61 protein-coding genes (2 of these 61 cut by a window edge) are annotated in these 55,159 nt (G+C 67.0%); 52 read left to right on the forward strand and 9 right to left on the reverse strand.

The window, feature by feature from the left end; translation table 11 throughout:
• Positions 1-146: the 5' end (the start) of an alpha/beta hydrolase gene (locus tag EV141_RS09355; protein ID WP_130485818.1), read on the reverse strand. The gene continues 535 nt to the left of window position 1, outside the view; 146 of the gene's 681 nt are visible here — the first part of the coding sequence; it begins with the start codon at positions 144-146; its stop codon lies off the left edge, out of view.
• Between the two features lie 126 nt (positions 147-272).
• Between EV141_RS09355 and EV141_RS09360 the strand changes: the two genes are divergently transcribed.
• Entirely contained in the window at positions 273-815 is a 543-nt protein-coding gene (locus tag EV141_RS09360; RefSeq protein WP_130485677.1) for an NUDIX hydrolase family protein, read from the forward strand.
• 288 nt (positions 816-1,103) lie between these two features.
• Here the strand turns inward: EV141_RS09360 and EV141_RS09365 are convergent, their stop codons facing one another.
• From EV141_RS09365 to EV141_RS09380, 4 genes are all read right to left on the reverse strand, one after another.
• Positions 1,104-1,622: a GNAT family N-acetyltransferase gene (locus EV141_RS09365; RefSeq protein ID WP_157985540.1), complete on the reverse strand. Its 519-nt coding sequence runs from the start codon at positions 1,620-1,622 to the stop codon at positions 1,104-1,106.
• A gap of 70 nt (positions 1,623-1,692) precedes the next feature.
• Complete coding sequence (locus tag EV141_RS09370; RefSeq protein WP_130485679.1) at positions 1,693-3,267, reverse strand: DEAD/DEAH box helicase; 1,575 nt, start codon at positions 3,265-3,267, stop codon at positions 1,693-1,695.
• Positions 3,268-3,540: 273 nt separating this feature from the next.
• The gene (locus EV141_RS09375) at positions 3,541-4,182 is read right to left on the reverse strand and encodes a class I SAM-dependent methyltransferase (protein WP_130485680.1); all 642 of its coding nucleotides are present in this window, start codon (positions 4,180-4,182) and stop codon (positions 3,541-3,543) included.
• Positions 4,183-4,190: 8 nt separating this feature from the next.
• Positions 4,191-4,685, reverse strand: a complete 495-nt coding sequence (locus EV141_RS09380; RefSeq protein WP_130485681.1) for a hypothetical protein — start codon at positions 4,683-4,685, stop codon at positions 4,191-4,193.
• Between the two features lie 35 nt (positions 4,686-4,720).
• On the opposite strand from EV141_RS09380, the gene EV141_RS09385 reads away from it, so the two are divergent.
• On the forward strand, positions 4,721-5,308 hold the full coding sequence (locus tag EV141_RS09385) for a hypothetical protein (RefSeq protein WP_130485682.1): 588 nt from the start codon (positions 4,721-4,723) through the stop codon (positions 5,306-5,308).
• A gap of 10 nt (positions 5,309-5,318) precedes the next feature.
• Positions 5,319-5,621, forward strand: coding sequence for a DUF427 domain-containing protein (locus EV141_RS09390; RefSeq protein WP_130485683.1), 303 nt, complete (start codon positions 5,319-5,321; stop codon positions 5,619-5,621).
• Here the strand turns inward: EV141_RS09390 and EV141_RS09395 are convergent.
• Complete coding sequence (locus EV141_RS09395; RefSeq protein WP_130485684.1) at positions 5,605-6,117, reverse strand: SprT-like domain-containing protein; 513 nt, start codon at positions 6,115-6,117, stop codon at positions 5,605-5,607. The two genes, EV141_RS09390 and EV141_RS09395, sit on opposite strands and share 17 nt — an antisense overlap.
• A gap of 72 nt (positions 6,118-6,189) precedes the next feature.
• Entirely contained in the window at positions 6,190-7,362 is a 1,173-nt protein-coding gene (locus EV141_RS09400) for a PQQ-dependent sugar dehydrogenase (RefSeq protein ID WP_130485685.1), read from the reverse strand.
• Positions 7,363-7,521: 159 nt separating this feature from the next.
• Here EV141_RS09400 and EV141_RS09405 point away from each other — a divergent pair, with 159 nt between their 5' ends.
• The gene (locus EV141_RS09405) at positions 7,522-7,887 is read left to right on the forward strand and encodes a group I truncated hemoglobin (RefSeq protein WP_130485686.1); all 366 of its coding nucleotides are present in this window, start codon (positions 7,522-7,524) and stop codon (positions 7,885-7,887) included.
• Between the two features lie 59 nt (positions 7,888-7,946).
• Here EV141_RS09405 and EV141_RS09410 read toward each other — a convergent pair whose 3' ends face one another.
• A complete protein-coding gene (locus EV141_RS09410; RefSeq protein WP_130485687.1) occupies positions 7,947-8,798 on the reverse strand; it encodes a spermidine synthase in 852 nt (283 codons plus the stop codon).
• A 319-nt stretch (positions 8,799-9,117) separates the two neighbouring features.
• Between EV141_RS09410 and rpoB the strand changes: the two genes are divergently transcribed.
• From rpoB to EV141_RS09505, 19 genes are all read left to right on the forward strand, one after another.
• Complete coding sequence (gene rpoB / locus EV141_RS09415) at positions 9,118-12,612, forward strand: DNA-directed RNA polymerase subunit beta (protein ID WP_130485688.1); 3,495 nt, start codon at positions 9,118-9,120, stop codon at positions 12,610-12,612.
• Between the two features lie 45 nt (positions 12,613-12,657).
• A complete protein-coding gene (rpoC, locus tag EV141_RS09420) occupies positions 12,658-16,521 on the forward strand; it encodes a DNA-directed RNA polymerase subunit beta' (protein WP_130485689.1) in 3,864 nt (1,287 codons plus the stop codon).
• A 217-nt stretch (positions 16,522-16,738) separates the two neighbouring features.
• Positions 16,739-18,400, forward strand: a complete 1,662-nt coding sequence (locus EV141_RS09425; protein WP_130485690.1) for a GspE/PulE family protein — start codon at positions 16,739-16,741, stop codon at positions 18,398-18,400.
• Positions 18,401-18,914: 514 nt separating this feature from the next.
• Positions 18,915-20,123, forward strand: coding sequence for a type IV pilus twitching motility protein PilT (locus EV141_RS09430; protein WP_198675536.1), 1,209 nt, complete (start codon positions 18,915-18,917; stop codon positions 20,121-20,123).
• A complete protein-coding gene (locus tag EV141_RS09435) occupies positions 20,123-21,355 on the forward strand; it encodes a type II secretion system F family protein (RefSeq protein ID WP_130485691.1) in 1,233 nt (410 codons plus the stop codon). Before EV141_RS09430 ends, EV141_RS09435 begins: the two co-directional genes overlap by 1 nt.
• A gap of 164 nt (positions 21,356-21,519) precedes the next feature.
• Positions 21,520-21,936: a type IV pilin protein gene (locus tag EV141_RS12520; RefSeq protein WP_130485692.1), complete on the forward strand. Its 417-nt coding sequence runs from the start codon at positions 21,520-21,522 to the stop codon at positions 21,934-21,936.
• A 106-nt stretch (positions 21,937-22,042) separates the two neighbouring features.
• Positions 22,043-23,473 (forward strand): type IV pilus modification PilV family protein, encoded by a 1,431-nt coding sequence (locus tag EV141_RS09445; RefSeq protein WP_130485693.1) that lies wholly within the window; start codon positions 22,043-22,045, stop codon positions 23,471-23,473.
• Positions 23,470-24,153 (forward strand): PilW family protein, encoded by a 684-nt coding sequence (locus EV141_RS09450; protein WP_130485694.1) that lies wholly within the window; start codon positions 23,470-23,472, stop codon positions 24,151-24,153. The genes EV141_RS09445 and EV141_RS09450 overlap by 4 nt, the downstream gene beginning before the upstream one ends.
• Before the next feature lie 48 nt (positions 24,154-24,201).
• Positions 24,202-25,920 (forward strand): hypothetical protein, encoded by a 1,719-nt coding sequence (locus EV141_RS09455; RefSeq protein WP_241969198.1) that lies wholly within the window; start codon positions 24,202-24,204, stop codon positions 25,918-25,920.
• Positions 25,917-26,759, forward strand: coding sequence for a prepilin peptidase (locus tag EV141_RS09460; protein WP_130485696.1), 843 nt, complete (start codon positions 25,917-25,919; stop codon positions 26,757-26,759). The genes EV141_RS09455 and EV141_RS09460 overlap by 4 nt, the downstream gene beginning before the upstream one ends.
• A gap of 35 nt (positions 26,760-26,794) precedes the next feature.
• Positions 26,795-27,841: a type IV pilus assembly protein PilM gene (gene pilM, locus EV141_RS09465; RefSeq protein ID WP_130485697.1), complete on the forward strand. Its 1,047-nt coding sequence runs from the start codon at positions 26,795-26,797 to the stop codon at positions 27,839-27,841.
• Entirely contained in the window at positions 27,838-28,539 is a 702-nt protein-coding gene (locus EV141_RS09470; RefSeq protein ID WP_130485698.1) for a hypothetical protein, read from the forward strand. Before pilM ends, EV141_RS09470 begins: the two co-directional genes overlap by 4 nt.
• A complete protein-coding gene (locus EV141_RS09475; protein WP_130485699.1) occupies positions 28,536-29,189 on the forward strand; it encodes a type IV pilus inner membrane component PilO in 654 nt (217 codons plus the stop codon). Before EV141_RS09470 ends, EV141_RS09475 begins: the two co-directional genes overlap by 4 nt.
• A 58-nt stretch (positions 29,190-29,247) precedes the next feature.
• Positions 29,248-30,171, forward strand: coding sequence for a hypothetical protein (locus tag EV141_RS09480; protein ID WP_130485700.1), 924 nt, complete (start codon positions 29,248-29,250; stop codon positions 30,169-30,171).
• A gap of 357 nt (positions 30,172-30,528) precedes the next feature.
• Entirely contained in the window at positions 30,529-30,900 is a 372-nt protein-coding gene (gene rpsL / locus EV141_RS09485) for a 30S ribosomal protein S12 (protein ID WP_096420510.1), read from the forward strand.
• Entirely contained in the window at positions 30,900-31,370 is a 471-nt protein-coding gene (rpsG, locus tag EV141_RS09490; protein ID WP_130485701.1) for a 30S ribosomal protein S7, read from the forward strand. The genes rpsL and rpsG overlap by 1 nt, the downstream gene beginning before the upstream one ends.
• A gap of 127 nt (positions 31,371-31,497) precedes the next feature.
• Positions 31,498-33,612, forward strand: a complete 2,115-nt coding sequence (gene fusA / locus EV141_RS09495; protein WP_130485702.1) for an elongation factor G — start codon at positions 31,498-31,500, stop codon at positions 33,610-33,612.
• Between the two features lie 112 nt (positions 33,613-33,724).
• The gene (tuf, locus tag EV141_RS09500; RefSeq protein WP_130485703.1) at positions 33,725-34,918 is read left to right on the forward strand and encodes an elongation factor Tu; all 1,194 of its coding nucleotides are present in this window, start codon (positions 33,725-33,727) and stop codon (positions 34,916-34,918) included.
• A 114-nt stretch (positions 34,919-35,032) separates the two neighbouring features.
• Positions 35,033-35,494 (forward strand): hypothetical protein, encoded by a 462-nt coding sequence (locus EV141_RS09505; protein WP_130485704.1) that lies wholly within the window; start codon positions 35,033-35,035, stop codon positions 35,492-35,494.
• On the opposite strand, the gene EV141_RS09510 is transcribed toward EV141_RS09505, so the two are convergent.
• Positions 35,469-36,233: an IclR family transcriptional regulator gene (locus tag EV141_RS09510; protein WP_130485705.1), complete on the reverse strand. Its 765-nt coding sequence runs from the start codon at positions 36,231-36,233 to the stop codon at positions 35,469-35,471. The two genes, EV141_RS09505 and EV141_RS09510, sit on opposite strands and share 26 nt — an antisense overlap.
• 107 nt (positions 36,234-36,340) lie before the next feature.
• Here EV141_RS09510 and hutH point away from each other — a divergent pair, with 107 nt between their 5' ends.
• The 29 genes from hutH to rpsM all read left to right on the forward strand — a co-directional run.
• A complete protein-coding gene (hutH, locus tag EV141_RS09515) occupies positions 36,341-37,873 on the forward strand; it encodes a histidine ammonia-lyase (RefSeq protein WP_130485706.1) in 1,533 nt (510 codons plus the stop codon).
• A 38-nt stretch (positions 37,874-37,911) separates the two neighbouring features.
• On the forward strand, positions 37,912-39,600 hold the full coding sequence (gene hutU / locus EV141_RS09520; RefSeq protein ID WP_130485819.1) for a urocanate hydratase: 1,689 nt from the start codon (positions 37,912-37,914) through the stop codon (positions 39,598-39,600).
• Positions 39,597-40,508 (forward strand): arginase family protein, encoded by a 912-nt coding sequence (locus tag EV141_RS09525; protein ID WP_130485707.1) that lies wholly within the window; start codon positions 39,597-39,599, stop codon positions 40,506-40,508. The genes hutU and EV141_RS09525 overlap by 4 nt, the downstream gene beginning before the upstream one ends.
• Positions 40,505-41,668 carry an imidazolonepropionase gene (gene hutI / locus EV141_RS09530; RefSeq protein ID WP_130485708.1) on the forward strand — a complete coding sequence of 388 codons (1,164 nt, stop codon included), beginning with the start codon at positions 40,505-40,507 and terminating at the stop codon, positions 41,666-41,668. Before EV141_RS09525 ends, hutI begins: the two co-directional genes overlap by 4 nt.
• A 743-nt stretch (positions 41,669-42,411) precedes the next feature.
• Entirely contained in the window at positions 42,412-42,720 is a 309-nt protein-coding gene (rpsJ, locus tag EV141_RS09535) for a 30S ribosomal protein S10 (RefSeq protein ID WP_096420529.1), read from the forward strand.
• An 11-nt stretch (positions 42,721-42,731) separates the two neighbouring features.
• Positions 42,732-43,382, forward strand: coding sequence for a 50S ribosomal protein L3 (rplC, locus tag EV141_RS09540; protein ID WP_130485709.1), 651 nt, complete (start codon positions 42,732-42,734; stop codon positions 43,380-43,382).
• A gap of 5 nt (positions 43,383-43,387) precedes the next feature.
• Positions 43,388-44,035 carry a 50S ribosomal protein L4 gene (gene rplD / locus EV141_RS09545; protein ID WP_130485710.1) on the forward strand — a complete coding sequence of 216 codons (648 nt, stop codon included), beginning with the start codon at positions 43,388-43,390 and terminating at the stop codon, positions 44,033-44,035.
• A gap of 2 nt (positions 44,036-44,037) precedes the next feature.
• Positions 44,038-44,343: a 50S ribosomal protein L23 gene (rplW, locus tag EV141_RS09550; protein WP_130485820.1), complete on the forward strand. Its 306-nt coding sequence runs from the start codon at positions 44,038-44,040 to the stop codon at positions 44,341-44,343.
• 17 nt (positions 44,344-44,360) lie between these two features.
• Positions 44,361-45,197, forward strand: coding sequence for a 50S ribosomal protein L2 (gene rplB, locus EV141_RS09555; protein ID WP_130485711.1), 837 nt, complete (start codon positions 44,361-44,363; stop codon positions 45,195-45,197).
• 15 nt (positions 45,198-45,212) lie between these two features.
• Positions 45,213-45,494 carry a 30S ribosomal protein S19 gene (gene rpsS / locus EV141_RS09560; protein WP_130485712.1) on the forward strand — a complete coding sequence of 94 codons (282 nt, stop codon included), beginning with the start codon at positions 45,213-45,215 and terminating at the stop codon, positions 45,492-45,494.
• A 27-nt stretch (positions 45,495-45,521) separates the two neighbouring features.
• Entirely contained in the window at positions 45,522-45,923 is a 402-nt protein-coding gene (gene rplV, locus EV141_RS09565) for a 50S ribosomal protein L22 (RefSeq protein ID WP_130485713.1), read from the forward strand.
• 2 nt (positions 45,924-45,925) lie between these two features.
• On the forward strand, positions 45,926-46,699 hold the full coding sequence (gene rpsC / locus EV141_RS09570) for a 30S ribosomal protein S3 (RefSeq protein ID WP_130485714.1): 774 nt from the start codon (positions 45,926-45,928) through the stop codon (positions 46,697-46,699).
• Between the two features lie 5 nt (positions 46,700-46,704).
• Entirely contained in the window at positions 46,705-47,124 is a 420-nt protein-coding gene (gene rplP, locus EV141_RS09575; RefSeq protein ID WP_130485715.1) for a 50S ribosomal protein L16, read from the forward strand.
• Positions 47,124-47,441 carry a 50S ribosomal protein L29 gene (gene rpmC / locus EV141_RS09580; protein ID WP_130485716.1) on the forward strand — a complete coding sequence of 106 codons (318 nt, stop codon included), beginning with the start codon at positions 47,124-47,126 and terminating at the stop codon, positions 47,439-47,441. Before rplP ends, rpmC begins: the two co-directional genes overlap by 1 nt.
• Positions 47,441-47,758 (forward strand): 30S ribosomal protein S17, encoded by a 318-nt coding sequence (gene rpsQ, locus EV141_RS09585; RefSeq protein ID WP_130283783.1) that lies wholly within the window; start codon positions 47,441-47,443, stop codon positions 47,756-47,758. The genes rpmC and rpsQ overlap by 1 nt, the downstream gene beginning before the upstream one ends.
• 32 nt (positions 47,759-47,790) lie before the next feature.
• Positions 47,791-48,159 (forward strand): 50S ribosomal protein L14, encoded by a 369-nt coding sequence (rplN, locus tag EV141_RS09590; protein WP_096420549.1) that lies wholly within the window; start codon positions 47,791-47,793, stop codon positions 48,157-48,159.
• A gap of 3 nt (positions 48,160-48,162) precedes the next feature.
• A complete protein-coding gene (gene rplX / locus EV141_RS09595) occupies positions 48,163-48,522 on the forward strand; it encodes a 50S ribosomal protein L24 (protein WP_130485717.1) in 360 nt (119 codons plus the stop codon).
• Positions 48,522-49,115 (forward strand): 50S ribosomal protein L5, encoded by a 594-nt coding sequence (rplE, locus tag EV141_RS09600; RefSeq protein WP_130485718.1) that lies wholly within the window; start codon positions 48,522-48,524, stop codon positions 49,113-49,115. Before rplX ends, rplE begins: the two co-directional genes overlap by 1 nt.
• Positions 49,116-49,208: 93 nt before the next feature.
• On the forward strand, positions 49,209-49,607 hold the full coding sequence (gene rpsH, locus EV141_RS09605; protein WP_130485719.1) for a 30S ribosomal protein S8: 399 nt from the start codon (positions 49,209-49,211) through the stop codon (positions 49,605-49,607).
• 6 nt (positions 49,608-49,613) lie between these two features.
• Positions 49,614-50,150, forward strand: coding sequence for a 50S ribosomal protein L6 (gene rplF, locus EV141_RS09610; protein WP_130485720.1), 537 nt, complete (start codon positions 49,614-49,616; stop codon positions 50,148-50,150).
• Between the two features lie 2 nt (positions 50,151-50,152).
• Positions 50,153-50,524 carry a 50S ribosomal protein L18 gene (gene rplR / locus EV141_RS09615; RefSeq protein WP_130485721.1) on the forward strand — a complete coding sequence of 124 codons (372 nt, stop codon included), beginning with the start codon at positions 50,153-50,155 and terminating at the stop codon, positions 50,522-50,524.
• Positions 50,521-51,216 (forward strand): 30S ribosomal protein S5, encoded by a 696-nt coding sequence (gene rpsE, locus EV141_RS09620; protein WP_130485722.1) that lies wholly within the window; start codon positions 50,521-50,523, stop codon positions 51,214-51,216. The genes rplR and rpsE overlap by 4 nt, the downstream gene beginning before the upstream one ends.
• Positions 51,216-51,401 (forward strand): 50S ribosomal protein L30, encoded by a 186-nt coding sequence (rpmD, locus tag EV141_RS09625; RefSeq protein ID WP_096420560.1) that lies wholly within the window; start codon positions 51,216-51,218, stop codon positions 51,399-51,401. The genes rpsE and rpmD overlap by 1 nt, the downstream gene beginning before the upstream one ends.
• A complete protein-coding gene (rplO, locus tag EV141_RS09630) occupies positions 51,401-52,144 on the forward strand; it encodes a 50S ribosomal protein L15 (protein ID WP_130485723.1) in 744 nt (247 codons plus the stop codon). Before rpmD ends, rplO begins: the two co-directional genes overlap by 1 nt.
• Before the next feature lie 104 nt (positions 52,145-52,248).
• Positions 52,249-53,574 carry a preprotein translocase subunit SecY gene (secY, locus tag EV141_RS09635; protein ID WP_130485724.1) on the forward strand — a complete coding sequence of 442 codons (1,326 nt, stop codon included), beginning with the start codon at positions 52,249-52,251 and terminating at the stop codon, positions 53,572-53,574.
• Positions 53,571-54,152, forward strand: a complete 582-nt coding sequence (locus tag EV141_RS09640; protein WP_130485725.1) for an adenylate kinase — start codon at positions 53,571-53,573, stop codon at positions 54,150-54,152. The genes secY and EV141_RS09640 overlap by 4 nt, the downstream gene beginning before the upstream one ends.
• 147 nt (positions 54,153-54,299) lie before the next feature.
• A complete protein-coding gene (infA, locus tag EV141_RS09645; protein WP_021759551.1) occupies positions 54,300-54,521 on the forward strand; it encodes a translation initiation factor IF-1 in 222 nt (73 codons plus the stop codon).
• Between the two features lie 79 nt (positions 54,522-54,600).
• Positions 54,601-54,714, forward strand: a complete 114-nt coding sequence (rpmJ, locus tag EV141_RS09650) for a 50S ribosomal protein L36 (RefSeq protein WP_047561540.1) — start codon at positions 54,601-54,603, stop codon at positions 54,712-54,714.
• A 158-nt stretch (positions 54,715-54,872) separates the two neighbouring features.
• Positions 54,873-55,159, forward strand: partial view of a 30S ribosomal protein S13 gene (rpsM, locus tag EV141_RS09655; protein ID WP_130485726.1) — the 5' portion only. 88 nt of this gene lie beyond the right edge of the window; 287 of the gene's 375 nt are visible here — the first part of the coding sequence; the start codon lies at positions 54,873-54,875; its stop codon lies beyond the right edge, outside the window.

The following is a 55,159-nucleotide window of genomic DNA, read 5'->3' on the forward strand; positions in this document are numbered from 1 at the left end:
ACGGCGTCGAGCGGCAGGTACGGGGCGAGCCCGAACAGGTCGCCCTCGTGGCTGCCGTAGCCGTGCAGTAGCAGAATGAGCGGCCGGCCGACACGGTCGCCGTCGGGCGCCGACCAAACGATCGCGCTCTCGTCGATCAGCTGCATACCGCTCACGAGCCTCATCTTGGCAGGCACATCTGACAGCGCGGTCGGATGCCCGGGCCGCGTTCAGGCGCGTCCGCTCGCCTTATCGCCGGGGCACCTCGCGGCGGCCTGCGGTATGAATGGGGCATGGCCTCGACGCGCACCCCCGACCCGGATTCCGGCTGGCTCTCTGACGACGAGCTCGCACAGGTGCGTCGACGGCTCCCGATCCTCTACGTCGAGGCGGTACCGGTACGGCTCGACGGCATGGGCGTCGTCACCGAGGTCGGGGCGCTGCTGCGCGTGAACCCGGCTGGGTCGATCACCCGCACCCTCGTGTCGGGCCGTGTGCTGTACGGCGAGACGCTGCGCGACGCGCTCTACCGCCACCTCGAGAAAGACCTGGGGCCGATGGCCTTCCCCCAGCTTCCCGCCTCGCCGGTGCCGTTCTCGGTCGCCGAATACTTCCCGTTCCCCTCGCCGACGCGCTTCGATGACGACCGTCAGCACGCTGTCGCTCTCGCGTTCGTTGTGCCGGTGACGGGCACGTGCGACCCCCGTCAGGATGCGCTCGAGCTCACCTGGCTCACCCCCGAGGAGGCGGCAAGCGACCGCGTCTCGAACGAGATGGAAGGTGGGCGCGGCGCGCTGCTGCGCACGGCCCTGGCCTCGGTCGGCGTTCTGCCGTAGTCCGTCGTCCGCGTTGCCCCCGCACTGAAGCCGAACGACAGCTGCCGGTCTCGGAGCGCCACGATCGGCGTGCGCTCGCCGAGCCTCCGCGAGGCTCAGCTTCGCCAGCCGCCTTTCCTGGCCCAGGCCTCTCATCGACACGCCGCTCCTTCGCCGGTGTGACTACTCACGTGTAGGAGTTCCTACACCGGAGTAGTCGCTATGTCGCCCACGCACTTTCCTGGGTTGAGCGGGGTCATTCGCTCACCGATGGTGATGTTCACGTCTGAGTCGGCGTGGATTGTCAGCTCAGCGCACCATGCGCGAGCAGTGCGCCCCATCCCACGGCTCGTAGGGCCGCCCGAATCCGTCGAGTGCGAAGCCGTGCTTCTCGTAGAACCGGGCGGCGCGCGCATTCGAGGTGACGATCCAGAGGTACGCGGGGGTGTCGCCGAGCACGCCGTCGAGCAGCCGCGAGCCGAGCCCCGTGCCCCAGGTCGAGCGCCGCGTGTACAGCGAGTCGAGCTTCGTGTCGCGCGGAGCCTCGGGGTCGACCGTCGGCGCGCTGCGGGCGAGCCCCACGAGTGTCGTCGCGCCGGTCGACGGGTCGCGGTCTTCAGCGAGCAGCACGACCGAGCCGGGCACGGTCGACGCGGCGTCGCCCGCCGAGAGGTACGACGCCCACTCCGCGCGCGCTGTCTCGACCGTGTTCGCGGCAAGAAATCGCTCGCTCAACACCCCCGCATACACCTCGGCGAAGCACCCTATGTGCAGCTCGGCGAGGGCGTCGATGTCGGCGGCGGTCGCGAAACGAATCAGCGGCGGCACCCCACAAATGTAGGGGCCGCCGCTGATCGATTCTGACCGCGCGAGCGATCAGTGAAATGGATGCGCGGAACTAGCGTCCGCGACGCTGACCGCCGCCGTTCTGGCGAACGACCTGGCCGACGCGCACGCCGCCGCCGGTGCCGCCGCCAGCGGGTGCCGAGGCGCGGCGCGAACCCTGGCGGGTGCGGGGCGCGGCCGGCGACTCGGTGTGGCGGTGGGCGTCAGCGCGGTGGGGCGCGGCGTCGGTGCGGGGTGCCGAGCTGCGGCGTCCGCCCGATCGGGCCTCGGCCGACGCGGCGGCCCCGTTTCCGCGGCCGCGGCCGGCGCCCTGTGAGCGCTGTCCGCCCTGGCCGCCGTTCTGCGACCCCTGGCCGCCACGCGCGGCGCGTTTGCGCTGCGCGTTGGCGCCGGTCGAGCGTCCACCGCCCTGGGGCTGCGGGCGCAAGACGGCGGGCATGTTTTCTGCCGAGACGCGCGGGGCAACCTCGCCGACGAGCGCGGCGACGGCCGGCGAGTCGGCGGTGACGGTCTGGGGCTGCACGCGAATTTCGGCCTTCTTCAGCAGGGTCGCGGTGTCGCGACGCTGCTCGGGCAGCACGAGGGTGACGACGTCGCCCGAGGCTCCAGCACGCGCGGTGCGGCCCGAGCGGTGCAGGTACGCCTTGTGCTCGGTCGGCGGGTCGACGTGCACGACGAGTTCGATGTCGTCGACATGCACACCGCGGGCGGCGACGTCGGTGGCGACGAGCACGCGAACGCTGCCGTCGCCGAACGCGGCGAGGTTGCGCTCGCGGGCGGCCTGCGACAGGTTGCCCTGCAGGTCGACGGCGGGGATTCCGGCTGCGGTGAGCGCGCGGGCCAACTTCTTGGCCTGGTGCTTGGTACGCAGGAACAACAGTCGGCGGCCCGAGCCCGACGCGAGTCGCGTCACGAGCGCCTTCTTCTCGTCAACGCCCGAGACCTCGAACACGTGGTGGGTCATGTCCACGACGGGCGAGTGCGCTTCGTCGACTGAGTGCAAGATCGGATCACTCAGGAAGCGCTTCACGAGTTTGTCGACCCCGTTGTCGAGGGTCGCGCTGAACAGCAGGCGCTGGCCGTTCGCGGGCGTCGCCGCGAGGATGCGCGTCACACCGGGCAGGAACCCCAGGTCGGCCATGTGGTCGGCCTCGTCGAGCACGGTGATCTCGACATCGGCGAGCGACACGTGGCCCTGCTTCATGAGGTCTTCGAGGCGGCCGGGGGCGGCCACGACGATGTCGACGCCGCGGCGCAGCTGCGACACCTGGGGGTTCTGCGAGACGCCGCCGAAGATCGTCATGGCGGTGAGGCCGTAGGCCTTCGCGAGGGGTTCGATGGTCGCCAGAATCTGGCTGGCGAGCTCGCGGGTGGGGGCGAGCACGAGGCCGAGGGGGTGGCCGGCGCGGCGGCGGGCCGCCGTGCGCATGCCGATGCGCGCCACCATCGGAATGGCGAACGCGAGGGTCTTCCCCGAGCCGGTCTTTCCGCGGCCGAGCACGTCGCGCCCGGCGAGCGTGTCGGGCAGCGTGTCGACCTGAATCGGGAACGCGCTGGTCTTGCCCTGCTCGGTGAGGGCTTCGACGAGGGGGAACGGCACGCCAAGCGTGCTGAAGTCGGTGGTCATGATGTGGTGCCTTTCGCGCGCTGCCCGTCTCGGGCGCGCTGCGGTATTCGCAATGAATTCCGGATGTTCGGAGTTCGTCGTGAGGGTTGGCGACGGCGGCGGTGGCCGCGATCGGTTCGCCGTCAGAAAGTGTCGATTCGCTGCGCGCGAGTCAGTGCGCGATATGCGAGAAGAGGAAGCGTTCTACGACGCGGGCAGCGGCACAAGTGTGGCTGCCAGTTCCTCAACCCTAGCAGGCGCCCTCCACGGGCCCCCTCACGGGCGCCTCTCGCCCTAGCGAACGGCGCGCAACACGAGGTCGTACGCGGTTGCGGGCGACCCGTCGCGGCCGAGAACGGCGCGCGGCTTCTGCTCGCAGCTCAGCTCGCGGAACCCGTGCGCCACAGCGGCGAGCTCGTCGCGGGTCAGCATCGTGAACGGCGGCGGATGCGCCACACCCGCATCAATATTGCTCGCGTCGTGCAGCACAAGCAGCAGCGTTCCGCCGAGCCGCACGGCGCGCGCGAGGCCCCCGTAGATGGCGTCACGGTGATCGGGAAGGACGTGCAGATAGTGCGCGGTGACGAGGTCGAACTCCGCCTCAGGCGGGGGAGTCGTAGAGAGGTCGCGCTGCTCTAACCGCACTCGCGCGCCCAGTCCGCGTTCGTGTGCGGCGTCGCGTGCCCGATCAATCGCCACACTCGATAGGTCGACGCCGAACACCTGCCACCCCTGCTCGGCGAGCCACAGGCTGTCGCAGCCCTCGCCGCACCCCGCGTCGAGTGCCGCCGACGCCTTGTCGTGGGGAGCCAAGCCGTCCAACTCGCTGACGAGGCGAGCGTTCACGGCGCCATTCCACGGTTGGTCGCGTGAGCCGTAGCGGGCATTCCACAGCGCGGCGACTTCCGACGAGTCGGCAGGGCGGTCATGCCCCATGCGAAAAATCACGACGCGGGGCCGCCGAACTGCGTCGACCACCCCGGCGCCAGGCGCCGCAGCGCCCGCCCCCGAAGCCTCCAGAACACCCAGAACCCGGCCGCGACGACCGGCGTCAGCACGCCAGCCTTCACGGTCAGCACGTCGTGAAACTGCGTGCGGCCGGCATCGCCAGCGGCGGCAGAGATGCCCATCCGGTGGTGCCACGACCGCACGATCCGCATCGGCCCCGACAGCGGCCCGCCGGTGTCGTGCACGACCCGCTCGCCGGGCGCGATCTCGTCCGAGAGCCGAATCAGCTGCGTTCCCATGGGAAGCGCGCCGAGCATCCGCAACCGGACGCGGTGGTCGCCGCCCGGCCAGCGCTCGGGAAACCCGCCGGGCTCCAGCGACTCGACCGTCGTCCACGGCCCCGAGACCGCGCGAAACACGGCGGGGGAGTGCACCGCCTCCCACGCCGCGTCGGGCGGGCAGTCGAGCACGAGATGAAGCGTCACACGCATGGGATCAGTGTGGCCCCCGTCGCTACCATCAGCCTGTGACCGCGCCGACCCCCGCCACCCCGCCGACTCAGCCCGCTGACGCCACCCCCGAGGCGCAGGAGCGTTACCAGGTGCGCTTTGACGTCGGGCTCGACGGCGCTCGCCGCATCGGCTCGAGCGCGCACCTGCTCGTGTGGTGCGACGCCATCGCCACGAGCCCCGTGCCGCTCGAAGCGCTGCCCCCGCAGCTCGAGGTCATCGACGCCCGGCTCGGTGCGGCCCCCGCCATCGCGCAGCGCCTGCTCGAGCTGCAGGCCGCGCGGGGCGAGCGCACGATGGTCGCCGTGGTCGCCGCGGGCGACCCGGTCGACGCCCCCGACGGATTCCCGGTCGACGACGTCCTCCTCGCCGGCGCGATCGTGGATGCACTGGGCGCGGTCGGCATCGACGCGACGAGCCCCGAGGCGGCCGCGTCCGCTGCCGCGTTTGCCGGGCTCCAGGGCGCCGTGGGTCACATGCTCACGGCCTCTGTTGCGGGCCGCCGTCTTGCCGCGGCCGAGGGTGTGGACGCCGTGCGCGCGGCGCGCGCCCGTCTCGAAGAGTCGACCCTGCTCACCCTGCGAGAGTTCAGCATCCGGCCGTAGCGTGTGCCCCATGAAGGCGCACATCAACGGAACTGTCATCGCCGAGGCCTCGCAGGACGAGCTCGTCAAGATTGAGGGCAACTGGTACTTCCCGCCGGCGAGCGTGAAGGCCGAGTTCCTCGAGAAGTCGCCCACGCCGTACCGCTGCCCGTGGAAGGGCGACTGCCAGTACTTCACGGTCGTCGTCGACGGGCAGTCGTACCCCGACCGCGCGTGGAGCTACCCCGAGCCGATCCCGTCGTCGTTCGAGCGTGTCGGCACCGACTACAGCAACTACGTGGCGTTCTGGAAGGAAGTCACCGTCTCGGAGTAGTGCGCCGCATGGCGCGGTGCGGGGCGGTCGAGAGCACGGCCTCCTGCCCGTCGACGGATGTCCAGAGGATCACGTTCTCGGGGTCGTAGCGGCGCGAGCACTTGCCGCACGAGCCGGCGCGCGTCGGTCGGCGAAAGCGCACGTAGGTGTGACCCTTTTTGCAGAAGCCCTTCCAGCGGGCACGCTCGGCCGCGATTTCGCCTGAGTGCGTCGTGCCGCCGACGTAGCCGAGTTCGGCGGCGATGCGCTTCCACTTGGGGCCGTGCCCAGCTTGCGGCCCCGCCATGGCGTGGGCCACCTCGTGCAGCAGGGTCTGGTGCACGTCGTCGTCCTCCCACCGGGCGGCGAGGTGGCGCGAGACAGAGATGCGTTTCTTGCCGTAGTCGCAGAGCCCGGCGCGCTTTGCGGCGTTGTCGAACGCGAAGCTCCACGAGTCGTCGAGGTGCAGGGCGATGAGCGCCTCGGCCCACCGCCTGACCTGCCGCAACTCGCTCATGCGCCCGATGGTAGGCGAGACCACCGACACGATCCGGCCGGGCGTGGGGCGCGCTGCTCGCCTACCGCCCGTCTACGCCGGCGCAAGCTCCACGGCGAGCAGGCGGTCGTCCTCGAGCCCGGGCTCTCCCCGCCCGTCGGTGTTGTTCGTCACGAACCAGAGGCGCCCATCGGGGCCGAGCAGCGCATCCCGAATGCGGCCGAATTCGCCGGCGAAGACCGGCGTCGACGCGCCGGGGTTCGCGATGTCGACCGCAAGCAAGCGCTGCCCGCGAAGACCCGCCAAGAACAGCGTGTCGCCCGCGATCGCGAGGCCGCTGGGGCTGGCCTCGCTCGTCGCCCACTGCTGCACCGGGTCGACGAAGCGGTCGTCACCACCGATGCCCTCGACGATCGGCCAGCCGTAGTTGGCGCCGGGCTCGATGCGGTTCAGTTCGTCCCACGTGTTCTGGCCGAACTCGGCCGCCCACAGTTGCCCCTCACGATCGAAGGCGATGCCCTGCGGGTTGCGGTGACCGAGCGAGTAGACGGGCGAGCCCGCGGTGGGGTTGTCGGCGGGAACGCTGCCGTCGAGCTCGAGGCGCAGAATCTTGCCGGCGAGCGAGGCCGGGTCTTGCGCGGCCTCGAGCACCTGCGCGTCGCCCGTCGTCACGTACAGCTTCTCGTCGGGGCCGATGGCGAGCCGCCCGCCGTTGTGCGTGCGCGCCTTCGGGATCCCCGTGATGACCGGGGTCAACTCGCCCAGCTGCAGGGCGCCGGGCTCGCCCGTCACCTCACCACGCAGCACGCGGTTGTCGCCGCTCGCCGTGACGTAGATGAACAGCGTGGTGGCACCGTCGCCCTCGTGAACCGCGAGGCCGTGCAGTCCGCCCTCGCCCCCGGGCACGACCCCCGGCACGGTGGCGAGCTCGCGAACGGCCCCGGCAGCCATCACCTCGTGGATTCGGGCCGAATCGCGCTCGCTGATCAGCACCGAGCCGTTCTCGAGCGGGGCCACTGACCAGGGCGCGGCGAGGCCCGTGACGAGAGCGTCGACTTCGCCGGCCGGCAGCACGAAGCCGGTCAGCCCGGGGTCAGCAGCGGCCGTCTCACTCGGCGACGGAGCCGGCACCTCGCTCGGGGCCGGTCGCGGCGCCGCGCTCGGCGTCGACGCCTCGGGCTCCGCGGCACACGCCGCAATCACCAGCGCGAGGGCGGCGGTGGTCGCGGCGACGGCGGCCGTTCGGCGGTGCGGGCGGATGCTCATGGCGGCTCCCTGACGAATCGCGCGTGTCGAGGCGGTCGCCTCGCCCACGCGTCTCACCAGCCTGCGTCGGTCGCCTGAATGGGGGGTGGGCGCTTCCTGAGGTGAGAGCTACTCTCGTTGGAGCCGTGCCGAGGGTCGGTGCGACCGGGAGGCATAACGATGGGGCTATACGAGAGGCTCGGCGGTGAGGCGGGACTTGACCGCGCCGTGCGCGAGCTCTCCGATCGCATCAGGGTCGATCCCGTGCTCGGGCGCTTCTTCGAAGATCTCGACTACGACGCCATCGTGCAGCACCGGTCCGACTACCTGATCGCGATTCTCGGCGGCCCTGAGCGCTACTCGGGGCAGGGCATGCGCGAGGCGCACCGGCACCTCGCGCTCACCGACGAGCACATGGACGTCTTTTTGCAGCTCGTGCGCAACACCCTCGTCGACCTTGACGTGTCGCCGCTCGACGTCGAGGCGACGGTCGGGCAACTCGATCGCCTGCGCCCGGCGCTCGTCATCCCGCCGGCCGAGGACTGATCGGCCGACAGCGTCTCGGCTCAGCGCCGGGGCCGACACCGTTGCGGCGCGGTCACGGTCTAGCGCGTCGAGAAGACGCTCTTGCTGGGCGGCGGCGACGGAACAGCGGTCGCGTCGGTCGCGACGGGCGCCCCGGCAATCCACTTCGTCAGCTCATCGCCTCCGAGAACTGACGCCGGGTGCGGGCCACCCGCGAGCAAGCGAGGCAGCCACGCGGTCGGGAGTGTGTCGACACCGGCGGCCATGACGACATTGCCGAAGCGCCGGCTCTTCAATACGCCCGACTCGGCGAGCGCGATGACGTCGGCGAACACGTAGCGCAGTGTCGCGGCCTGCGCCCGGGCAAAGGCGAGGCCGGGGCCGTCGGCGATATTGACGGCCACAATCCCGCCCGGCGCGAGCAGCGCCCGCACCTCCTCGTAAAACTCCACGCTCGTCACGTGGGCCGGAATGCGCGCGCCCCCGAACACGTCGACCACGACGATGTCGACCTGGCCGCGCAATCCGGCGGGCAGCTGCGCGAGCGTCTCGCGCGCATCCCCGTATCGAACGCGGATGCTCGCGCCCTTCGGCAACGGAAGGTGCGCCCGCACAAAGTCGACCAGCTCGCGTTCGAGTTCGACGACCTGCTGACGTGAGCCGGGCCGCGTGGCGTGAATGTAGCGGGGCAGCGTCATGGCGCCCGCGCCGAGGTGCAGAGCGGTCACGGGCTGGCCGGGCTCACCCCACGCGTCGATGACGTGGCCGATGCGCTGTACGTATTCGAAAAATAGGCGGCTCGGGTTGTCGAGGTCGACGTGCGACTGCGGCGTGCCGTCGACGACGAGTTCGTAGGCGCCCGCCTGCCAGCGGTCCTCGGTGATGTGGGCGAGCATCCCGTTCGCCAACCGGGTTTCAATGCGGTCCGCCATGCGGCAAGCGTGCCACAGCGATGCGATGCATCGGGGCGGATGCACGGGGTGGGTCGAGCGGTTATAGCGCAGCGACCGCAATCGGTCAAGAATGCGACTGGACAGGGCGCGTCGCAGAGGCCTAGTATTGAGGTTTGCGCTCCCCGAACGTTTCAGCCGTCAAATGGTGGTCGGCTGACGTGCCCCGAGTATAGCGGCGGGGTGGGGCCGGTACCCCCGGTTCCTCGAGGCTACAACTGCGCATTCACACCGACCGCACACTGTCACTGACGACACGTCACCGACAGCAACGGGCTCCCACGCCCACGGAGGAAGATCCTTGGCTGCTTCGCGCACCTCTCGCACGAACCCCACCACGAAGAACGGCCGAAACGCATCGCGTTTGTCGTTCGCCAAGATCAGCGACACGCTGACCGTCCCCGACCTGCTGGCCCTGCAGACCGAGAGCTTCGACTGGCTCGTCGGTAACGAGGCCTGGCAGGCGCGCGTCACCGAGGCTGAGGCCGCCGGCCGCACCGACGTGCCGACCCGCAGTGGTCTGGAAGAGATCTTCGAAGAGATCTCTCCCATCGAAGACCTCGGCGAGACGATGCAGCTGTCGTTCACGAACCCCTACCTCGAAGAGCAGAAGTACTCGATCGACGAGTGCAAAGAGCGTGGCAAGACCTACGCCGCGCCCCTCTACGTTGAGGCCGAGTTCATGAACCACATGACCGGTGAGATCAAGACGCAGACCGTCTTCATGGGCGACTTCCCGCTCATGACCGAGCGCGGCACGTTCATCATCAACGGCACCGAGCGTGTCGTCGTCTCGCAGCTCGTTCGTTCGCCCGGCGTGTACTTCGAGCGCACGGCAGACAAGACGAGCGACAAAGACATCTACACCGCGCGCATCATCCCCAGCCGCGGCGCGTGGCTTGAGTTCGAGATCGACAAGCGCGACCAGGTCGGCGTGCGCATCGACCGCAAGCGCAAGCAGTCGGTCACCGTCTTCCTGAAGGCGCTCGGCATGACCACCGAGGAGATCCGCGAGGCCTTCGCCGGCGTCGAGTCGATCGAGCAGACCCTCGAGAAAGACACCGTCCTCACGAAGGAAGAGGCGCTCAAAGACATCTACCGCAAGCTGCGTCCGGGCGAGCAGGTTGCCGCCGAGGCCGCGCGTGCGCTGCTCGACAACTTCTACTTCAACTCGAAGCGCTACGACCTCGCGAAGGTCGGTCGCTACAAGATCAACCGCAAGCTCGGCCTCGAGGCCCCGCTCAGCGACTCCGTGCTGACCGTCGACGACATCGTCGCGACGATCAAGTACATGGTGTCGCTGCACGAGGGTCGCACCGAGATCGAGGGTCTGCGCTCGGGCAAGAAGGCGAACATTCGCCTCGACGTCGACGACATCGACCACTTCGGTAACCGTCGTATCCGCGCCGTCGGTGAGCTGATCCAGAACCAGGTCCGCACGGGGCTCTCGCGCATGGAGCGCGTTGTCCGCGAGCGCATGACCACGCAAGACATCGAGGCGATCACGCCGCAGACCCTGATCAACGTGCGCCCCGTCGTGGCCGCGATCAAGGAGTTCTTCGGCACCTCGCAGCTGTCGCAGTTCATGGACCAAAACAACCCGCTTGCGGGCCTTACCCACAAGCGCCGCCTGTCGGCGCTTGGTCCGGGTGGTCTGTCGCGTGAGCGTGCCGGCGTCGAGGTGCGCGACGTGCACCCCTCGCACTACGGCCGCATGTGCCCGATCGAGACCCCGGAAGGCCCGAACATCGGCCTCATCGGTTCGCTCGCATCGTTCGCCCGCATCAACGCCTTCGGCTTCATCGAGACGCCGTACCGTCGCGTCACCAAGGGCAAGGTCACCGAAACGATCGACTACCTGACCGCGAGCGAGGAGGACGACTTCATCGTCGCCCAGGCCGGTGCTCCGCTGAAGGCCGACGGTTCGTTCGCAGACGACCGTGTGCTCGTGCGTAAGCCGGGTGGTGAGGTTGAGCTCGTCCCGTCCGACCAGGTCGACTACATGGACGTCTCGCCGCGCCAGATGGTGTCGGTGGCGACCTCGCTCATCCCGTTCCTTGAGCACGACGACGCGAACCGCGCCCTCATGGGTGCGAACATGCAGCGCCAGGCTGTACCGCTGCTGCGTTCTGAGTCGCCGCTCGTGGGTACGGGTATGGAGAACTACGCCGCGATCGACGCGGGTGACGTCATCACCGCCGAGAAGGCTGGTGTCGTCGCCGAGGTGTCGGCCGACCGCGTCGTGCTGCAGCTCGATGAGGGCGGCACGAAGGAGTACTTCCTGCGCAAGTTCGACCGCTCGAACCAGGGCACGAACTACAACCACCGCGTGATCGTCTCCGCAGGCGAGCGCGTCGAGGCCGGCGAGGTCATCGCCGACGGCCCCGCAACCGAGAACGGCGAGCTCGCGCTTGGCAAGAACCTCCTCGTGGCGTTCATGTCGTGGGAGGGCTACAACTTCGAAGACGCGATCATCCTTAGCCAGAACCTGGTGAAGGACGACACGCTCTCCTCGATCCACATCGAGGAGTACGAGGTCGACGCGCGCGACACGAAGCTCGGTAAGGAAGAGATCACTCGCGACCTGCCGAACGTCAGCCCCGAGCTGCTGGCCGACCTCGACGAGCGCGGCATCATCCGCATCGGTGCCGAGGTCCGCCCCGGCGACATCCTCGTCGGCAAGGTCACGCCGAAGGGTGAGACCGAGCTGTCGGCCGAAGAGCGTCTGCTGCGTGCCATCTTCAACGAGAAGAGCCGTGAGGTTCGCGACACCTCGCTGAAGGTTCCCCACGGCGAGCAGGGCACGATCATCGGTGTCAAGGTGTTCGACGCCGAAGACGGTGACGACGAGCTCGGCTCGGGCGTCAACCAGCGCGTGGTCGTCTACATCGCCCAGAAGCGCAAGATCTCTGAGGGTGACAAGCTCTCGGGCCGCCACGGCAATAAGGGCGTCATCTCGAAGATCCTCCCCGTCGAAGACATGCCCTTCCTCGAAGACGGCACGCCGGTCGACATCGTCCTCAACCCGCTCGGTGTTCCCGGCCGCATGAACTTCGGCCAGATCCTCGAGATCCACATGGGGTGGGCGGCATCGCGCGGCTGGAAGGTCGAGGGCAACCCCGACTGGGCCGCCGGCATCCCCGCCGAGGCGCGCGAGGCTGCTCCCGGCACCAAGATCGCCACCCCGGTGTTCGACGGTGCCCGTGAGGACGAGATTGCAGGGCTCCTCGACTCGACCCTGCCGAACCGCGACGGTCAGCGCATGATCGATTCCTCTGGCAAGGCGCGACTGTTCGACGGTCGTTCGGGCGAGCCGTTCCCCGACCCGATCTCGGTCGGCTACATGTACATCCTGAAGCTGCACCACCTCATCGACGACAAGATCCACGCGCGTTCGACGGGTCCGTACTCGATGATCACCCAGCAGCCGCTCGGTGGTAAGGCGCAGTTCGGTGGACAGCGATTCGGTGAGATGGAGGTCTGGGCTCTCGAGGCGTACGGCGCTGCTTACGCGCTGCAAGAGATCCTGACCATCAAGTCCGACGACATCCTCGGCCGCGTCAAGGTGTACGAGTCGATCGTCAAGGGCGAGAACATCCAGGAGCCGGGTATCCCCGAGAGCTTCAAGGTTCTGATCAAAGAGATGCAGTCGCTCTGCCTGAACGTCGAGGTGCTCTCGGCCGACGGCACGGCGCTGAGCCTCAAAGACACGGATGACGAGGTCTACCGTGCCGCTGAAGAGCTCGGCATCAACATCTCTAGCCGCTTCGAGTCGTCGTCGATCGACGAGATCTAAGCGCCCCCGAGTACTGACAAAGACTGTTACGAGAGAGAAGAACCTGTGCTCGACGCAACTACTTTCGACTACCTGCAGATCGGTCTGGCTACGGCCGACGACATCCGCAAATGGTCGTACGGCGAGGTCAAGAAGCCGGAAACCATCAACTACCGCACGCTGAAGCCTGAAAAGGACGGCCTCTTCGGCGAGCAGATCTTCGGGCCCTCCCGCGACTGGGAGTGCTCGTGTGGCAAGTACAAGCGCGTGCGCTTCAAGGGCATCGTGTGTGAGCGCTGTGGCGTTGAGGTCACGAAGTCGGCTGTGCGCCGTGAGCGCATGGGCCACATCGAGCTCGCCGCCCCGGTCACCCACATCTGGTACTTCAAGGGTGTTCCGAGCCGTCTCGGTTACCTGCTCGACATGGCGCCGAAAGACCTCGAAAAGGTCATCTACTTCGCCGCCTACATGGTGATCTCGGTCGACGAAGAGGGCCGTCACTCCGACATGCCCGGCCTCGAGAACGAGATGCGCCTCGAGATCCAGACACTTGAGAAGCAGCGCGACTCCGCGATCGCGATGCGCCTCGAAAAGCTCGAGGGCGAACTCGCTGCGCTCGAAGAGGAAGGCGCCAAGGCCGACCAGAAGCGCAAGACGAAAGACGCCGGCGAAAAGGAAATGGCGCAGCTGCGCAAGTCCTTCGACGAGCAGATCGCTCAGCTCGAGCGCGTGTGGGAAGACTTCCGCACCCTCAAGGTTGGCGACCTGAAGCCCGAAGACGCCGTGTTCCAAGAGCTGCAGGACCGCTACGGCCTGTACTTCGAGGCGCACATGGGCGCCGAGGCGATCAAGCGTCGTCTCGAGACCTTCGACCTCGCCGCTGAGAGCGAGCTGCTCCACGAGCAGATCGCCGGCGGTAAGGGCCAGAAGAAGATCCGTGCGATCAAGCGCCTGAAGGTCGTCAACTCGTTCCTGCAGACCGGCACCTCGCCGGCCGCCATGGTGCTGGAAGCCGTTCCGGTCATCCCGCCGGAGCTGCGCCCCATGGTGCAGCTCGACGGTGGCCGCTTCGCGACCAGTGACCTGAACGACCTGTACCGCCGCGTCATCAACCGCAACAACCGTCTGCGTCGCCTGCTCGACCTCGGTGCTCCCGAGATCATCGTGAACAACGAGAAGCGCATGCTGCAGGAGGCCGTTGACGCGCTGTTCGACAACGGTCGTCGCGGCCGCCCGGTGACGGGTACGGGTAACCGTGCGCTCAAGTCGCTCAGCGACATGCTGAAGGGTAAGCAGGGTCGTTTCCGTCAGAACCTGCTCGGTAAGCGCGTCGACTACTCGGGCCGTTCGGTCATCGTTGTCGGCCCGCAGCTGAAGCTGCACCAGTGTGGTCTGCCGAAGATCATGGCGCTCGAGCTGTTCAAGCCGTTCGTGATCAAGCGTCTGATCGACCTGGGCCACGCCCAGAACATCAAGAGCGCGAAGCGCATGGTCGAGCGTTCGCGTCCGCAGGTGTGGGACGTGCTCGAAGAGATCATCCGCGAGCGCCCCGTCATGCTGAACCGTGCGCCCACGCTGCACCGTCTCGGCATCCAGGCCTTCGAGCCGCAGCTCGTTGAGGGCAAGGCAATCCAGCTTCACCCGCTCGTCTGCGCGGCGTTCAACGCCGACTTCGACGGTGACCAGATGGCTGTGCACCTTCCGCTGTCGGTCGAGGCGCAGGCCGAGGCCCGCATCCTCATGCTCGCGTCGAACAACATCCTGAAGCCGTCTGACGGCCGCCCGGTGACGGTTCCGACGCAGGACATGATCATCGGTTTGCACCACCTCACCACCGTGCGCGAAGGCGCCGTCGGCGAGGGCCGTGCGTTCTCGAACACGTCCGAGGCGATCATGGCCATGGATTCGGGTGCCCTGCACCTGAACGCTGTGGCGCGCATCCGCCTCACCGGTCAGAAGTACAAGGACGGCCGCGAACTGAAGGAGACGACCCTCGGTCGTGCGCTCTTCAACGACCTGCTGCCCGAAGACTTCCCGTTCATCGACCACGTGGCCGACAAGGGCACGATCTCGCAGATCGTGAACGACCTCGCCGAGCGCTACCCGAAGACGATCGTCGCCGCGACGCTCGACAAGATGAAGGACGCCGGATTCCACTGGGCCACGCGCTCGGGTGTGACCGTCGCCCTCAGCGACGTCGTGACGCCGCCGGCGAAGAAGCAGATCGTCGCCGAGTACGAGAAGAAGGCCGCCAAGATTCAGGCGCAGTTCGACAAGGGCCTGACGACCGATGACGAGCGTCGTCGCGAACTGGTCGCACTGTGGACGGAAGGCACCAAGGCCGTCAACGACGCGATGCGCGAGAACATCCCGACGTACAACACCATCAACCGCATGGTCACCTCGGGTGCCCGCGGTAACTGGCTGCAGGTCGGAAACATCGCCGGTATGCGAGGCCTCGTCTCGAACCCGCGCGGTGAGATCATCGCCCGCCCGATCATCAACTCGTACCGCGAGGGCCTGTCGGTCGCCGAGTACTTCATCGCCACCCACGGTGCGCGTAAGGGTCTCGCCGACACCGCTCTGCGTACCGCTGACTCGGGCTACCTGACGCGTCGACTCGTCGACGTCGCACAGGACGTGATCATCCGCGAGGACGACTGCGGCACCTCGAAGGGTCTCGACTTCCCGATCGCTCACGAGGTCGACGGCCAGTGGGTGCGCGACGACAACGTCGAGAACCTGGTGTTTGCTCGCACGCTGGCCGCTGACGCGGTCGACGCGAAGGGCACCGTGGTTGCCGAGGCCGGCGTCGACGTCGGTGACGTGCTCATCAATGAGCTCGTTGCCGCGGGCGTCGCGTCGATCAAGGTGCGTTCGGTCCTCACGTGTGAAAGCGCCGTCGGTGTGTGCGCGGCTTGCTACGGCCGTTCGCTCGCCACCGGTCAACGCGTTGACCTCGGTGAGGCCGTCGGCATTATCGCGGCCCAGTCGATCGGTGAGCCTGGAACCCAGCTGACGATGCGTACCTTCCACACGGGTGGTTCGGCCTCGGCTGACGACATCACGCAGGGTCTGCCCCGCGTGACCGAGCTGTTCGAGGCCCGCACCCCGAAGGGGTCGAGCCCGATCGCCGAGAGCGCCGGTCGCATCACGATCGACGACTCGCAGGCTCAGCGTCGCCTCATCCTCACCCCCGACAACGGGGACGAGGAGGTCGTGTACCCGGTCACGAAGCGTGCCGCTCTGCTCGTCGAGGACGGTCAGCACGTCGAGCTCGGCCAGCAGCTGCTCGAGGGTCCGGTCGACCCGAAGGAGGTGCTGCGCGTCAAGGGCGTGCGCGCCGTGCAGCAGCACCTCGTCGAGGGTGTGCAGGGCGTCTACCGCTCGCAGGGTGTGCCGATTCACGACAAGCACATCGAGGTCATCGTTCGCCAGATGCTGCGCAAGGTCACCGTGGTTGACCACGGCGAGACCGACCTGCTGCCGGGTGAGCTCGTCGACCGCTCGAAGTACAACGCGCTGAACCGCGAGGCGCTGGCCGAGGGCAAGAAGACGGCGTCGGCTCGTCAGGAGGTCATGGGTATCACCAAGGCGTCGCTGGCAACCGAGTCGTGGCTGTCGGCCGCGTCCTTCCAGGAGACGACCCGCGTGCTCACGCAGGCCGCCATGGAGGGCAAGCGCGACCCGCTGCTCGGCCTGAAGGAGAACGTCATCATCGGAAAGCTGATCCCGGCGGGTACCGGCCTCGCGGCCTACCGCAACGTGTCGGTGGATGCGACCGAGGAGGCGAAGTCGGAGCGTTACCCGAACCGCATCTTCGCCGACGACTCCGCGTTCAGCGAGGCCGACCTGTCGTTCGTCGACTTCGACTCGTTCTCGAGCGATGAGTTCACGGGTGGCAACAACTCGGGCGGCACCTACAGCTGATCCGCTGATTCACCCTGAAGGCCCCGGCCCTGCTTCGCGCAGGCCGGGGCCTTCGGCATTTTCGCCCCCGTTTTGGGGGGACGGCTGACCCATCTCAATACCGCTGGCCCCCGAATGAGGGAGTAGGGCAGGGCTACGGCGTGTCGTAGCGTTCACTGCGGGGACGTGCATGCGCGAGGCGAACAGCACATGCATTCGGCGAGGGGGAAGTGCACACATGGTTTCAGTCGCAGAAGTGCTGATTATTCGGGGCTACATGCCCATCACCGCGCTGGACTCGACCGACATCGATCGCGATGAAATTGTCGACGATCTCGTTGACCAGGGTGTGATCTCGCCGTCGCAGGCGGCGTCGGCACGGGCCGAGGCCGCCGGCCTGTCGTTTGTCGAGCTGGCGGAGTACCCGGTCGACAGTGCGGCGATCTCTCTCGTGACGAGCCAGATCTGTCGCCGTCACTCTGTGCTTCCGATTCACGCGACCTCCAGCACGATCACCCTCGCCATGGCTGACCCGGGCAACGTCTTGGCGATCGACGATGTCCGTGCCGTGACCCGCTTGCACGTTGTGCCCGTTGTCGCGGAGGCGACCGATCTCGAGCAGGCCATCAATCGCTATCACCGTGCCGATGGTGAGCTGACAAGTCTCACGTCAGAGATCACCGACGAGACGTCGACCGAAATCGCGACGAACGACTACAGCGAGATTCGGGATGACGATGCGCCGATCGTTCGATTTGTGCACCTGCTCATCAGCCAAGCGATTCAAGACCGTGCATCCGATATTCACATCGAACCGACTGAATACGATTTTCGGGTTCGCTACCGCATTGACGGCGTTCTCCACGAGATGCAGCGAGCGCCCAAAAACATTCAGAATGCGGTGATCTCGCGACTCAAGATCATGGCCGACATCGATATCGCTGAGCGCCGCAAGCCGCAAGACGGCCGCTTGTCGGTGCAGCACTCCGGCACGAAGATCGACCTGCGCGTGGCCACTCTGCCTACCGTGTTCGGCGAGAAGATTGTCATGCGTATTCTCGACAACTCGACGACCACGCTGAGCCTTGAAGCACTCGACCTGCTGGAGCGCAACGCTGCGGTGTTCAAGGAGTCGTATACGAAGCCCTACGGCATGATCTTGGTCACCGGCCCGACGGGATCGGGTAAGTCGACCACGCTGTACACGACCCTGCACGCCGTGTCGACCCCCGAGATCAACGTCATCACGGTTGAGGACCCGGTCGAGTACCGCATTCCCGGCATCAACCAGGTGCAGGTGAATCCCAAAGCCGGGCTGACCTTTGCGAGCGCGCTGCGCAGTATCCTGCGTTCTGACCCCGACGTCGTGCTGCTGGGTGAGATCCGTGACCACGAGACCGCGCAGATCGCCATCGAGGCGTCGCTGACCGGTCACTTGGTGCTGTCGACCCTGCACACGAACGACGCGCCGAGCGCGGTGACTCGACTGATTGAGATGGACATCGAGCCCTTCTTGGTGGGTTCAGCACTCGACTGCATCGTCGCTCAGCGCCTCGCCCGCCGCTTGTGCGAAAAGTGTAAAGAGCAGTACGTGCCCGAGGTTTCGCAACTGGTCGGCATGCGTATCGGCTTCGACCCTGAGCTGCACGCCGTGCCGACCCTGCACCGCCCCGCCGGTTGCCAGCACTGCTCGGGCACCGGCTACCGCGGCCGCATCGCGCTACACGAGGTCATGCAGATCAGCGAGGCCATCGAGCGCTTGGCTGTCGCGCGCGCGTCAAGCGCCGAGATTGGCCGCGTCGCTGTCGAAGAGGGGATGATCACCCTCCGTCAGGACGGCTGGCTCAAGGTCGCGATGGGCAAGACATCGATCGAAGAAGTTCTGCGCGTCGTCGCCTGACGTCACGCCGAGGGGGGAGCAGTACACCATGTCCGATTCCGGGTTTTCCTTGTTTCAGCCGAAGGGCGCCGGCGACGCCGATCGTTCGGTTCTGACGCCGCCGAGCGCGCCCGCCCAGGCTGAGCCGACCTCGGCGGCGTCGCCGTCAGCGGCGCCGCTCGTTCCGCCGAGCGCTCCGCCCCTGTTTCCGCCCGCACACGCCGCGCCGGGTGGCGCGCCGCCGGTGGCCCGTCAGGTCGACAGCCCCAAGGCACTCGATGCACCGGCGCCGCAGGTCTCGGCGCCTCAAGCGCCGCCCCCCGCGACGCCCCCCATTTCCATGGGGCCCGCCGCCGTGACAGCACCGCAGGTGGCCCCGACGCCGGTGCAGACGTCAGTCTCGCCGTCCGCCCCGCCGCCCGCCGCCGCCGCGGCAACGACAGCGGGCGCCGCGGCGCCCGCCCAGCAGGCCCCCACAGTCCGCCCGCACCTCGGGTCGACGACGGCGGCCCCGCCCGCGCCGTCGATCGTTGCGATGCCACCCCAGCGTCGTGATGACGACGATGACGCGCCTCATCGGGCACCCGTGGCCGAAGCATCACCTGCCCACCACCCGGGCCGTCGCAGCGCAGCAACACCCGCTGACGGGGACCTTCTGTGGGCACTGCACCAGGTGGTTCGGGAAGGAGCGTCTGACCTGCACTTGGCGGTGGACGCCGCACCGCGTATTCGTTTGCACGGCAGCCTGCGCGACCTCGCAACGGCGGTTCCGTGGACCGCCGAGAAGATGCGCTCAGCGCTGCACAGCATCATGAGCGAGGCGCAGCGCGACATCTTCGAGAAAGTGCTCGAACTCGACTTTGCGTTCACCCTGACTGAGGTCAGCCGCTTCCGCGTCAACGTCTACCAGCAGCGCGGCAAGATGGGCGCCGCCTTCCGCCTCATTCCCACCGAGATCAAGAGCCTGCACGAGCTCGGCGTTCCCGATGCGGTGTCGCGCTTCTCCACGCTTCCCCGCGGACTCGTGTTGGTCACGGGGCCGACCGGGTCGGGTAAATCGACGACGCTTGCGGCGCTCATCGACCTCGTGAACCGCACGCGCGCCGACCACATCGTGACCGTTGAAGACCCGATCGAGTTCATGCACTCGAATCGCAAGTCGCTGGTCAACCAGCGTGAGGTCGGTGCCGACACCCACTCATTCCAGGCGGCTTTGAAGCACGTTCTTCGTCAAGACCCCGACGTCATTCTGATCGGTGAGCTTCGTGACCTCGAGACGATCTCGACGGCTCTCACCGCGGCCGAGACGGGGCACCTCGTGTTCGCCACCCTGCACACGCAGAGTGCCGGGCAGACCGTTGACCGTGTCATTGACGTGTTCCCACCCCACCAGCAGGGTCAGGTGCGTGCGCAACTCGCCGCCACGCTGCAGGGGGTGGTCTGTCAGACGCTGGTTCCCCGGGCGAGCGGTGCGGGCCGTGCGGTGGCCACCGAGATCTTGGTGGCAACGCCCGCGATCGCGAACCTGATCCGTGAGGGCAAGACGTTCCAGATTCCGTCGGCCCTGCAGTCGGGAGGCGAGATCGGCATGCACACCATGGACCAACACCTCGCCGACCTCGTCAACCACGGAGTGATTACCCACGCTGCCGCCATTGAGAAGGCGCAAGACCTCGAGAGCCTCAAGCAACTGATTCACCGCGGTGACTCGATGGCCGGCGCGGGCCAGGGCGGCGGCTACTGATGGCCACGACAGCGCGCACCTACGCCTACTCGGCCCGTGATGGTCAGGGCAAGCTCGTCAAGGGCAAGCTCGACGCATCGTCAGAGTCTGAGGTCATTGCGCGCCTGCGCGCCATGAGTGTTTCCCCGGTATCGATCAATGAGTCGAGCGGCGGCACTGGCCTGCAAAAAGAGATCGAGATTCCGGGTCTCACGAAGCGCGTCAAGCTCAAAGACCTGGCCGTGGCGAGCCGACAGTTGGCGACGATGCTCGCATCCGGACTGTCCCTATTGCGGGCGCTCACGATTCTGTCGGAGCAGACCGAGAACGAGAAGCTGCGCGAGGTGCTGGGCAAGGTGCGCGGCGACGTCGAGGCCGGGTCCTCGCTGTCTGACTCGCTGAACCGGCACCCCGAGACGTTCCCGCGGCTGATGATTCACTTGGTCAGAGCAGGAGAAACGGGCGGCTTTCTCGACGACGCACTCGAGTCAATTGCGAAGAACTTCGAGTCTGACGTGAAGTTGCGTCAGACCATCAAGAGCGCCATGACCTACCCCGTTGCTGTGCTTGCCATGGCGATCCTGGCCGTCATCGGGATGATCCTGTTCATCGTGCCTGTCTTCAAAGGCATGTTTGAAGGTTTCGATGCCGCTTTGCCCATTCCGACACAGGTGCTCGTGACCATCAGCGAGAACATGATTTGGATCCTGCCCTTGCTCATCGTGGGATCGATCGCGTTCTCGATCTGGTGGCGGGCGAACAAACGCAAAGACGACGTACGTTCCGTCGTCGACAAGTTCAAGCTGAAGGTGCCGGTGTTCGGCGACCTGTTCCGCAAGGTCGCCATCGCCCGCTTCTCGCGCAACTTCGCGACCATGATGGGTTCGGGCGTGCCGGTGCTGCAGTCGCTCGCCATCGTGGGTGAGACGAGTGGCAACTGGGTTATCGAAGAGGCCCTGCGCCACGTGCAAGAGTCGGTGCGCACGGGTAACTCGATCGCTGCACCGCTCGCCAACGAACCGGTGTTCCCCGAGATGGTGACCCAGATGGTGGCCGTGGGCGAAGACTCGGGCTCGCTCGAGATCATGCTCACGAAGATCGCCGACTTCTACGACGAAGAGGTGCAGTCGACTGCTGAGTCTCTGACCGCTCTGATCGAGCCGATCATGATCGGCCTTATCGGCGGCATCATCGGCGGCATGATCATCGCGCTCTACATGCCGGTCTTCACTATCTTCGACCAGATCGGTTAGCCACGCCGCACTAGCCCCCGAACTGGGGGGCATCCAAGGGGGGTAGACCCCCCGAATACGGGATGTACCGGCGGAAGAACCGCTGGAAGTGTTGCACCTGGGGGGCCCGACATTCATCTGGGGGTCCTGTCCGAATCCATTACGATAGGAAAGAGAGGCATCTCATGATGCTGAAGTTCAACGAGCAGGTCACCGAACGCCTGCAGGCCCGACGCGAAGGGGAGAAGGGCTTCACGCTCATCGAGCTCCTCGTCGTCGTCATCATCATCGGTGTGCTGGCGGCCATTGCCATCCCGGTGTTCCTCAACCAGCGCGAGGCTGCATGGCGCAGCGCGGTCGAGTCCGACCTTCGCAACGCCGCGATCGCGATGCAGACGGAAGCGACTGAGCGCGGTGGTTCGTACGTTGGCATCGTTGTTGGAGACCTTGATCTTGTGGCGAGCGATGGCGTGACCGTTACCATCACGGAGCAGACGGCCACGGACTTTGTGCTCACAGGGGTGCACTCGTCTCTCCCGACCGCCGGCGACACGACGACCTACGACTCGGGCGCTGGTGGGTTGAGCGGAGTCTTCAACTAACGATCCGTAGGTCGAACCCGGGGGGGGCGTCGCGCACGCGGCGCCCCCCCGCTTCCGCACCACAGCACCATCTGAACCGTTCACGAGCCCGGAGGGGGGAGCTCGCATGACCGGCATCCGCCGCTTCTTCACCATCGCGAATCGCGACGACCGCGGGCTCGGCCTGCCCGAGATGCTCGTCGCGATGGTCATCTTCGCGCTCATCTCGACCGGCGTGCTCTACGGTCTGCTCGCGATGCTGCAGCTCAGCCGCGAGTCTCGCGCCATCCAAGTCGCCACGAATCTCGCCGCGGAGGAGATCGACCTCATTCGCGACGTCGATGACATCTTCAGTCTCCTTGACGCGACACGCACGGTCGAACTCAATGGTGACCAGTTTGAGGTTCGCCGGATCGCGCGGTGGGTGAGCGACCCGGCGACCGATCTCGAGTGCGGCACGGGCGGTCAGCCGCTCCGATACAAGCGCATTGCCGTCGAGGTGCGCTGGGGCAGCATGCGAGACGCAGACCGCCCGGTCACCTCGTACACGCTGCTGAACCCCGACGAGCGCATCAACGACCCCGCCCTCGGCACCATTCTGGTGAATATTCTCAACAGCGCGGGCACGGGCGTCGCCGGTCTGACACCGGGCGCCGCCCCCGCTTCTCCCGCGGGAGGCGCTCAACCGTTGACCGAGACGCCGCGCGCCACCGATGCTCAGGGCTGCACGTACGTATTGAAGGTCGTGCCAGGCAACTACAACGTGAGGCTCAACGTCGGCGGCTACATCAGCGCCGACCAAGTGCAAGATGTGACCAGGGTGACTCAAGTCACGGCAGGTGCCGCGGCTTCCGCGAGCTTCCTCTACGACCGTGCCGCAACCTTCACCGTGAACTACGCATCTAATCGACCTGCCGGCCTCGCGCCGTTGCTGTCGCGCGAGATGGTGACCTCGTTCGTCAGTTCCTACGGCGTGCACCGTAGCACGCACAGTGTGACGAACCCTCGCACCATCAACCTGTTCCCCTTCTCCTCCGGATATCAGGTCATCCCCGGCGCGTTCATCCCGCCGACTGGAATTCCTGGTGATGCTAATGCGAGTGATGGATGCCTCGCGGTCGACCCGGCCGCGTGGGAGCCTCGTGTTGCAGGTGGTCAGAGTTTTGTCGGGGTGAGGTCCGGTCCGGTTGCGGCCAACCCCGGTAGCACCGCGCCCACGCTCGACGTGCCCATGGGCATCATTGATGTGAACCTCGGCACGGGGTCTGGCACCCGTTACATTCGGGCGACATCGGTCAACGCGGGCGGCCCGGGGTGCGCGGTCCCCATGACGTTCACCTTTGATCGCAACGTTCGTCCAACGCCGCGACCAGGAACCGAGCGCATCGCGCTGCCCTACGGCAGCTGGGAAATCTTCGTCGGCGACTCATCCGGAAGTCAGCCGACACCCGTTAGTGGGCTCGCAATCACGCCGGTCACCCTGGGAGATGTCGGGGGGCCGCTCGGGGGCCTGCTGTCCGGCGTTGTCACGCTCGACCCGCGCACGGTGCCGCAATGATTCGGCGCAAGGCATGGCAGTCTGACGACGGCGTCAGCTTGCCGGAACTGCTCGTGACGATGTTCCTCACAGGAATCGTCGGCCTCATCGTTGTGTCGTTCTTCGTTGCATTCACCAATACGTTCAACGAGGACAGGGCCGCCTCAGACAGCACGACAACGGCGGCGCTCGGGATGAACGATCTCACCCGCATCATCCGATCGGGAACGGAGATTCCCCGTCAGAATGCCGTCCTCAATGACCCGGTGTTCACCCTTGCCTCCAACGAGGAGATGGTGATTCACGCCTACGTCGACACCGATTCAGACACTCCCGCGCCCATCCGAATCCGATTCTTCATCAACGCGGACAATGAGCTCGTTGAAGAGCGTTTCCTTGCGACACAAGACGTGGCGGGTTACTGGTCGTTTGCATCGACGTCACAGGGTGAGCGGGTGATCGCGCGACAACTGCCCGAGCGGCAGCCGGGGCAGCCGTGGCTCTTCACGTACCTCACCGCGGCGGGCGCCACGTTTACGATCCCTGAGGGCGCGTCGCTGAGCGTTGATCAGAGACGATCCGTGGCAGCCGTGCGGATAACCCTCACCGTACAAGCCGACACGACTGCGCAGGCCGAGCCGGTCACACTGCGCAATACCGTCGGAATTCCCAATCTGGGTGTAGCGAGAGTGGGGCTATAGATCATGCTTCGACTGTTGAGAACGCGTCTCGGCGACGCGGAACGCGGGATGTCGTTGGTCATCGTGATCAGCGTCGGCGCCGTGCTGACCATATTCGTGACGATCATGATGTCGTACGGCCTCGCGGCGTACGGTAAATCGGCATCAGACCAGCGGTGGAACGCCGCGATGGCGGCTGCCTACGCGGGCATTGAGGAGTACCAGAGCCGACTCGCGAACGAGCCGGCCTATCTGCGATACGGAAACCCCGCATCCGCCTTCAGTGCCGGAAGCGTGGTGCAGCTGCCGCCGGACGACAACCCTGCGTTCGGTCTCGGGGAAACGGGAACGTGGGCCACGATCCCTGGTTCAAACGGCGACAGCGAGTTCCGATACGAAGTCGACAATTCGGAGTACGCCACGACCGGAAACCTTCGTATTCGGTCGACCGGTCGCGTTGGCGACGCCACCCGAACGATCGTCGCTGACCTTCGACAGCAGGGCTTCATCGACTTCCTGTACTTCACCGACCTCGAAATGCAGGACACGAACCTGAGTGGCGCCGCCACCAGCTGCGAGAGGTATCACTGGCTGAACCCACGACCCACATCGTGCAGCAACATCGCTTTCGGAAATCGTGACGTGCTCAACGGGCCGGTGCATTCGAACGACACCATCCGCGCCTGTGGCACCGAATTCAACGGCACAGTGACGACAGCGAACCCCTCCACTCCGCGGGTGCTCGCCCGGACCTCGGCGGGCGCAGGCTGTGGTTCGCAGGGCAACCCACGCTTCACCTTGCCGGGATACCCCGCATTCGCACCGCAACTCGAACTGCCGCAGACGAACACGCAGATGCGACGGGAGGTGCGCAGCGACCTTCCCATCGATGTACCGCGCCCCGGATGCCTCTACACAGGGCCGACGAAGATCACGCTGCACAGCAATGGCGAGATAACGGTGTACTCACCGTGGACTCGTGCGACTCGAATCGCCGGACAGCCCGCGACGACCGGCTCGGCACCCAGCGCGTGTGGCGACATCTCGCGCATCACCACCGGCTCTGGGCATCGGTTCACACCGCCGGAGAACAACCTCATCTACGTGCAGAACGTGCCATCCGTGAACACCGATCCGAACTTCTGGCGCTCCGACCAGCGCCCGGCAGGGCTGAACTGCACGGGCGCTGGCAACAACTCTGTTGAGGGCGGCGGCTCCGTCGTCGGCAACGGCATCGGGTACCCGATTCGCTTCGAGCAACTGCCCCGTCTTCAGGCAAATTCGTATCAGTGTCGAGTAGGAGACGTCTTCGTCGAAGGCTCGATGAGCGGCAAGATCACCATCGCCGCCGAAAACTTCATCTACATCACGGGCAACATCGCCTACCGCGACTCCCAAGAAGACATCCTGGGGCTCGTCGGCAACAACTCGATCTTCGTGTGGAACCCCGTGAACTCGAGCGGGCAGGCACTTCTCAGCGATGTCAACCGGCGAATCGACGCAGCGATGCTGTCCGTCGAGCGCACGATCCAGGTGCAGAACTTCTATCGAGGAGGCGACCGTGGCGACCTCATCGTCAACGGTGCGATGGGTCAGAAATTCCGCGGCATTGTTCGCCAAGGCACCGCAACTGTCGCCAACGGCGGGTACGACAAGGAGTACAACTACGACCCGCGCCTGCGCTACACGGCTCCGCCGAAGTTCCTCTCGCCGGTGACGACCACGTACGGCATCAACGTCTGGATCGAGACCGAGCGCGCCTTCAATGCCGACGGCTCAGCGCGATGAGTGATCCGACGTTCGTGGCCGTGCTCGTCGGGCTCTCCGGCGTGCTCGGCCTCGCCGTCGGATCCTTTCTCAATGTCGTGGTGCACCGAGTGCCCGCGGGGGCCTCGATCGTGTCACCGCCGAGCGCGTGCCCAAACTGCGAGACCCCGATTCGTAAGCGCGACAACGTGCCGGTCCTGTCGTGGCTGGTGCTGCGCGGCAAGTGCCGCGATTGCGCCGCTCCCATCTCGGCTCGCTACCCGCTCGTGGAGCTGGGCACGGCGGCGCTCGTGGTGGTGGCTGCACTGGTGGCCGCACCGGCTCTTGCGACGGCCACGAGCATCCCCGAGACGATTGCCGCGAGCGCGTGGTTCCTCGCGCTAGCCTGGTTTGCCGCGGCGAGCGTCGCCCTCACCGCTATCGACCTCGACACGCACCGGCTGCCGAACGCCATCGTGTACCCGACAATCCTGATGTCGCTCGGCACGGGCCTGATCGCCGCGGGTGTCACCCTCGACGCAGCGCTCGCCGTCCGCGTGCTCGGTGGGGCCCTCGCGCTGTCGGGCGGCTACCTGCTGCTTGCCCTGGCCTGGAAGGGCGGCATGGGCCTCGGCGACGTCAAGCTCGCCGTCGCCATCGGGGCCCTCCTCGGCTGGGTTGGCTGGGGCGCGCTCGCGGTCGGCGCCTTCGCTGCCTTTTTCGTGGGTGGCCTCGTCGCGCTCGCGCTCATGGTCGCCCGCCGCGTTGACCGACGCGGCGGCATCCCATTCGGCCCCTGGATGCTCGCGGGCGCGTGGATCGGAATCATCGCGGGCCCGTCGCTCTTTGACGGGTACCTCGACCTGGTAGGACTGGCCTGACGCGCCGCGTCGGGAAGCAAGGGGGGAACAGAATCATGGCGAAAACGATCGTGGGCGTCGATATCGGCGCCACGAGCATCCGCGCCGTCGAAGTGGCGGGTGCAGGCACCGCAAAACCGACCGTGCTGCGGTACGGCTCCATCGAACTGCCTGACGGGGCCGTGAAACGCGGTGAGGTCATCGAGCCGAACACTGTCGGGAACGCGCTGAAACGACTGTGGTCGACGACGAAGTTCGGCACCAAGAGCGTCGTACTCGGCATGGGCAATCAGCGGGTCCTTGCGCGAGACCTCACGGTTCCGCAGCAGCCGCTCGCGCTGATCCGCGAATCTCTGCCCTTCCAGATTCAAGACCTGCTGCCGATGCCCGTGTCGGAGGCCGTCTACGACTTCTACCCCCTGCGGGCCGAACAGCAGGATGGCAAAGACGTCGTGCACGGCATCCTCGTCGCGGCCGTGAAGGAGACGGTCATGACGAATCTCTCGGCGGCTCGTATCGCCGGGCTGAAGCCGGTGGGCGTTGACCTGATCCCCTTCGCGCTCACGCGACTGATGTCGCGCACGGAGGCGGGAAGTGGTCGCGTCGTGTTGCTTGACATCGGAGCAGACACGACGAGTTTCGTGGTCGTCGACAACGGGGTGCCGCAGTTCGTTCGACTCATCGGAATGGGCGGAGGCGACATCACGCGCGCCCTGGTGGGCCGGCTCGGCATGACCGAGCCCGACGCTGAGGCGGCAAAGCGCGCCCTCGGGCTTGCCACGGAGGGTGTACGCGACGAGCACCGCCCCATTGTTGAGGTCATCTACGAGGTGGCGGGTGAACTCATCACGAGCGTGCGCAACACCATCACCTTTGTGCAGAACACTCACTCTGTCGCGCCGCCAGAGCGAATTGTGCTGAGCGGCAAAGCGAGCGCGCTTCCCGGCCTCGCGCGCGCCATCGCCGATTACACGCGCATCCCCGTCGCCATTGCGAAACCCTTCGACTCGATCCCCATCAAGACCGCGGCGAAGAAGCAGGATGCTGTCGATCACGACACGCTTCAGGTCGCCCTTGGTCTCGCCATCGGAGCAGCCGCATGAGCGCGAAGACGAAGACCGGGGTCGCCGTGCCGTTCGGCGGCATTCCCCGCGTCGACCTCCTCCCCGGCGAGATTCGCGACGTGGCGAAGGGCGCCCGCCAGCGGGGCTACTTCACCCTGGGGGTCATCGTGACGCTCGCCGCCGTCGTCGGTGCCAGTGTGTTCTTGAGCTTCCGGGCGGACGAGGCGGAGCGTCAGCTCACCGCAGCCCAAGACGAGACGACCCTGCTCCTCGGCCAGCAAGCGCAGTACTCCGAGGTGCGGGCGATCGCCTCCATGGTCGACATGATCGGTGTCGCCCAGCAGGCAGCGGGGCTCACGGAGATTCAGTGGACCGAGTTCATTGGAACGGTGCAGTCGACCCTGCCCGGTGAGGTGACGATCGTTGAGTTCGACATCAGTTCTGCGACGCCGCTGCGACCGATCAGCCCGTCCACTGATCCGCTCATCGCGTCGCGCGTGGCGACGGTGATCTTCACTGCCGAGAGCGTCGACCTCCCGAACGTCAGGCAGTGGCTTGACGCGCTGTCTGCGGTTCCCGGGTTCACCGACGCCACGCCCGGCACGGTGCAGTTGAACGACTCCACTGGCCGCTACGACACCACAATCACCATGGGAGTCAACGAGGATGCGTGGAGTGACCGATTCGCTCCGGAGGATCCGGACGCGGACGCTGACGTCGAGGAGACGGACGAATGAACTTCACCCGACTCTGGGGAATCATCAGCGTGCTGCTGATGGTGGTGATCGTCGCTGGAGGCTACTTCCTCGGCGCCGCTCCTCAAATCGAACGTGCCGCGACGGCGAACGAGCAGACCGAGCAAGTGCGCTCCGCGAATGAGCTTCAGCGCCTTGCTCTTGTTGAGCTGGAGGCCCTCGCGGCACAGCAGCCCGAACTGGAAGCGCTACTCGCCGAAAGTCGCCAAGCCATCCCAGCCTTGGCGGCCTTCCCCCCTCTGCTACAAGAGCTGAGCGAGCTCGCGGCGGTCTCGCAGGTCACCTTCGCGAACTTCTCTGCGCAGTCTGCGCAGTCGTTTGTTCCGACGGAAGAGTGGGCAGAAATTATTCCGGCCGGGCTCGATCCCACCGTGTTCATCACGATCCCCTTGCAGCTCGAGGTAGAGGGGTCGTTCGAGGGAGTCCTCGACTTCGTCCAGCGTGCGCAGGCGGCCAACCGCTACCTGTTGATCAGTGACCTTCGGGTGACCCGTCCTGCGGCTGACGAGGAGGGTGGCGTCGTCACCGGCGCGTTGACCGCGATGGCGTACGTTCTGCTCGACGAACCGCTCCAGCCCGGCGAGGCGCTGGAAGAAGCCCCAGAGGACGCGCAGCTCGACGCCACCGAGTAGAACCATCGTTGATTGGTCCGCTTGCTAGGGTGAGCGGGCCGATCTACGGAGGTTCGCCATGAGCAACGACACCCCCACCACGGGTTCCCACGACCGCACCGAGCCGAACGAGCCGACGACGCCGAGCGCGCAGCCGGCCGAGAGCGAGACGACCGCAGCCGCGCCCTCAGAGTCGCGTGTCGACGCTGCCTCGCCCACCACCGAGCAGCCCGCCCACCCGGTTACCCCCGAGGCGCCGGCCGCCACCACTGAGCCCGAACCGCTCCGCGAGCCCGAGCCGCACGCGGCAGAGCCTGCACTCCCGGCGAACGACACCACAGCCACGCGCGTTGACGATGCGCCGCAGGCGGCATCCGAGGCCCACACTCCCACAGGCGACACGACCACGACGGCAGCCGCCGCGCCCGCCCCGACCGTCGTCTACGTCGACCCGCCGGCGCGCCCCAAGAAGCGCGGCACCCGCGGGGTCGGCCTCGCCGTGGTCCTCCTGGCCACCGGCGTCTTCACGATCCTGTACGCGCTCGCCACCATCCTGTTGGCGCTCGCCTTGCGCCCCCACGGCCTCAACGGCTTCGTCGAGTACCTCGCCTCCGCCCCGTTCGTCGTGCCCGTGCTCGTCTTCGCCGGTGCCCACCTATTGCTTGTGTTGATCGCCAACCGCGCCGGCTGGTGGATGCACGTGCTCGGCGGCTTCCTCGTCGCCGTCCTCGTCTGGGTCGCCTTCATCGGCGCCGCCGTCATCACGGCGGGGGCCGCCGGCGCCTCCGCGGCCGAACAGCAGGCTGTCATCCTGCAGCAGGTCGTCAACCCTCTCGGCATCCTGGCTGCCGTGCTCGCCCGCGAGATCCCGATCTGGGTGGGCGGCATTGTCGCCCGACGCGGCCGCACGCAGACGGCCAAGAACGCCGAAGCGCAGGATGCGTACGAGCGCGATCTCGCCGCGCACCGCGCATCCGTCGCGCCGCAGGCGCCCACCCGCTGACGCGGCCCGCCGACGGCGACCGCTCCGCGCATCCGCCCGCGAGGTGACGGTGCGCGAGTGTCGCATTCGGTGCGTTTGACCGGGGGATGACCCCCGCGTATCCTTGACCGCGTGTGTGCATTTGCGCGCGCCTGTGCTGTGCCGCGAAGCCGGCGCCGGGCGGCGTGAGCAGAAGCTCCCACACCGGGTCCCTCGGCTCCGCGTTACGACGCGGTGATCCCAGATACCCCCACGGCATACCCGCCGCTCAGGGTCGTCCAGGCTCTGGCGGGTTTCGCGTGAGGCCGGTGCGTGACACCACGTACCGGCGAAACCAAACCGCAACCGCTGTCACCGTGCAGCTCAGCAAGGAGCATTGTGCCCACTATTCAACAGCTGGTCCGCAAGGGTCGGTCGCCGAAGGTCGTCAAGACCAAGGCCCCGGCGCTGAAGGCCAACCCGCAGCAGCGTGGCGTGTGCACTCGTGTGTACACGACCACCCCGAAGAAGCCGAACTCGGCGCTCCGCAAGGTCGCCCGTGTGAAGCTCTCGAACGGCACCGAGGTCACCGCCTACATTCCGGGCGAGGGCCACAACCTGCAGGAGCACTCGATGGTGCTCGTGCGCGGCGGCCGTGTGAAAGACCTTCCCGGCGTTCGCTACAAGATCGTGCGCGGCGCGCTCGACACCCAGGCTGTCAAGAACCGCAAGCAGGCGCGTAGCCGCTACGGCGCGAAGAAGGAGAAGTAATGCCTCGCAAGGGTCCCGCGCCTAAGCGCCCCGTCGTCGCAGACCCGGTCTACGGCGCCCCGATCGTCAGCCAGCTCGTCAACAAGATCCTGCTTGACGGCAAGAAGGGCCTCGCCGAGCGCATCGTTTACGGTGCCCTTGAAGGCGTCGGTTCGAAGAGCGGTCAGGATGCCGTCGTCGTTCTCAAGAAGGCTCTCGACAACGTGCGCCCCACCCTCGAGGTGCGGTCGCGTCGTGTCGGTGGCTCGACCTACCAGGTGCCCGTCGAGGTCAAGCCGCACCGCGCGAACACGCTCGCGCTGCGCTGGCTGACCTCGTACGCCAAGGCTCGTCGCGAGAAGACGATGACCGAGCGTCTGATGAACGAGATCCTCGACGCGTCGAACGGTCTCGGTGCCGCGGTCAAGCGCCGCGAAGACACGCACAAGATGGCCGAGTCGAACAAGGCGTTTGCGCACTACCGCTGGTAGTGCGTAAACGCCCGGGCTGAGCGCGCAGCGGGGCCATTTCTGGCCCCGCTGCGAAGCCCGGGTGGCGGCCCGTCTCGGGCCGACACGATCTAGACGTATCCAGCAAAACCGAACGTAAGGACATCCCGTGGCACTTGACGTGCTCACCGACCTGAACAAGGTCCGCAACATCGGCATCATGGCGCACATCGATGCCGGCAAAACCACCACGACCGAGCGCATCCTGTTCTACACGGGTGTGAACCACAAGATCGGTGAGACCCACGACGGTGCCTCGACGATGGACTGGATGGCGCAGGAGCAGGAACGCGGCATCACCATCACCTCGGCTGCCACCACCTGCTTCTGGAACGGCACCCAGATCAACATCATCGACACCCCCGGCCACGTCGACTTCACCGTCGAGGTCGAGCGTTCGCTGCGCGTGCTCGACGGCGCCGTTGCGGTCTTCGACGGCAAGGAGGGCGTTGAGCCCCAGTCCGAGACCGTCTGGCGTCAGGCCGACAAGTACGACGTTCCCCGCATCTGCTTCGTCAACAAGATGGACAAGCTGGGCGCCGACTTCTACTTCACCGTCGACACGATCATCAAGCGCCTCGGCGCCAAGCCGCTCGTGATTCAGCTGCCCATCGGCTTCGAGAGCTCCTTCGAGGGCGTTGTCGACCTGGTCGAGATGCGCGCCCTCACGTGGCGCGGCGACGCCAAGGGTGACGTCAAGATGGGCGCGGAGTACGCCATCGAGGAGATCCCGGAAGACCTCAAGGAGAAGGCTGAGGAGTACCGCGCTCAGCTGCTCGAGGCCGTCGCCGAGGCGTCGGACGAGCTGCTCGAGAAGTACCTGGGCGGCGAAGAGCTGACCGTTGCCGAGATCAAGGGCGCGATCCGCACGCTCACGATCAACAGCGAGGCCTACCCGGTTCTCTGTGGCTCGGCGTTCAAGAACCGCGGCGTGCAGCCGATGCTCGACGCGGTCGTCGACTACCTGCCGAGCCCGCTCGAGGTTCCCCCGACCGTGGCGCACGACCCGCGCGACGAAGAGAAGGAAATCGTTCGCAAGCCCGACGCCAAGGACCCGTTTGCGGCCCTCGCGTTCAAGGTTGCGGTGCACCCCTTCTTCGGTCGCCTGACCTACATCCGCGTGTACTCCGGCACCATCGAGTCGGGGTCGGCTGTCGCCAACTCGACCAAGGGCAAGAAGGAGCGCATCGGGAAGATCTTCCAGATGCACGCCAACAAGGAGAACCCGGTCGAGAGCGTCACCGCCGGCCACATCTACGCCGTCATCGGTCTGAAGGACACGACCACGGGTGACACCCTCTGCGACCTCACGGAGCAGGTTGTCCTCGAGTCGATGACCTTCCCCGAACCGGTCATCGAGGTCGCCATCGAGCCGAAGACCAAGGCTGACCAAGAGAAGCTGGGCACCGCGATCCAGAAGCTCGCCGAAGAAGACCCGACGTTCCGCACCGAGCTCAACCACGAGACCGGCCAGACCGTCATCAAGGGCATGGGCGAGCTGCACCTCGACATCCTCGTTGACCGCATGAAGCGCGAGTTCAACGTCGAGGCGAACGTCGGTAAGCCCCAGGTGGCCTACCGCGAGACGATTCGCAAGTCGATCGAGAAGTTCGACTACACCCACAAGAAGCAGACGGGTGGCTCGGGCCAGTTCGCGAAGATCCAGATCACGATCGAGCCGCTCGAGGTCACCCCCGAGACGAGCTACGAGTTCGTGAACGCCGTCACCGGTGGTCGCGTTCCGCGCGAGTACATTCCTTCGGTGGATGCGGGCATCCAGGACGCCATGCAGGTTGGCGTTCTCGCCGGCTTCCCGACGGTGGGCGTCAAGGCGACGCTCGTCGACGGCGCCTCGCACGACGTTGACTCGTCGGAAATGGCGTTCAAGATCGCCGGTTCGATGGCGTACAAGGAGGCTGCCCGCAAGGCTGGCCCCACGCTGCTCGAGCCGCTCATGGCCGTCGAGGTTCGCACCCCCGAGGAGTACATGGGCGACGTCATCGGCGACCTGAACTCGCGCCGTGGCCAGATCCAGGCAATGGAGGACGCGACCGGCGTCAAGGTCGTTCGCGCCCTTGTGCCGCTGTCGGAGATGTTCGGCTACGTCGGCGACCTGCGGTCGAAGACCTCGGGCCGTGCCGTCTACTCGATGTCGTTTGACAGCTACGCGGAGGTCCCGAAGGCTGTTGCCGACGAGATCGTCCAGAAGACCAAGGGCGAGTAACTACTCGACCTGCGATGGCTCGCAGAGCCTGACTACAGTAAGAACACACCAACCAGCGCTGAGTCCGACAACCGGTCGGATGCGCGCGAACGAGTCCTGAGGAGGACCCACAGTGGCTAAGGCCAAGTTCGAGCGGACCAAGCCGCACGTCAACATCGGAACCATCGGTCACGTCGACCACGGCAAGACCACCCTCACCGCCGCCATCTCGAAGGTGCTTGCTGACAAGTACCCCTCGGCGACGAACGTGCAGCGTGACTTTGCGTCGATTGACTCGGCTCCGGAAGAGCGTCAGCGCGGTATCACGATCAACATCTCGCACGTTGAGTACGAGACCCCGAAGCGCCACTACGCGCACGTTGACGCCCCCGGTCACGCTGACTACATCAAGAACATGATCACCGGTGCTGCTCAGATGGACGGCGCGATCCTCGTGGTCGCGGCGACCGACGGCCCGATGGCCCAGACCCGTGAGCACGTTCTGCTCGCCAAGCAGGTCGGCGTTCCCTACCTGCTCGTCGCGCTGAACAAGGCCGACATGGTCGACGACGAGGAGATCCTCGAGCTCGTCGAGATCGAGGTTCGCGAGCTGCTCTCGAGCCAGGGCTTCGACGGCGACAACGCTCCCGTCGTGCGCGTCTCGGGCCTCAAGGCTCTCGAGGGCGACGCCGAGTGGGCCGAGAAGATCGTCGAGCTCATGGACGCCGTTGACGAGTCGATCCCCGACCCGGTGCGCGACAAGGACAAGCCGTTCCTCATGCCCATCGAGGACGTCTTCACGATCACCGGTCGTGGAACCGTCGTCACGGGCCGCGCCGAGCGCGGCACCCTCGGCATCAACTCCGAGGTCGAGATCGTTGGCATCCGCCCGACGCAGAAGACCACGGTCACGGGTATCGAGATGTTCCACAAGCAGCTCGACGAGGCCTGGGCCGGCGAGAACTGTGGTCTGCTGCTCCGCGGCACCAAGCGTGAAGACGTCGAGCGTGGCCAGGTCGTCGTGAAGCCGGGTTCGGTTACCCCTCACACCAACTTCGAGGGCACCGCGTACATCCTCTCGAAGGACGAGGGTGGCCGTCACAACCCCTTCTACACGAACTACCGCCCGCAGTTCTACTTCCGCACCACCGACGTCACCGGCGTCATCTCGCTGCCCGAGGGCACCGAGATGGTCATGCCCGGCGACACCACCGACATGACGGTTGAGCTGATCCAGCCCATCGCCATGGAGGAGGGCCTCGGCTTCGCCATCCGTGAGGGTGGCCGCACCGTGGGCGCCGGTACGGTGACGAAGATCATCAAGTAGTACCTGCATCCTTCGATTCGGGGTCGGGCCTTCGGGCCCGGCCCCGTTTCTCTTTTCCGGCGCGTTCTGCGCCGAATTGATGCGGATGCGCGACGCGAGTCATACGCTTCGGTCATGTCAGCGCGCCCCGCGGTCCGCATCCTCTTGTTGCTCGGCATCACGTTTGTCATCGCCGTGCTCGTGCTCACTGTTGTGCAGGCGCCGCAGGCGACCGACATCGGCATGCTGCTGACCTATCAGGTGCTGGGCGCCCTCGTCGGCTTCTCGAGCATCGCCGGCGTCTTGTGGGCCGTGTTCGTGGTGATCGGCAGTATCCGTTTGCGGGACCGCCCGCGGGGGCGCCGCGTCCTGTGGTTTTCTGCCTCGGCAGTGCTCTGCGCGTCGATCAACGCCGTCGTCGTCTCCGCGCTATCAGCGGGCGCCGATGGCTGGGGCGGCTTGATCGCGGCGATCGCGATCGGCGTCGCGGCCATCTTTGTCGCGAGTGCCATTGCGGCGACGCTCATCGTTGAGCTGGTGATCCTGCGCACTCGAGCGGCGGCAACGCCGACTACCGCCCCGACAGCCGCGCCGTAAGCGCGTCGGCGGCCGCCTGCACCGCTCGGCCAAGCGTCGCTTCCGTCGCCGCGTCGGTTGCCGCGGATCGGTAGGTCAGGCCGAGCCCGACGCTCGGGTATCCGCTCCGGTCCAGTCCGGCGGCCGCGACCGACGCGTAGTCGGGGGTGATCTCGCCGTGCTCGCCGGCCCAGCCGCGTTCGCGGGCCTCCCGCAGAATCGCGTCGAGTTCGCCGAGCGTGGCCGGGCCGATCCCGTGGCGGGTGATGAGCGCATCCCGATGGGGGTATAGCGCGCGCACCTGCGCGGCGGGCAGCGCCGCGAGCAGTGCGCGCCCGGTCGCGGTCAGGTGGGCGGGCAGGCGCACGCCGATGCGTGCGACGGTGGTGGGCGCGCGGGGCGCTGAGGCCTGCCCCACATAGGTGACGTCGGCGCCGCTCAGCACGGCGAGTTGCGCGACGGTCGGTACGGGCGCCTCGGCGACGAGTCGCTCGATCAGGGGAGTGGCGAGCCGCGCCAGTCGGCTGGCCTGCAGCACGCTCGACCCGATCTCGGCGACGACCTGCCCGAGCCCGTACGCGCGCAGCTCGGGGTAGTGCACGACGTACCCCTCCTCCTGCAACACGCGGATCAGTTGGTACACGCTCGAGCGCGGCAGCCCCAGGTCGCGGGCAATTGCGGAGGCGGGCACGGGGTCGCTGTGATGGGCGAGGTGCGTGACGATGCGCAGGGCCGCGCGCGCGGCGGGGACGTCGGCCATCGTTCCCCCACTCTGTCAGCGCATCGGCGCGCCACCTGTCTGGTATTTCGGACACTTTATGCCGTGCGCCCGCCCCGCGCGAGCCCCGGCGTCGCGACCATGGCCTCATGAGCATCACGGTCGGCCGCCGCCCCCTCACTCGCGACGAGGTCGTCGCCGTCGCGCGTCACGATGCGCCCGTCGCCATCGATGCGGATGCGCTCACCGCCATGGCGGCGACGCGCACGCTTATCGAGGGCCTCGCCGACGACACCGTGCCCCACTACGGCGTCTCGACCGGGTTTGGGGCGCTCGCGACGACCCACATCCCGGTGGACAAGCGTGCGCAGTTGCAGCGCTCCCTCGTCCGCTCGCACGCGGCGAGCTCGGGCCCCGAGGTCGAGCGCGAGGTGGTGCGCGCCACCATGCTGATGCGCCTCGCGACGCTTGCCACCGGCCGCACGGGCGCGCGCCCCCTCGTCGCCGAGACCTACGCGGCTGTGCTCAACGCCGGCATCACGCCGATCGTGGGCGAGTACGGCAGCCTCGGCTGCTCGGGCGACCTCGCCCCACTCGCGCACTGCGCGCTCGCCGTGATGGGCGAGGGCGAGGTGCGCGATGCCGCGGGAGACCGCGTTCCCGCAGCCGACGCTCTCGCGGCCGCGGGCATCCACCCCCTTGAGTTGCGCGAGAAGGAGGGGCTCGCCCTCATCAACGGCACCGATGGGATGCTCGGCATGCTCTGTCTCGCGCTGGCCGATCTCGACGCGCTTGTCGCCACCGCCGACCTCACCGCCGCCATGAGTGTCGAGGGCCAGCTCGGCACCGACGCCGTCTTCGCCGACGATCTGCAGGCCCTCCGGCCGCACCCCGGTCAGGCGACGAGTGCCGCCAACATGCGGGCGGTGCTCGCCGGCTCCGCGATCGTCGCGAGCCACCGCACCGACGACTGCACCCGCGTGCAAGACGCGTACTCGCTGCGCTGCGCACCCCAGGTGCACGGCGCGGTGCGCGACACCATGGCGCACGCCGACCTCGTCGCGCGGCGCGAGTTGGCGAGCGCCATCGACAACCCGGTCGTCACGCTCGACGGGCGGGTCGAGTCGAACGGCAACTTTCACGGGGCGCCCGTCGCCTACGTGCTCGACTTTCTGGCGATCGCCGTGGCCGACCTCGCGAGCATGAGTGAGCGCCGCACCGATCGCTTCCTCGACGTGGCCCGCAACGCGGGGCTCCCCGCCTTCCTCGCGCACGACCCGGGGGTCGACTCGGGGCACATGATCGCCCAGTACACCCAGGCCGGCATCGTGAGCGAGCTGAAGCGGCTCGCGGCGCCGGCCAGCGTCGACTCGATTCCGTCGAGCGCCATGCAGGAGGACCACGTGTCGATGGGCTGGTCGTCGGGCAGAAAGCTGCGGCGCTCGATCGACGGGCTCACCCGCGTCATCGCCATTGAGGCGCTCACCGCCGCCCGCGCGCTCGACCTCCGCGCGCCCGCCCCCGCGCCGGTCACCGCGTCGGTCATCGCGACCCTCCGCGCCGAGGTCGAGGGCCCCGGCCCCGACCGCTACCTCGCCCCCGAGATCGAACGCGCTGTCGTGCTGACCCGCACGGGCGCGCTGCTCGACGCGGCCCGCGCCGTCGCACCGACCCTCGTTTAGCCCCGCCACCGCCTGAGAGAGGACACCCCATGAGCATCGTGACCGGCCCCCGCCCCGTCCGCGCCCACCGCGGCACGCAGCTGCACACGCTCGGCTGGCAGCAGGAGGGCGCGCTGCGCATGCTGCAGAACAACCTCGACCCCGAGGTCGCCGAACACCCCGACGAGCTGGTCGTCTACGGCGGCACAGGGAAGGCCGCCCGCGACTGGCGCAGCTTCGACGCCCTCGTGCGCACGCTCGAGACACTCAAGGGTGACGAGACGATGCTCGTGCAGTCGGGCCGCCCGGTCGGGGTGATGCAGACCCACGAGTGGGCGCCGCGGGTGCTGATCGCGAACTCGAACCTGGTGGGCGACTGGGCCAACTGGGACGAGTTCCGCCGGCTCGAGCAACTGGGCCTCACCATGTACGGCCAGATGACCGCCGGCTCGTGGATCTACATCGGCACCCAGGGGATTCTGCAGGGCACCTTCGAGACCTTCGCCGCCGTGGCCGCGCAGCTCGCTGCCCGGAAGGGCGGGCTCCACGGGCACAGTGCCGGCACCCTCGCCGGCACCATCACGCTCACGGCGGGTCTCGGCGGCATGGGCGGCGCCCAGCCGCTCGCCGTCACCATGAACGGCGGCGTCGCGATCTGCATCGATGTCGACCCGACGCGCATTGCCCGCCGCGTCGAGCACGGCTACCTCGACGTCGTCGCCGACTCGCTCGAGCAGGCGCTCGCGCTCGCCACCGATGCTCGGGATGCGCGTCGCGCGCTCTCCATCGGCGTCAGCGGCAACGCCGCGCGGCTCGTGCCCGAGTTGCTCGCCATGGGCGCCCCGATCGACATCGTCACCGACCAGACGAGCGCGCACGACCCGCTGTCGTACGTTCCCCTCGAGTACACGCTTCACGAGTGGGTGATTGCGAAGCAGCGCGATCCGAAGGGTGCGGCCGAGGCCGCCCGGGCGTCGATGGCGCGTCACGTTGAGGCGATGGTCGGATTCCAGAAGGCGGGCGCCGAGGTGTTCGACTACGGCAACAACATTCGCACCGAGGCGTTGTCGGCCGGTTACGCCGACGCGTTCGCGTTCCCCGGGTTCGTGCCCGCGTACATCCGCCCGCTCTTCGCCCAGGGCAAGGGGCCGTTCCGTTGGGCCGCCCTCAGCGGCGACCCGGCCGACATCGCGGCGACCGACCGCGCCGTGCTCGAGCTCTTCCCCGACAACGAGAACCTGCAGCGCTGGATCCCGATGGCGCAGCAGCGCGTGCACTACCAGGGTCTGCCCGCCCGCATCTGCTGGCTGGGCTACGGCGAGCGCGACATCGCCGGCGAACGGTTCAACGACATGGTTGCCTCGGGCGAGCTGAGCGCTCCGGTCGCGATCGGCCGCGACCACCTCGACTCCGGAAGCGTTGCGAGTCCGTACCGCGAGACCGAGGCGATGAAGGACGGTAGCGACGCGATCGCTGACTGGCCGCTGCTGAACGCACTGGTCAACACGGCGAGCGGCGCCACCTGGGTGTCGATTCACCACGGCGGCGGCGTCGGCATTGGCCGCTCGCTGCACGCCGGTCAGGTGGTCGTCGCTGATGGCACGGCGCTCGCCGGTCAGAAGGTGCAGCGGGTGCTCACAAACGATCCGGGCATGGGGGTCATTCGCCACATTGACGCCGGCTACGACGAGGGTGAGGGCGTGGTCAGCGAGTTCGGCGTCCGCATCCCGATGCGCGAGGGGCGATGAGCGCCGGGGTGCTCGCCCACGACGAGCACTGGCCGCGGGCCGGCGACTGGCCGGCGTGGCGGCCGGGCGAGCGCGCCGACGCGATCATCGTCGGCGTGCCGAGCTGGCGCACCTCGCTGTCGCCGTCACGCGCGCACGAGACGCCGGCCGCGATCCGCGCGGCACTGCGCCGTTACAGCGCCGACGCGCTGATGACGCCGTCGGGTGCGCCCCTCATCGTCCGCGACGCGGGTGACCTCGTCGACCCCGACGGCGACAAGGATGCGGCGGTCGCCGCGATCGCGGAACTCGCCTCCCACAGCGAGCTGGTCATCGCACTCGGGGGCGACAACGCGGCGACCGTGCCGGTCGCCCTCGGCGCCACCGGCGCGCGCCTCGCCTCGGCCGGGCTGGTGACGGTCGACGCCCACCACGACCTGCGCGACGGCACGAGCAACGGCAGCCCCGTGCGGCGCCTCCTGGAGGCGGGGCTGTCCGGCGAACGCATCAGCCAGCTCGGCATCGAGCCGCTCGCGAACTCCCGCTTCTACGCCGAGCGCGCCGCAACGCACGGCATCGAGGTTGTCACCCGCGACGAGCTCGAAAGTCTGCCGATCGCCGTCGCGATGGAGCGAGCGCTGCGCCGCGCCGCCGGCGCGGGCGGCCCCGTCGTCGTCGATCTCGACCTGGATGTCTGCGATCGCGCCGTCGCGCCGGCGTGCCCCGCGAGCATCCCGGGCGGAATCAGCGCGCGTGAGCTGCGCCACGCGGCGCGGGTCGCCGGCGCCCACCCGGCCGTAACGGCGATCGACCTCACCGAGCTCGACGCGAGTGCCGACGCGGCCGACGGGCGCACGGTGCGCCTCGCCGCGCTGTGCGTGCTGGAGGCGCTCGCGGGGCTGGCCGCCCGCAGGGGAGGAGCCGCGTGAGCCTCGCCGTTGACAACATCGGCCAGCTCGTCACCCTCGACCCGGCCGACCCCGAGCGGCCCGTGCGCGTCGATGCGGCGCTCGTCATCGACGACGGTCGCATCGCGTGGGTGGGGGATGCGCGGCGCGCGCCCGCCGCCGATTCTCGCCTCGACGCTCGCGGTCGCGCCGTCGTCCCCGGTTTCGTCGACAGTCACAGTCACCTCGTCTTTGCCGGCGACCGCGCCGACGAGTGGGAAGCCCGCATGACGGGCGTGCCGTACACCGCCGGGGGCATCCTGCGCACCGTGGCGGCGACGCGGGCCGCTACCGACGACGAACTGCGCGCCCGCCTTGCCCGCCACGTCGCCGAGGTGCGCGCGCAGGGCAGCACCACGATCGAGGTGAAGAGTGGGTACGGGCTGACCGTCGCCGACGAGCAGCGCGCGGTGCGCCTCGCGGCGGAGGTGACGCCCGAGACGACGTTCCTCGGCGCGCACGTGGTGGCGCCCGAGTACGCCGACGACCGCGACGCCTACGTCGAGCTCGTGTGCGGGGAGATGCTCGCGGCGTGCGCCCCGCACTCCCGCTGGATCGACGTGTTCATCGACGCAGGAGCGTTCACGGTCGACGAGGCGCGCCGCGTGCTCAAGGCGGGACGCGCGGCAGGTCTCGGGCTGCGCGTCCACGCCGGCCAGCGCGCCGCCGACGGGGGAGTGGCCCTCGCCGTCGAGCTCGGCGCAGCCAGCGTTGACCATGCCACGCACCTGACGGGCGACGACGTCGATGCGCTCGCCGCCGCATCCACCGTCGCGACGCTGCTCCCACTCGTCGAATTCTCGACGCGGCAGTCGTATCCGGATGCCCGACACCTGATCAACGCGGGCGTCACCATCGCGATCGCCTCCGATGCGAACCCCGGGTCGAACTACTCGAGCTCCATGCCACTCGCGATCGCCCTGGCGGTGCGCGAGATGGGGCTCACCCCGCTCGAAGCGCTCGCCGCCGCCACCGTCGGAGGGGCCGCAGCGCTCCAGCGCGGCGACGTCGGGCACCTCGGAGTGGGCGCGCGGGGCGACCTCGTCGTGCTGCAGGCCCCCGACTTCCGTTGGCTGGGGTACCGCCCTGGCGTGCCGCTCGTCGCCCACACGGTGCTCGGTGGTGAGGTGCTGGCGTCCTGAGCCGCGGCGTGTCGCCTTTTGTGGCCGAGATGCTCCATCCTGAGTCGACCGAGCGCCGAGACGGCGCTCGGGGCCTGTCGCCTCTTATGGCCGAGATGCTCCATCCTGGGCCGACCGACGGCCGAGACGGCCGTCGGGGCGCTGTCGCGGTTTCTTTCATGGCCGACATTGCGCGTCCCGGGCCGACCGAGCGCCGAGACGGCGCTCGGGGCGCTGTCGCCTCTTATGGCCGAGATGCTCCATCCTGAGCCGACCGACGGCCGAGACGGCCGTCGGGGCGCTGTCGCCGAAACGCCCAGAAATGGGCGTTTCTCTCAGGCGACACGCCCGGGTTGCACGGGGTGCGCGGGTGTGGCAAACTTTCCTAGTTCCATACGCCGCGCGTTGTCGTGCGGCTCACTGCCAGGCAGTGCATAGGGCGCGTGAAATGCAGGTGCATTTCACCCGGACTCTAGGCCGCGGGTAGCAGAACACAGCGTAAACCGACCCCCTCACCACAACAGGAGAAATCCTGTTCCTGAGGAGTGTGCGCCCGCAACGTCCCACGTTGCAGCGCGGGTCGGTGAAATGCGGAGATCGCGCCCGTCGGTATCCGCCGCTCACGAAGGGGTTCCCCTTTCGCGTGCGGGGCGAAGGCAGCCGGTTGACGTTTGACAGAAGAACAGTGGTGCGACAGCGATAGCGCTCCGCGCTGGGGTGCGGCCGATAGGCCGGGCCCGATTCAACAAGGAAGAGAGTTGAGCATGGCGGGACAGAAGATCCGCATCCGACTGAAGTCGTATGACCACGCTGGTCTCGACGCGTCGGCGCGCAAGATCGTCGACACGGTCACCCGTGCCGGAGCGACCGTCGTGGGCCCGGTGCCCCTCCCCACGGAGAAGAACGTGGTGGCCGTCATTCGTTCGCCCCACAAGTACAAAGACAGCCGCGAGCACTTCGAGAAGCGCACCCACAAGCGGCTCATCGACATCATTGACCCGACGCCGAAGGCCGTCGACTCGCTCATGCGTCTCGACCTGCCCGCCGACGTCAACATCGAGATCAAGCTCTAAGGAACCCGGACATGTCTGCACTCAAGACGACCAAGGGTCTGCTGGGCACGAAGCTCGGCATGACGCAGGTGTGGGACGAGAACAACAAGCTCGTGCCCGTCACCGTTGTCTCGATCGCCCCGAACGTGGTCACGCAGGTTCGTACCGTCGACATCGACGGCTACGAGGCTGTGCAGATCGCCTACGGCGCCATCGACCCCCGCAAGGTCACCAAGCCCCTCACGGGCCACTTCGAGAAGGCCGGCACGACCCCGCGCCGCCACCTCACCGAGATCCGCACGGCTGACGCCGCCGAGTACACGCCCGGTCAGGAACTGACCGTCGACGTGTTCGAGCCCGGCCAGAAGGTCGACGTGGTCGGCACCAGCAAGGGCAAGGGCTTCGCCGGTGTCATGAAGCGCCACAACTTCAAGGGTGTCTCGGCCTCGCACGGTTCGCACCGCAACCACCGCAAGCCCGGCTCGATCGGCGCTTCGGCGACCCCCAGCCGCGTGTTCAAGGGCATGCGCATGGCCGGTCGTATGGGTGGCGAGCGCGTGTCGGTGCTCAACCTCACCGTCCACTCGGTTGACGCCGAGAAGGGCCTGCTGCTCATCAAGGGCGCCGTTCCCGGTGCCCGCGGTCGTCTCGTGTTCGTCCGCAACGCCGTGAAGGGGGCGTAACCGCCATGGCTACCTCACTCGACATCGTCGACGCCGCCGGCAAGAAGACCGGCTCGGTCGACCTGCCCGCGAACGTGTTCGACGTTCAGACCAACGTTCCCCTGCTGCACCAGGTCGTTGTTGCCCAGCTCGCCGCGGCGCGCCAGGGAACGCACTCGACCAAGACGCGCGGCGAGGTCTCGGGCTCCGGTCGCAAGCCGTTCAAGCAGAAGGGCACCGGCCGCAGTCGTCAGGGTTCGGTCCGTGCTCCCGAGCACACCGGTGGTGGCACGGTCCACGGCCCCAAGCCGCGTGACTACTCGCAGCGCACCCCCAAGAAGATGATCGCCGCGGCTCTGCTCGGCGCTCTGTCTGACCGCGCCCGCGGCGACCGCCTGCACATCGTTGAGTCGTTCGGTTCGGACGCGCCCTCGACGAAGGCTGCTGCGGCGGTCATCGCATCGCTCACCTCGGGCCGCAAGGTTCTCGTCGTGATCGAGCGCGACGACGAGCTCGCGCAGAAGAGCGTGCGCAACCTCAAGAACCTGCACGTGATCACTCCCGACCAGCTGAACGCATACGACGTTCTGGTCAGCGACGACATCGTCTTCACGAAGTCGGCGTACGAGGCGTTCGTCGCCAGCAAGACCAAGAAGGAAGAGGTCGAGCGTTGAGCATCCACACCACCGCCCAGAACAAAGACCCGCGCGACGTCATCATCGCGCCGGTCGTGAGCGAGAAGAGCTACGCGCTCATCGACGACGGCAAGTACACCTTCCTCGTTGACCCGCGTGCGAACAAGACCGAGATCAAGTTCGCGATCGAGAAGATCTTCGGCGTGAAGGTCGCCTCGGTGAACACGCTTAACCGCACGGGCAAGACCCGCCGCACCCGATTCGGCACCGGCAAGCGCAAAGACACCAAGCGCGCCATCGTGACCCTGAAGTCGGGCACCATCGACATCTTCACGGCCGTCGGCTAGACGAAGGACGACAGACAATGGCTATTCGCAAGTACAAGCCCACGACGCCGGGTCGTCGCGGCTCGTCGGTCGCTGATTTCGCAGAAATCACGCGCTCGACCCCCGAGAAGTCGCTTCTCAAGCCGCTGCCGAAGACCGGTGGCCGCAACAACACCGGTCGCATCACGACCCGTCACATCGGTGGTGGCCACAAGCGCCAGTACCGCGTCATCGACTTCCGTCGTAACGACAAGGACGGCGTCGACGCGAAGGTCGCGCACATCGAGTACGACCCGAACCGCACGGCGCGCATCGCGCTGCTGCACTTCGTGGACGGCACGAAGCGCTACATCATCGCGCCGAACAAGCTGAAGCAGGGCGACATCGTTGAGTCGGGCCCCGGCGCCGACATCAAGCCCGGCAACAACCTGCCGCTGCGCAACATCCCCGTCGGTACCGTCGTGCACGCCATCGAGCTGCGCCCCGGTGGCGGCGCAAAGATGGCCCGATCGGCCGGCGCCTCGGTTCGCCTTGTCGCCAAGGACGGCCCCTACGCCCAGCTGCGTCTGCCCTCGGGCGAGATCCGCAACGTCGACGCGCGCTGCCGCGCGACCGTCGGCGAGGTCGGCAACGCCGAGCAGTCGAACATCAACTGGGGTAAGGCCGGCCGTAAGCGCTGGAAGGGCGTCCGCCCGACCGTTCGTGGTGTCGCCATGAACCCGGTCGACCACCCGCACGGTGGTGGTGAGGGCAAGACCAGTGGTGGTCGTCACCCGGTCAGCCCCTGGGGTCAGTCGGAGGGTCGTACCCGCCGCGCGAACAAGCCCAGCGACAAGCTCATCGTCCGTCGCCGCACCGTCGGTAAGAAGCGCTAGTAGGAGTCGAGAAGAATGCCTCGCAGTCTCAAGAAGGGCCCGTTCGTCGACGACCACCTGCTTCGCAAGGTCGTCACTCAGAACGAGGCCAACAGCAAGAACGTCATCAAGACCTGGTCGCGTCGTTCGATGATCGTCCCCGCCATGCTCGGGCGCACGATCGCCGTTCACGACGGTCGCAAGCACATCCCCGTGTTCGTGACCGAGACCATGGTCGGGCACAAGCTCGGCGAGTTCGCGCCCACCCGCACCTTCCGTGGACACGAGAAGGACGACAAGAAGGGTCGCCGCCGCTAACCGCGGAGGCGAAGAAGGAGGAGAGAGATGGTGGAGTCGATCGCCCGCGTGCGACACATCCGCGTGACCCCCCAGAAGGCCCGTCGTGTCGTCAACCTGATCCGCGGCAAGCAGGCCCTCGAGGCCCTGGCCATCCTGAAGTTCGCGCCCCAGGGTGCGAGCGAGCCCGTCTACAAGCTCGTTGCGTCGGCTATCGCCAACGCGCGTGTCAAGGCGGATGCGCAGAACACCTTCCTCGACGAACAGGACCTCTACGTGTCCCGCGCGTTCGTCGACGAGGGCACGACCCTGAAGCGGTTCCAGCCGCGTGCCCAGGGCCGTGCGTTCCGCATCAACAAGCGCACCAGCCACATCACGGTCGTTCTGTCGACCCCCGATGAGCTGGCTGCCGCGGGCTCGAGCACCGGCAAGAAGAAGGCGAGCAAGTAGACATGGGTCAGAAAGTTAACCCGTACGGTTTCCGTCTCGGAATCACCACCGACCACGTGTCGCGCTGGTTCTCCGACAGCACCAAGCCCGGTCAGCGCTACGCCGACTACGTGGCTGAGGACGTCAAGATCCGTCGCATGCTCACGACGAGCCTCGACCGCGCGGGCGTTGCCCGCATCGAGATCGAGCGCACCCGTGACCGCGTCCGCGTCGACATTCACACCGCCCGTCCGGGCATCGTGATTGGTCGTCGTGGCGCCGAGGCCGAGCGCATCCGTGCCGACCTCGAGAAGCTCACGGCGAAGCAGATCCAGCTGAACATCCTCGAGGTAAAGAACCCCGAGGCCGAGGCTCAGCTCGTCGCGCAGGGCATCGCCGAGCAGCTCAGCGCTCGCGTGGCATTCCGCCGCGCAATGCGCAAGGGTCTGCAGGGCGCGCAGCGCGCCGGCGCCAAGGGCGTTCGTATCCAGGTCTCCGGCCGTCTCGGCGGCGCCGAGATGAGCCGCTCGGAGTTCTACCGCGAGGGTCGCGTTCCGCTGCACACCCTGCGCGCGAACATCGACTACGGCTTCTACGAGGCGAAGACCACCTTCGGCCGCATCGGCGTGAAGGTCTGGATCTACAAGGGCGACATCACCAACAAAGAACTCGCTCGCGAGCAGGCGACCCAGAAGTCGTCGCGCCCCGAGCGTCGTGACTCGGACCGCGGCGGCCGCCGTGGCGGCGGCCGCCCGGCTGCTGCTGAGGCCCCGGTCGCGGCCGGAGCGGAAGGCTAAGAAGAATGCTGATTCCCCGCAAGGTCAAGTACCGCAAGCAGCACCACCCCAAGCGCGGTGGTCACGCTACGGGCGGCACCACGGTGTCGTTCGGCGAGTTCGGCATCCAGGCCCTCACCCCCGCCTACGTCACCAACCGGCAGATCGAGTCCGCTCGTATCGCCATGACCCGTCACATCAAGCGTGGTGGAAAGGTGTGGATCAACATCTACCCCGACCGTCCGCTGACCAAGAAGCCCGCCGAAACCCGCATGGGTTCGGGTAAGGGTTCGCCGGAGTGGTGGGTCGCCAACGTCAAGCCGGGTCGCGTCCTCTTCGAGGTCGCCGGTGTTCCCGAGGAACTCGCTCGTGAAGCCATGACCCGTGCAATTCACAAGCTGCCCCTCAAGGCACGCATCATCAAGCGCGAGGAGGGCGACGCGTAATGGCGATCGGATCCAAGGAGCTGGCACCTGCCGAGCTCGACACTTTCGAAGACGAGCGTTTGCTCGACGAGCTGAAGCGCGCAAAGGAAGAGCTGTTCAACCTGCGCTTCCAGGCCGCGACCGGTCAGCTCGAGAGCCACGGCCGCCTGCGCGCGGTCAAGCGCGACATCGCCCGCATCTACACGGTGATCCGCGAGCGCGAGCTGGGCATCCGTGCCACGCCTGCGCCCGTCGAGGCCCCCGAGAAGCCGGCGAAGAAGTCGACCAAGAAGGCCGCTGAGGCCGCGGGCGACGAGAACACCGAGGAGAAGAAGTAATGGCGACGACGAAGAAGGCCGAAGCCGGCCACGAGTCGGCCGAGCACGACGTTCGCGACGAGAACGCCCGCGGGTACCGCAAGGCGCGTCGCGGCTACGTCGTCAGCGACAAGATGGACAAGACCATCGTTGTCGAGGTGGAAGACCGCGTGAAGCACCCGCTGTACGGCAAGGTCATCCGCCGCACCTCCAAGGTGAAGGCTCACGACGAGCAGAACAGCGCCGGCATCGGCGACCTCGTGCTCATCAACGAGACCCGTCCCCTGTCCGCCACGAAGCGCTGGCGCCTCGTCGAGATCCTCGAGAAGGCCAAGTAGGCCTCGGCCTGCTTGACCCAAAGGAGTAGGAAATGCTTCAGCAGGAATCCAGAGTCAAGGTCGCCGACAACACCGGCGCCAAGGAGCTGCTCACCATCCGCGTCCTCGGTGGCTCGGGCCGTCGCTACGCCGGCCTCGGTGACGTCATCGTCGCCACCGTCAAGGACGCGATCCCCGGCGGCAACGTCAAGAAGGGCGATGTCGTCAAGGCCGTCATCGTGCGCACGGTCAAGCAGACCCGCCGCGCCGACGGCTCCTACATCAAGTTCGACGAGAACGCCGCCGTGATCCTGAAGAACGACGGGGACCCCCGCGGTACCCGCATCTTCGGACCGGTCGGCCGTGAGCTTCGCGACAAGAAGTTCATGAAGATCGTCTCGCTCGCACCGGAGGTGCTGTAACCCATGGCCACGATCAAAAAGGGCGACCTCGTCCAGGTGATCTCGGGCGCGACCGAGGCCCGCGGTGGAGACCGCGGCAAGCAGGGTCGTGTTATCGAGGTTCTCGCCGACAAGAACCGCGTCGTTGTCGAGGGAATCAACCTCGTCACGAAGCACGTGCGCGTCGGCCAGACGCAGCGCGGCACGAAGACCGGCGGCATCGAGACGCACGAGGCGCCCATCCACGTCTCGAACGTGATGCTCGTCGACCCCAAGACCAAGAAGCCCACGCGCGTCGGATTCCGCGAGGAGACCGTTGAGAAGAACGGTGTCTCGAAGACCGTGCGGGTGCGCTACGCCAAGAAGTCGGGTGAGAAGTTCTAATGACTGACACTGCAACTGCAACCGCAGCTGGCAAAATCCAGCCGCGCCTTAAGCAGAAGTACCGCGCTGAGATCACGAAGCAGCTGACCGAAGAGTTCGGGTACACGAACCCCCACCAGGTGCCGAAGGTCGTCAAGATCGTCGTCAACACCGGTGTCGGTGAGGCCGCTCGCGACTCGAAGGTCATCGACGGCGCGATCCGCGACCTCACCCAAATCACGGGTCAGAAGCCGCAGGTCACGAAGGCGCGTAAGTCGATCGCTCAGTTCAAGCTTCGCGAGGGCATGCCCATCGGTGCTCACGTCACGCTGCGTGGCGACCGCGCCTGGGAGTTCATGGACCGCCTCGTCTCGCTTGCCCTGCCGCGCATCCGCGACTTCCGTGGCCTGAGCGACCGCCAGTTCGACGGAAACGGCAACTACACCTTCGGTCTTCAGGAGCAGAGCGTGTTCCACGAGATCGACCAGGACAAGATCGACCGCGTCCGCGGCTTCGACATCACCGTCGTCACGACCGCGAAGACCGATGACGAGGGCCGCGCCCTGCTGCGCGCTCTCGGCTTCCCCTTCACGGCCGCCGACGCCGTTCAGTAACACTCCACTCGGCCCACGCATGTGGGCCCCGATCGACAGGGTCGGCCCCGGTGTACCGGGAGTCGAAACCGGTCGAGAACAGGAACAACCATCATGACGATGACAGATCCGGTCGCAGACATGCTGACCAGACTGCGCAACGCCAACTCGGCGCACCACGACACCGTGTCGATGCCCAGCTCAAAGCTCAAGAAGGGTCTCGCTGAGATCCTGAAGCGCGAGGGCTACATCACCGACTGGGCCGTCGAAGACGCTCGTGTCGGCACCACGCTGACGCTGTCGCTGAAGTACGGCCCGAACCGTGAGCGGTCGATCGCCGGCCTCAAGCGCGTGTCGAAGCCCGGCCTCCGGGTGTACGCGAAGTCGACGGAGATCCCCCATGTACTGGGTGGCCTCGGCGTCGCGATCCTGTCCACCTCCTCGGGTCTGTTGACCGACCGCGAGGCGACGCAGAAGGGCGTGGGTGGGGAAGTCCTCGCCTACGTGTGGTAACCCGTCATGTCACGTATTGGACGCATGCCCATCGACATCCCCGGTGGTGTCGAGGTGAAGCTTGACGGCCGTGCCGTCACTGTCAAGGGCCCGAAGGGTGAGCTCTCGCTCACCGTCGCGAGCCCCATCGAGGTCGCCATCGAGGACAACCAGGTCGTCGTGACCCGTCCCGACGACGAGCGCAACTCGCGCTCGCTTCACGGCCTCACTCGCACCCTCATCGCCAACCAGATCGTCGGCGTCACCGAGGGCTACTCGAAGGGCCTCGAAGTTGTCGGCACCGGTTACCGCGTGCAGGCCAAGGGTTCGTCGGTCGAGTTCGCCCTCGGCTTCTCGCACCCGGTGACGGTTGACCCGCCCGCGGGCATCACGTTCACCGTCGAAGGCAACAACAAGCTCACCGTCAGCGGCATCGACAAGCAGGCCGTTGGCGAAGTCGCCGCGAACATCCGCAAGATCCGCAAGCCCGAGCCGTACAAGGGCAAGGGCATCCGCTACGCGGGCGAGGTCGTTCGCCGCAAGGCCGGAAAGGCTGGTAAGTAACCATGGGTCTCGGTACTCGAGGGAAGAGCAAGTCGGCCGCCAAGGGCCGCCGTCACGCGCGTCTGCGCAAGCGGATCGTCGGCACTGCCGAGCGCCCCCGCCTCGTCGTTACGCGTTCGGCTCGTCACGTGTTCGTGCAGATCGTCGACGACGCCAAGGGCCACACGCTGGCCAGCGCCTCGACGATGGAGGGCGACCTCCGTACGTTCGACGGTGACAAGACCGCGAAGGCGCGCAAGGTGGGCGAACTGCTTGCCGAGCGTGCGAAGAAGGCCGGTGTGGAGGCAGTCGTCTTCGACCGGGGTGGTAACCGTTACGCGGGTCGCGTTGCGGCGATCGCCGATGGAGCGCGAGAGGCAGGGTTGAGCCTGTGAGCGAAAACGAGAAGGAGCAGACCGTGGCGGCAGAAGCCCCCGTGGAGACCGCTGCGTCGTCGCAGTCGAACACCACCGAGACGCGCGAGCCGCGTCGCGGTGGCCGCGGCGACCGCAACCAGGGTCGTGACCGTGGTGCGCGTGACGCCGAAAAGAGTCCGTTCCTCGAGCGCGTGGTGACGATCAACCGCGTCTCGAAGGTGGTCAAGGGTGGTCGCCGCTTCAGCTTCACCGCACTGGTGGTTGTCGGCGACGGCAACGGCCTCGTGGGTGTCGGCTACGGCAAGGCCCGCGAGGTTCCGACCGCGATCTCGAAGGGTGTCGAGGAGGCGAAGAAGAACTTCTTCCGCGTCCCCCGCGTCGCTCAGACGATCCCACACCCCGTTCAGGGTGAGGCCGCCGCCGGCGTTGTGCTGCTGCGTCCGGCTGCGGCCGGTACCGGTGTTATCGCCGGTGGTCCGGTGCGCGCCGTGCTCGAGTGCGCCGGTATCCACGACGTGCTGAGCAAGTCGCTCGGCTCGTCCAACACGATCAACATCGTTCACGCGACCGTCGAGGCGCTGAAGATGCTCGAAGAGCCGCGCGCCGTCGCCGCTCGCCGTGGCCTGGACTTCGAAGACGTGGCCCCGGCCCGTCTGGTCCGCGCCGAGGCGGAGGCCGCGAAGGCCGCTGCCGGAAAGGCGGGTGCGTAATGGCCCAGCGTCTGAAGGTGACCCAGATCAAGTCCGTAATCAGCGAGAAGCAGAACCAGCGCGACACCCTGCGCAGCCTGGGCCTCAAGCGCATTGGCGACAGCGTCGTGCGCGAGGACACCCCGGCCAACCGTGGGTACGTCAAGACTGTTGCGCACCTCGTGACGGTCGAGGAGATTGACTAATGGCTGACGAAGAGAAGAAGGCTCCGGCGAAGAAGGCCCCCGCGGCCTCCAAGCCGGCTGCTGAGAAGAAGCCCGCCGCGAAGAAGGCGCCCGCCGCCTCGTCGACGGCGGCGAAGAAGCCCGCTGCGAAGGCGGATGCTGACAAGGCTCCCGCCAAGAAGGCTCCGGCTGCGAAGAAGCCGGCCGCCGCGAAGGCGACGGCCGCTAAGGCTGACGCTCCCGCTGCGGAGAAGAAGGCACCCGCCGCCAAGGCTCCTGCCAAGACGGCTCCGGCCAAGAAGGCAGAGTCGACGGAGGTCGCGCGCCCGCAGGTCCTCAAGGTGCACCACCTTCGCCCGGCTGCCGGCGCGAAGAAGGACCGCACCCGCGTGGGTCGCGGTGAGGGCTCGAAGGGTAAGACCGCGGGTCGTGGCACCAAGGGCACGAAGGCGCGCAACACCGTGCGCCCCGGCTTCCAGGGTGGCCAGCTCAACTTCGTGATGCGCGCTCCGAAGCTTCGCGGCTTCAAGAACCCGTTCCGCGTGGAGTACCAGGTCGTCAACCTCGAGAAGCTCGCCGAGCTGTACCCGAAGGGTGGCGAGGTCACGGTCGCTGACCTCGTGACCAAGGGTGCCGTGCGCAAGAACGAAAAGGTCAAGGTTCTCGGCAACGGGGACATTGCGGTTAAGCTGAACGTGACCGTCGACAAGGTCTCCCGCTCTGCTGAGCAGAAGATCGTCGCGGCCGGCGGTTCCATTCAGTAGCCGCTCGGGCGGCCCTTCGGGGCCGCCCGGCTTCGGCCCTTTCGGGCCAGCATCCTGGAGCCGCCGGGCCACGGGATGCCCATGTTTTTTCTACGGGAGGTCTCGTGTTCAGAGCTATCGGGCGAATCATCAAGACGCCCGACCTCCGCCGGAAGATCGGTTTCACCCTCGGAATCGTCGCCATCTTCCGTCTGGGTTCGTTTATCCCTGCGCCGTTCGTGGACTACCAGAACGTGCAGCTCTGTCTCCAGGGCAACGAAAGCACCACGGGCCTCTACCAGCTCGTCAACCTCTTCAGCGGTGGCGCACTGCTCCAGCTGTCGATCTTCGCGCTCGGCATCATGCCGTACATCACGGCGTCGATCATCACGCAGCTGCTTCGCGTGGTCATCCCGCACTTCGAGGCCCTCTACAAGGAGGGGCAGGCCGGCCAGGCCAAGCTGACCCAGTACACGCGTTACCTCACGATCGCGCTCGCGATCCTCCAGTCGACCACTCTCATCACGGTCGCCCGCGCTGGCGCGCTCTTCCCGACCACCTCGGGTGTTCCCCAGTGTTCGCAGCTGATCACGAACGACAGCTGGTACGCGATTCTGCTCATGGTCATCACGATGACGGCCGGAACCGGCCTCATCATGTGGCTGGGCGAGCTGATCACCGAGCGCGGTATCGGCAACGGCATGTCGCTGCTGATCTTCGTCTCGATCGCCGCGACCTTCCCGTCGGCGCTGTGGGGCATCGCCCTCGCCCAGGGTGCCGAGATCTTCATCATCGTGCTGGCCCTCGGCCTCCTCGTGATGGCCGCCGTGGTCTTCGTCGAGCAGTCTCAGCGCCGCGTTCCCGTGCAGTACGCCAAGCGCATGGTGGGGCGCCGCACCTTCGGCGGCAACAACACCTACATCCCGATCAAGGTGAACATGGCCGGCGTCGTGCCCGTCATCTTCGCCTCGTCGCTGCTGTACCTGCCGGCACTCATCGCCCAGTTCAACCAGCCGGCGGCTGGCGAGACCGCGCCTGAGTGGGTCGTCTGGATTCAGAACAACTTCGTCTCCGGCGACAACGTGCTGTACATGGTCGTGTACTTCCTGCTCATCGTCGGCTTCACCTACTTCTACGTCGCGATCACCTTCAACCCGGAGGACGTCGCCGACAACATGAAGAAGTACGGCGGCTTCATCCCCGGTATTCGTGCCGGGCGCCCGACGGCCGAGTACCTCGACTACGTCCTGACGCGCATCACGCTGCCGGGCTCGCTGTACCTCGGCCTCGTCGCCCTGATCCCGCTCATCGCCTTTGCGGCGGTCGGCGCCAACCAGAACTTCCCGTTCGGTGGCGCGAGCATCCTGATCATCGTCGGCGTGGGTCTTGAGACGGTGAAGCAGATCGACGCGCAGCTGCAGCAGCGTCACTACGAAGGTCTGCTCAAGTGACCGCGCGGCTGCTGCTCATCGGCCCGCCCGGTGCAGGCAAGGGCACCCAGGCCGCCCGTCTCTCGACACACTTCGGAATCCCCGCGATCTCGACGGGAGACATCTTCCGGCAGAACCTGCGCGATGAGACCGAGCTCGGCACGAAGGCAAAGGCCTACATCGAGGCCGGCGACAACGTCCCCGACGAGCTGACCAACGACCTCGTGCGCGACCGCCTCGAGCAGGCCGACTGCGCCGACGGGTTCCTGCTCGACGGCTACCCCCGCACAACCGACCAGGTGCGCGCGCTCGACGAGTTCCTCGCCGAGCACGGCACCGCGTTGGATGCTGTGGTCGAGCTGGTCGCGGATCCGGATGTCGTAGTCGAGCGGCTCAAGAAGCGTGCGGTCGATCAGGGACGCGTTGACGACGACGAGAACGTCGTGCGTCACCGCCTGGCCGTCTACGCCGAGCAGACCGCGCCGCTGATCGACGTGTACGCCGAACGCGGCATGTTGACGAAGGTTGACGGCATCGGTGAGATCGACGAGGTGACGGCCCGGATCCTTGAGGCCCTCACCGTTCGCGACTTGCCGTGACCCCAGCTATCACCTAAGCTTTCCCTTTGGTGCTTTCGGCATGCCTCGGCGTGTCGCCACCCGCAGCCGCCCACCGGGCGATCGCGCGGGGTGAGCACCACTTCCGCACGACCAGTGCACACTCCCACGTATAGCGACGAAGAGGCTATGGCCAAAAAAGACGGTGTCATCGAGATCGAAGGCTCGGTGGTCGAAGCGCTGCCCAACGCGATGTTCCGCGTTGAGCTGACGAACGGCCACAAGGTTCTTGCCCACATTTCGGGCAAGATGCGCCAGCACTACATCCGCATCCTCCCCGAGGACCGCGTGATCGTCGAGCTGAGCCCCTACGACCTCACCCGTGGCCGGATCGTCTACCGCTACAAGTAAGAGTTGCGCGCTGGGTAAGGAACGGCCCGGGAATCCACCCGGTGCACGAGGCCAGCGACACCAAAAGAACGAGAGAACCATGAAGGTCAACCCCAGCGTCAAGCCCATCTGCGACAAGTGCAAGGTCATTCGCCGGCACGGCAACGTGATGGTCATCTGCGAAAACCCGCGCCACAAGCAGCGCCAGGGCTAACACAGTCGAGGCCAGTGCGGGCCTCCCCAGAACTCACAACTGAATACACACCACTAGGCAGTTCCAGAACCCGCGAGACATGCGGGGGACACCTCGGGCGGGAGGCCCGGGCACCGGAACTGCTCCATACCTCCCGAAGAACCCTGTAAGGAGCCATCATGGCCCGTCTTGCCGGAGTCGACATTCCCCGCGATAAGCGCGTGGAAGTCGCCCTGACCTACATCTACGGCGTCGGCCGCACGCGTGCGACCGACACGCTTGCGGCGACCGGTATCGACCGCAACATCCGCGTCAAGGACCTGACTGACGAGCAGCTCGTCGCTCTCCGTGACCACATTGAAGGCACCTACAAGGTGGAGGGTGACCTTCGCCGTGAGGTCGCGTCCGACATTCGCCGCAAGGTCGAGATCGGGTCGTACGAGGGCCTGCGCCACCGCCGTGGCCT

It is taken from the genome of Microcella putealis (genome assembly GCF_004216575.1).
GTDB lineage: Bacteria > Actinomycetota > Actinomycetes > Actinomycetales > Microbacteriaceae > Microcella > Microcella putealis.

What these genes read in the sequence shown, in the direction of transcription:
- EV141_RS09395 (WP_130485684.1), bottom strand. Translation starts at nt 6,117, where the DNA reads ATGAGCGAGTTGCGGCAGGTCAGGCGGTGGGCCGAGGCGCTCATCGCC.
- rpmD (WP_096420560.1), top strand. Translation starts at nt 51,216, where the DNA reads ATGGCCCAGCGTCTGAAGGTGACCCAGATCAAGTCCGTAATCAGCGAG.
- EV141_RS09445 (WP_130485693.1), top strand. Translation starts at nt 22,043, where the DNA reads ATGACCGGCATCCGCCGCTTCTTCACCATCGCGAATCGCGACGACCGC.
- EV141_RS12520 (WP_130485692.1), top strand. Translation starts at nt 21,520, where the DNA reads ATGATGCTGAAGTTCAACGAGCAGGTCACCGAACGCCTGCAGGCCCGA.
- rplR (WP_130485721.1), top strand. Translation starts at nt 50,153, where the DNA reads ATGGGTCTCGGTACTCGAGGGAAGAGCAAGTCGGCCGCCAAGGGCCGC.
- rplB (WP_130485711.1), top strand. Translation starts at nt 44,361, where the DNA reads ATGGCTATTCGCAAGTACAAGCCCACGACGCCGGGTCGTCGCGGCTCG.
- rpsS (WP_130485712.1), top strand. Translation starts at nt 45,213, where the DNA reads ATGCCTCGCAGTCTCAAGAAGGGCCCGTTCGTCGACGACCACCTGCTT.
- rplO (WP_130485723.1), top strand. Translation starts at nt 51,401, where the DNA reads ATGGCTGACGAAGAGAAGAAGGCTCCGGCGAAGAAGGCCCCCGCGGCC.
- EV141_RS09435 (WP_130485691.1), top strand. Translation starts at nt 20,123, where the DNA reads ATGGCCACGACAGCGCGCACCTACGCCTACTCGGCCCGTGATGGTCAG.
- EV141_RS09370 (WP_130485679.1), bottom strand. Translation starts at nt 3,267, where the DNA reads ATGACCACCGACTTCAGCACGCTTGGCGTGCCGTTCCCCCTCGTCGAA.
- rplE (WP_130485718.1), top strand. Translation starts at nt 48,522, where the DNA reads ATGACTGACACTGCAACTGCAACCGCAGCTGGCAAAATCCAGCCGCGC.
- rplD (WP_130485710.1), top strand. Translation starts at nt 43,388, where the DNA reads ATGGCTACCTCACTCGACATCGTCGACGCCGCCGGCAAGAAGACCGGC.
- rpsG (WP_130485701.1), top strand. Translation starts at nt 30,900, where the DNA reads ATGCCTCGCAAGGGTCCCGCGCCTAAGCGCCCCGTCGTCGCAGACCCG.
- EV141_RS09470 (WP_130485698.1), top strand. Translation starts at nt 27,838, where the DNA reads ATGAGCGCGAAGACGAAGACCGGGGTCGCCGTGCCGTTCGGCGGCATT.
- EV141_RS09425 (WP_130485690.1), top strand. Translation starts at nt 16,739, where the DNA reads ATGGTTTCAGTCGCAGAAGTGCTGATTATTCGGGGCTACATGCCCATC.
- rpsC (WP_130485714.1), top strand. Translation starts at nt 45,926, where the DNA reads ATGGGTCAGAAAGTTAACCCGTACGGTTTCCGTCTCGGAATCACCACC.
- EV141_RS09430 (WP_198675536.1), top strand. Translation starts at nt 18,915, where the DNA reads ATGCCACCCCAGCGTCGTGATGACGACGATGACGCGCCTCATCGGGCA.
- EV141_RS09405 (WP_130485686.1), top strand. Translation starts at nt 7,522, where the DNA reads ATGGGGCTATACGAGAGGCTCGGCGGTGAGGCGGGACTTGACCGCGCC.
- EV141_RS09410 (WP_130485687.1), bottom strand. Translation starts at nt 8,798, where the DNA reads ATGGCGGACCGCATTGAAACCCGGTTGGCGAACGGGATGCTCGCCCAC.
- EV141_RS09480 (WP_130485700.1), top strand. Translation starts at nt 29,248, where the DNA reads ATGAGCAACGACACCCCCACCACGGGTTCCCACGACCGCACCGAGCCG.
- EV141_RS09375 (WP_130485680.1), bottom strand. Translation starts at nt 4,182, where the DNA reads ATGGGGCATGACCGCCCTGCCGACTCGTCGGAAGTCGCCGCGCTGTGG.
- rplX (WP_130485717.1), top strand. Translation starts at nt 48,163, where the DNA reads ATGGCCACGATCAAAAAGGGCGACCTCGTCCAGGTGATCTCGGGCGCG.
- rplP (WP_130485715.1), top strand. Translation starts at nt 46,705, where the DNA reads ATGCTGATTCCCCGCAAGGTCAAGTACCGCAAGCAGCACCACCCCAAG.
- rplF (WP_130485720.1), top strand. Translation starts at nt 49,614, where the DNA reads ATGTCACGTATTGGACGCATGCCCATCGACATCCCCGGTGGTGTCGAG.
- EV141_RS09460 (WP_130485696.1), top strand. Translation starts at nt 25,917, where the DNA reads ATGAGTGATCCGACGTTCGTGGCCGTGCTCGTCGGGCTCTCCGGCGTG.
- EV141_RS09360 (WP_130485677.1), top strand. Translation starts at nt 273, where the DNA reads ATGGCCTCGACGCGCACCCCCGACCCGGATTCCGGCTGGCTCTCTGAC.
- rpsQ (WP_130283783.1), top strand. Translation starts at nt 47,441, where the DNA reads ATGGCGACGACGAAGAAGGCCGAAGCCGGCCACGAGTCGGCCGAGCAC.
- rpmC (WP_130485716.1), top strand. Translation starts at nt 47,124, where the DNA reads ATGGCGATCGGATCCAAGGAGCTGGCACCTGCCGAGCTCGACACTTTC.
- rplN (WP_096420549.1), top strand. Translation starts at nt 47,791, where the DNA reads ATGCTTCAGCAGGAATCCAGAGTCAAGGTCGCCGACAACACCGGCGCC.
- pilM (WP_130485697.1), top strand. Translation starts at nt 26,795, where the DNA reads ATGGCGAAAACGATCGTGGGCGTCGATATCGGCGCCACGAGCATCCGC.
- EV141_RS09475 (WP_130485699.1), top strand. Translation starts at nt 28,536, where the DNA reads ATGAACTTCACCCGACTCTGGGGAATCATCAGCGTGCTGCTGATGGTG.
- EV141_RS09400 (WP_130485685.1), bottom strand. Translation starts at nt 7,362, where the DNA reads ATGAGCATCCGCCCGCACCGCCGAACGGCCGCCGTCGCCGCGACCACC.
- rplC (WP_130485709.1), top strand. Translation starts at nt 42,732, where the DNA reads ATGTCTGCACTCAAGACGACCAAGGGTCTGCTGGGCACGAAGCTCGGC.
- rpsJ (WP_096420529.1), top strand. Translation starts at nt 42,412, where the DNA reads ATGGCGGGACAGAAGATCCGCATCCGACTGAAGTCGTATGACCACGCT.
- EV141_RS09525 (WP_130485707.1), top strand. Translation starts at nt 39,597, where the DNA reads ATGAGCGCCGGGGTGCTCGCCCACGACGAGCACTGGCCGCGGGCCGGC.
- rplV (WP_130485713.1), top strand. Translation starts at nt 45,522, where the DNA reads ATGGTGGAGTCGATCGCCCGCGTGCGACACATCCGCGTGACCCCCCAG.
- infA (WP_021759551.1), top strand. Translation starts at nt 54,300, where the DNA reads ATGGCCAAAAAAGACGGTGTCATCGAGATCGAAGGCTCGGTGGTCGAA.
- EV141_RS09450 (WP_130485694.1), top strand. Translation starts at nt 23,470, where the DNA reads ATGATTCGGCGCAAGGCATGGCAGTCTGACGACGGCGTCAGCTTGCCG.
- rpsH (WP_130485719.1), top strand. Translation starts at nt 49,209, where the DNA reads ATGACGATGACAGATCCGGTCGCAGACATGCTGACCAGACTGCGCAAC.
- EV141_RS09510 (WP_130485705.1), bottom strand. Translation starts at nt 36,233, where the DNA reads ATGGCCGACGTCCCCGCCGCGCGCGCGGCCCTGCGCATCGTCACGCAC.
- rpmJ (WP_047561540.1), top strand. Translation starts at nt 54,601, where the DNA reads ATGAAGGTCAACCCCAGCGTCAAGCCCATCTGCGACAAGTGCAAGGTC.
- EV141_RS09505 (WP_130485704.1), top strand. Translation starts at nt 35,033, where the DNA reads ATGTCAGCGCGCCCCGCGGTCCGCATCCTCTTGTTGCTCGGCATCACG.
- EV141_RS09390 (WP_130485683.1), top strand. Translation starts at nt 5,319, where the DNA reads ATGAAGGCGCACATCAACGGAACTGTCATCGCCGAGGCCTCGCAGGAC.
- EV141_RS09380 (WP_130485681.1), bottom strand. Translation starts at nt 4,685, where the DNA reads ATGCGTGTGACGCTTCATCTCGTGCTCGACTGCCCGCCCGACGCGGCG.
- hutH (WP_130485706.1), top strand. Translation starts at nt 36,341, where the DNA reads ATGAGCATCACGGTCGGCCGCCGCCCCCTCACTCGCGACGAGGTCGTC.
- EV141_RS09455 (WP_241969198.1), top strand. Translation starts at nt 24,202, where the DNA reads ATGTCGTTGGTCATCGTGATCAGCGTCGGCGCCGTGCTGACCATATTC.